The sequence below is a fragment of the Pseudomonas sp. GM18 genome (genome assembly GCF_000282195.1).
Taxonomy (GTDB): domain Bacteria; phylum Pseudomonadota; class Gammaproteobacteria; order Pseudomonadales; family Pseudomonadaceae; genus Aquipseudomonas.
Window position 1 is genome coordinate 1 of sequence record NZ_AKJT01000082.1, and the last position, 57,671, is coordinate 57,671.

The 57,671-nt window shown below is 58.9% G+C and carries 42 protein-coding genes and 1 pseudogene (1 of these 43 running past the window's edge); 27 read left to right on the top strand and 16 right to left on the bottom strand.

Annotated elements, in window-relative coordinates; all coding sequences use genetic code 11:
• A partial coding sequence (locus PMI21_RS07770) for a hypothetical protein (RefSeq protein ID WP_007940272.1) occupies positions 1-585 on the top strand: 585 nt, incomplete at its 5' end.
• A gap of 292 nt (positions 586-877) precedes the next feature.
• On the opposite strand, the gene PMI21_RS07765 is transcribed toward PMI21_RS07770, so the two are convergent.
• The 4 genes from PMI21_RS07765 to PMI21_RS07750 form a co-directional block, all read right to left on the bottom strand.
• Positions 878-1,597: a response regulator transcription factor gene (locus PMI21_RS07765; RefSeq protein ID WP_007940273.1), complete on the bottom strand. Its 720-nt coding sequence runs from the start codon at positions 1,595-1,597 to the stop codon at positions 878-880.
• 471 nt (positions 1,598-2,068) lie between these two features.
• Positions 2,069-3,448, bottom strand: a complete 1,380-nt coding sequence (locus tag PMI21_RS07760; RefSeq protein ID WP_007940274.1) for a TolC family outer membrane protein — start codon at positions 3,446-3,448, stop codon at positions 2,069-2,071.
• A gap of 2 nt (positions 3,449-3,450) precedes the next feature.
• On the bottom strand, positions 3,451-4,764 hold the full coding sequence (locus PMI21_RS07755) for an HlyD family type I secretion periplasmic adaptor subunit (protein ID WP_033064153.1): 1,314 nt from the start codon (positions 4,762-4,764) through the stop codon (positions 3,451-3,453).
• Complete coding sequence (locus tag PMI21_RS07750; protein WP_007940276.1) at positions 4,742-6,523, bottom strand: type I secretion system permease/ATPase; 1,782 nt, start codon at positions 6,521-6,523, stop codon at positions 4,742-4,744. The genes PMI21_RS07755 and PMI21_RS07750 overlap by 23 nt, the downstream gene beginning before the upstream one ends.
• 210 nt (positions 6,524-6,733) lie before the next feature.
• Between PMI21_RS07750 and PMI21_RS07745 the strand changes: the two genes are divergently transcribed.
• A complete protein-coding gene (locus PMI21_RS07745; RefSeq protein WP_007940279.1) occupies positions 6,734-7,408 on the top strand; it encodes a class I SAM-dependent methyltransferase in 675 nt (224 codons plus the stop codon).
• 577 nt (positions 7,409-7,985) lie between these two features.
• Entirely contained in the window at positions 7,986-9,026 is a 1,041-nt protein-coding gene (locus PMI21_RS07740; protein ID WP_007940281.1) for an ABC transporter substrate-binding protein, read from the top strand.
• Positions 9,027-9,187: 161 nt separating this feature from the next.
• On the opposite strand, the gene iolG is transcribed toward PMI21_RS07740, so the two are convergent.
• Both iolG and PMI21_RS07730 read right to left on the bottom strand, forming a co-directional pair.
• Positions 9,188-10,192, bottom strand: a complete 1,005-nt coding sequence (gene iolG / locus PMI21_RS07735; RefSeq protein ID WP_007940282.1) for an inositol 2-dehydrogenase — start codon at positions 10,190-10,192, stop codon at positions 9,188-9,190.
• A gap of 63 nt (positions 10,193-10,255) precedes the next feature.
• Positions 10,256-11,281: a LacI family DNA-binding transcriptional regulator gene (locus PMI21_RS07730; protein ID WP_007940283.1), complete on the bottom strand. Its 1,026-nt coding sequence runs from the start codon at positions 11,279-11,281 to the stop codon at positions 10,256-10,258.
• Positions 11,282-11,416: 135 nt separating this feature from the next.
• On the opposite strand from PMI21_RS07730, the gene PMI21_RS07725 reads away from it, so the two are divergent.
• The 3 genes from PMI21_RS07725 to PMI21_RS07715 all read left to right on the top strand — a co-directional run bounded on the left by PMI21_RS07725 (position 11,417) and on the right by PMI21_RS07715 (position 14,448).
• A complete protein-coding gene (locus tag PMI21_RS07725) occupies positions 11,417-12,283 on the top strand; it encodes an SDR family oxidoreductase (protein ID WP_007940284.1) in 867 nt (288 codons plus the stop codon).
• Complete coding sequence (locus PMI21_RS07720) at positions 12,280-13,452, top strand: phytanoyl-CoA dioxygenase family protein (RefSeq protein WP_007940285.1); 1,173 nt, start codon at positions 12,280-12,282, stop codon at positions 13,450-13,452. The genes PMI21_RS07725 and PMI21_RS07720 overlap by 4 nt, the downstream gene beginning before the upstream one ends.
• Positions 13,453-13,524: 72 nt before the next feature.
• A complete protein-coding gene (locus tag PMI21_RS07715) occupies positions 13,525-14,448 on the top strand; it encodes a substrate-binding domain-containing protein (protein WP_007940287.1) in 924 nt (307 codons plus the stop codon).
• Positions 14,449-14,511: 63 nt separating this feature from the next.
• On the opposite strand, the gene PMI21_RS07710 is transcribed toward PMI21_RS07715, so the two are convergent.
• The gene (locus PMI21_RS07710; protein WP_007940289.1) at positions 14,512-15,384 is read right to left on the bottom strand and encodes a DNA/RNA non-specific endonuclease; all 873 of its coding nucleotides are present in this window, start codon (positions 15,382-15,384) and stop codon (positions 14,512-14,514) included.
• 403 nt (positions 15,385-15,787) lie between these two features.
• Between PMI21_RS07710 and PMI21_RS07705 the strand changes: the two genes are divergently transcribed.
• Positions 15,788-16,408 carry a glutathione S-transferase family protein gene (locus tag PMI21_RS07705; protein WP_007940291.1) on the top strand — a complete coding sequence of 207 codons (621 nt, stop codon included), beginning with the start codon at positions 15,788-15,790 and terminating at the stop codon, positions 16,406-16,408.
• 117 nt (positions 16,409-16,525) lie between these two features.
• Here the strand turns inward: PMI21_RS07705 and PMI21_RS07700 are convergent, their stop codons facing one another.
• Positions 16,526-17,122, bottom strand: a complete 597-nt coding sequence (locus PMI21_RS07700; protein WP_007940293.1) for a TetR/AcrR family transcriptional regulator — start codon at positions 17,120-17,122, stop codon at positions 16,526-16,528.
• Positions 17,123-17,656: 534 nt separating this feature from the next.
• Between PMI21_RS07700 and PMI21_RS07695 the strand changes: the two genes are divergently transcribed.
• From PMI21_RS07695 to PMI21_RS07660, 8 genes are all read left to right on the top strand, one after another.
• The gene (locus tag PMI21_RS07695; RefSeq protein WP_007940295.1) at positions 17,657-18,670 is read left to right on the top strand and encodes an SDR family oxidoreductase; all 1,014 of its coding nucleotides are present in this window, start codon (positions 17,657-17,659) and stop codon (positions 18,668-18,670) included.
• Positions 18,671-18,750: 80 nt separating this feature from the next.
• Complete coding sequence (locus tag PMI21_RS07690) at positions 18,751-20,271, top strand: class I adenylate-forming enzyme family protein (protein WP_007940297.1); 1,521 nt, start codon at positions 18,751-18,753, stop codon at positions 20,269-20,271.
• A complete protein-coding gene (locus PMI21_RS07685; RefSeq protein WP_007940298.1) occupies positions 20,261-20,872 on the top strand; it encodes an HAD-IB family hydrolase in 612 nt (203 codons plus the stop codon). Before PMI21_RS07690 ends, PMI21_RS07685 begins: the two co-directional genes overlap by 11 nt.
• A gap of 66 nt (positions 20,873-20,938) precedes the next feature.
• Positions 20,939-22,639 carry an FAD-dependent monooxygenase gene (locus PMI21_RS07680; protein WP_177318300.1) on the top strand — a complete coding sequence of 567 codons (1,701 nt, stop codon included), beginning with the start codon at positions 20,939-20,941 and terminating at the stop codon, positions 22,637-22,639.
• 118 nt (positions 22,640-22,757) lie between these two features.
• Entirely contained in the window at positions 22,758-23,843 is a 1,086-nt protein-coding gene (locus PMI21_RS07675) for an acyl carrier protein (protein ID WP_007940300.1), read from the top strand.
• An 83-nt stretch (positions 23,844-23,926) separates the two neighbouring features.
• Positions 23,927-27,340 (top strand): polyketide synthase family protein, encoded by a 3,414-nt coding sequence (locus PMI21_RS07670; protein ID WP_007940301.1) that lies wholly within the window; start codon positions 23,927-23,929, stop codon positions 27,338-27,340.
• 59 nt (positions 27,341-27,399) lie between these two features.
• Positions 27,400-27,876 carry a hypothetical protein gene (locus tag PMI21_RS07665; RefSeq protein ID WP_007940303.1) on the top strand — a complete coding sequence of 159 codons (477 nt, stop codon included), beginning with the start codon at positions 27,400-27,402 and terminating at the stop codon, positions 27,874-27,876.
• A gap of 83 nt (positions 27,877-27,959) precedes the next feature.
• A complete protein-coding gene (locus tag PMI21_RS07660; protein ID WP_007940305.1) occupies positions 27,960-28,658 on the top strand; it encodes an outer membrane protein in 699 nt (232 codons plus the stop codon).
• A 183-nt stretch (positions 28,659-28,841) separates the two neighbouring features.
• Here PMI21_RS07660 and PMI21_RS07655 read toward each other — a convergent pair whose 3' ends face one another.
• Positions 28,842-29,618: an alpha/beta fold hydrolase gene (locus PMI21_RS07655; RefSeq protein WP_007940306.1), complete on the bottom strand. Its 777-nt coding sequence runs from the start codon at positions 29,616-29,618 to the stop codon at positions 28,842-28,844.
• 762 nt (positions 29,619-30,380) lie between these two features.
• Here PMI21_RS07655 and bcsQ point away from each other — a divergent pair.
• From bcsQ to PMI21_RS07605, 10 genes are all read left to right on the top strand, one after another.
• Complete coding sequence (bcsQ, locus tag PMI21_RS07650) at positions 30,381-31,547, top strand: cellulose biosynthesis protein BcsQ (protein WP_007940307.1); 1,167 nt, start codon at positions 30,381-30,383, stop codon at positions 31,545-31,547.
• A complete protein-coding gene (bcsA, locus tag PMI21_RS07645; protein WP_007940309.1) occupies positions 31,544-33,775 on the top strand; it encodes a UDP-forming cellulose synthase catalytic subunit in 2,232 nt (743 codons plus the stop codon). Before bcsQ ends, bcsA begins: the two co-directional genes overlap by 4 nt.
• Positions 33,772-36,075, top strand: coding sequence for a cellulose biosynthesis cyclic di-GMP-binding regulatory protein BcsB (gene bcsB, locus PMI21_RS07640; RefSeq protein WP_274517590.1), 2,304 nt, complete (start codon positions 33,772-33,774; stop codon positions 36,073-36,075). The genes bcsA and bcsB overlap by 4 nt, the downstream gene beginning before the upstream one ends.
• A gap of 7 nt (positions 36,076-36,082) precedes the next feature.
• Positions 36,083-37,324 carry a cellulose synthase complex periplasmic endoglucanase BcsZ gene (gene bcsZ, locus PMI21_RS07635; protein WP_007940313.1) on the top strand — a complete coding sequence of 414 codons (1,242 nt, stop codon included), beginning with the start codon at positions 36,083-36,085 and terminating at the stop codon, positions 37,322-37,324.
• Positions 37,300-41,160 carry a cellulose biosynthesis protein BcsC gene (locus PMI21_RS07630; protein WP_007940314.1) on the top strand — a complete coding sequence of 1,287 codons (3,861 nt, stop codon included), beginning with the start codon at positions 37,300-37,302 and terminating at the stop codon, positions 41,158-41,160. Before bcsZ ends, PMI21_RS07630 begins: the two co-directional genes overlap by 25 nt.
• A gap of 17 nt (positions 41,161-41,177) precedes the next feature.
• Entirely contained in the window at positions 41,178-41,846 is a 669-nt protein-coding gene (locus PMI21_RS07625; RefSeq protein WP_007940315.1) for an SGNH/GDSL hydrolase family protein, read from the top strand.
• Positions 41,843-42,517: an alginate O-acetyltransferase AlgF gene (locus PMI21_RS07620; RefSeq protein ID WP_007940317.1), complete on the top strand. Its 675-nt coding sequence runs from the start codon at positions 41,843-41,845 to the stop codon at positions 42,515-42,517. Before PMI21_RS07625 ends, PMI21_RS07620 begins: the two co-directional genes overlap by 4 nt.
• Before the next feature lie 18 nt (positions 42,518-42,535).
• The gene (locus tag PMI21_RS07615) at positions 42,536-43,945 is read left to right on the top strand and encodes an MBOAT family O-acyltransferase (protein ID WP_007940318.1); all 1,410 of its coding nucleotides are present in this window, start codon (positions 42,536-42,538) and stop codon (positions 43,943-43,945) included.
• Positions 43,945-45,099: an alginate O-acetyltransferase AlgX-related protein gene (locus PMI21_RS07610; protein WP_007940319.1), complete on the top strand. Its 1,155-nt coding sequence runs from the start codon at positions 43,945-43,947 to the stop codon at positions 45,097-45,099. Before PMI21_RS07615 ends, PMI21_RS07610 begins: the two co-directional genes overlap by 1 nt.
• 245 nt (positions 45,100-45,344) lie before the next feature.
• Positions 45,345-47,768, top strand: a complete 2,424-nt coding sequence (locus tag PMI21_RS07605) for a glucose/quinate/shikimate family membrane-bound PQQ-dependent dehydrogenase (RefSeq protein WP_007940320.1) — start codon at positions 45,345-45,347, stop codon at positions 47,766-47,768.
• Positions 47,769-47,828: 60 nt separating this feature from the next.
• On the opposite strand, the gene pcaG is transcribed toward PMI21_RS07605, so the two are convergent.
• From pcaG to pcaQ, 3 genes and pseudogenes are all read right to left on the bottom strand, one after another.
• Positions 47,829-48,434: a protocatechuate 3,4-dioxygenase subunit alpha gene (gene pcaG / locus PMI21_RS07600; protein ID WP_007940321.1), complete on the bottom strand. Its 606-nt coding sequence runs from the start codon at positions 48,432-48,434 to the stop codon at positions 47,829-47,831.
• 11 nt (positions 48,435-48,445) lie between these two features.
• Positions 48,446-49,163: pseudogene (gene pcaH, locus PMI21_RS0128270) on the bottom strand (protocatechuate 3,4-dioxygenase subunit beta).
• 103 nt (positions 49,164-49,266) lie between these two features.
• Positions 49,267-50,196 (bottom strand): pca operon transcription factor PcaQ, encoded by a 930-nt coding sequence (gene pcaQ / locus PMI21_RS07595; RefSeq protein ID WP_007940324.1) that lies wholly within the window; start codon positions 50,194-50,196, stop codon positions 49,267-49,269.
• Positions 50,197-50,444: 248 nt separating this feature from the next.
• Here pcaQ and PMI21_RS07590 point away from each other — a divergent pair, with 248 nt between their 5' ends.
• The gene (locus PMI21_RS07590) at positions 50,445-51,491 is read left to right on the top strand and encodes an aromatic ring-hydroxylating oxygenase subunit alpha (protein ID WP_007940325.1); all 1,047 of its coding nucleotides are present in this window, start codon (positions 50,445-50,447) and stop codon (positions 51,489-51,491) included.
• Positions 51,488-52,438, top strand: coding sequence for a PDR/VanB family oxidoreductase (locus PMI21_RS07585; RefSeq protein WP_007940326.1), 951 nt, complete (start codon positions 51,488-51,490; stop codon positions 52,436-52,438). Before PMI21_RS07590 ends, PMI21_RS07585 begins: the two co-directional genes overlap by 4 nt.
• A 3-nt stretch (positions 52,439-52,441) precedes the next feature.
• Here the strand turns inward: PMI21_RS07585 and PMI21_RS07580 are convergent, their stop codons facing one another.
• The 4 genes from PMI21_RS07580 to PMI21_RS07565 all read right to left on the bottom strand — a co-directional run.
• Positions 52,442-53,155: a GntR family transcriptional regulator gene (locus PMI21_RS07580; RefSeq protein ID WP_007940327.1), complete on the bottom strand. Its 714-nt coding sequence runs from the start codon at positions 53,153-53,155 to the stop codon at positions 52,442-52,444.
• 81 nt (positions 53,156-53,236) lie between these two features.
• A complete protein-coding gene (locus PMI21_RS07575) occupies positions 53,237-54,478 on the bottom strand; it encodes a thiolase family protein (RefSeq protein WP_007940328.1) in 1,242 nt (413 codons plus the stop codon).
• Positions 54,475-56,358, bottom strand: coding sequence for a feruloyl-CoA synthase (locus tag PMI21_RS07570; RefSeq protein ID WP_007940329.1), 1,884 nt, complete (start codon positions 56,356-56,358; stop codon positions 54,475-54,477). Before PMI21_RS07570 ends, PMI21_RS07575 begins: the two co-directional genes overlap by 4 nt.
• Positions 56,359-56,500: 142 nt before the next feature.
• Positions 56,501-57,671, bottom strand: the 3' portion of a protein-coding gene (locus PMI21_RS07565) for an aldehyde dehydrogenase (protein ID WP_007940330.1). It continues 278 nt past the right edge of the window; only the last 1,171 of its 1,449 coding nucleotides appear in the window; its start codon lies off the right edge, out of view — the gene reads right to left on this strand; it ends in the stop codon at positions 56,501-56,503.

A 57,671-nucleotide genomic window follows, 5' to 3' on the forward strand; every position in this document is an offset into this window, starting at 1 on the left:
GCCATCGACAATCCCGCGACTCCGGGGATTGAGGGTGCGACGCTCAGTTCCAGCCTGACAGCTTTCGGCGGCGACACGACTGAGGGCAATAACGAACCCATCAAGATCGTCAACATCGGCTTTGTGTCCACGGCGACACCGGACGCCCACCTGACCTTCGATGTGGCGCTGACGGATGCCGACAGTGACGTAACGGCCACGCAAACCCTGGACGTGACGATCGTTGGCGACAACCGCGTGACGGCCTCAACGGGGGTGAACACGTTCGTGATCGCCGATACCGACGTCGACGGGCTGCTCTCCGTGGGCATGACTGTCATCGATGGCGGCTTTGCCACCGGTACTGACAAGCTCGACTTCACTGCGGCGGGTACGGGGACGAACTTCACCGAAGTGCCGGCACCGGCCGCCAACCTGGCGGCATTCACAGCCGCCGCCGATATCGCGCTGGACGGCACGACGAAATACTACTTCGGCGTCGTTGGAGGCGACGGCTACCTGGCATTTGATGCCGACGGCAATGGCATTACCACCATCATCGAGTTGGTCGGAGTGACCCACATCGCAAGCACTGACATTGTCTGAACATCACTGAGGGCAAACGGCCTGGCTCCCACAAGGGGCCAGGCCGTTTTCATTTGGGTCGCTTCGTTCCTGAGCCAACCAGACCAGACGAGCTTCCCGGGTTCAAGGGGTGCGAAGCCTTTGACACCAGGCACGCCAACGCCGCAAACAGCCTCTGACGCTGCTGTACAGCAAAACGATGGGGCAGGGTGTTTTGGGTCGGATAGAAGCTATTACCGCAATTGCCGGGCGTACAAGAACACGTTTGTCCCCTGCCCTATGATTGCGTGCGCCGCACATTGGCCCGCACCCGTCAGTCCGATTGCGCCCAAGTGGATTCGGGCGGTTCTTCGTTGTTGTTGGTGAGCCCGTGCTTCTGCGCGTACATCAGCAAGTCGATGCGATTGACGAGATGAAGCTTCTGATAAATGTTGCTGAGGTGGTTGTGCACGGTGTGCTCGCTGATGCCCAGGCGCCCGGCGATGCACATGTATTTGGCGGACGGATCCCCCACGATGGCGCGAATCAGTTCCCTCTCGCGCAGTGTCAGCTGCGCCTGTTTCGCCTGCTCCGAATTGCGTTTCAAGGGCATATGCCCGGTCGCGGCATAGCCGGAAAGCCCAACGGCCCAGGATCGATTCTGTCCGATGTCGCGATGGTGGACCTGGATGATGGCCCGGATGATCGATTCCGTCGTGTCTTCCGCCAGCACGATGCCGCGCGCACCCGCTTCTATCGCCTGGGCAACGGGGACAGTTTCGTACAGGCCCTTGAGCACCAGTACTTTCATTTCGGCGTTGCAGGCGAGTCCCGTGATGACCGCCAGCGGGTTCAGCGCATCCGGAAAGAAACTGAAAAAAATGACATCGGGATGCAACCGATCGGCAAGGTCCAGCGCATTGGTATAGGTGGTAGCCTGACCGCTCACTTCCATCTGAGGCTTTCGGGCATTGATCACATCTTGAAGACCCATGAGCACGAGGGGACGACAATCGATCAGCATCACACGTATTGGATTTCTTTGGGCCGTCATTACTTTCCTGACTCCCTTGAAAATGAACTATGGCCTTACACCCGCTGGCCTTTCTGGATCAGCAGCTCGCCGGGCAACGCCATCGAAACAACATAAATAGGAATAATCATCAAAGGCTTGCGCATGACGATGTGCTACTACTAGCCGCTCAACTGAGTCTAGGCCAGCACAGCGCGCTGCCGGCCCCCCCATCCACCAGTCGTCGACTCAAGCCTTATACGGATAGCCAGAACGACACTTAAAATGGCCAAATAACCCTTTATAATCAACTAACTACGTTAAATATGGGCGACTCGAAACCAAAGTCTGAACCCGACCAAATCGTCAATTAACCGACGAATGGTGTACAACCAAGTACAACAGTAATAATGGCGTCAATTTATCGGCGAAACCTGTCGAGCACGCATTGAAAAACCAGCCTGGCAACGTCCAGTCAGGCCGGGGATACAATGTCGGTGCTGTCTGGCGGGATCAGGGGGATGTGAGGCTTTGGCGGGAGCTGCCCGGGCTCAACCAGGCATTAACGTTTTCGACACCCTCGACAGGCGGTTTTCCCGCCCAGCGATTGAGCGTGAAGACATTGGTGACGAAGTCGTATTGCGTCTTGAGCAGATCTCGACGAGCCCGGAATTCGTTGCGTACGCTGGTCAGTACATCGACGGCATTGACCATTCCGTAACTGAGTCCTTTCTCTGCCGCCACTCTGGATAGCTGTGCCGAGGCCAGGGCATGCCGGCTCGCACTGATTTTTTCTGCGCTCGAGTTGGCAGTCAGGTAAGCGGTGGTGATCTCCTTGACCACTTGGCGCTGGACCGATTCCAGTTGCTGCTCTGCCACAATCTGATCCTGGTAGAGCCCACGCACCCGCGCCGAGGTTGAGCCGCCGCTGTATAGCGGCACTTGCACGCCAATACCGGCGACATAACTGTCGGTGCGCGGCGCCAGGGAGTTGTTGTAGCCCTCGTTGGTCTGCTGCGCGCTCAGCGTAAGGCTCACGGTCGGATAGTGCCCGCCCTTGCCGCTGCGCAACGCAGCGCCTGCTGCTTCGACACCGCTTTGGTTGGCCTTGAGCGCCGGGTTTTGCTCTATACCCTCGCGGACCCACGACTCAAGACTCTGCGCCGACACCTGTAGCTGCACGTCATCGCGAATCCGGTTGAGCTTCTCCTTGACCGGCCGGCCGACGATCTCCGCCAGTGCCTCGCGAGTGATACTGGCCTGGTTCCGGGCATCCAATTCCTGCGCCGCCAGCAAATCCACCCGGGCCTTGAGGTCGAGCTGATCGGTAATCATCGCCAGCTGCTTTTCGTACAACGCATTGACTCTGTCCAGACTCTTTTGCGTGGTTTGACGCTCTGCCTTCACCAACTCCAGTTCATCCTCGGCCGCCAACGCGGCGAAGTAACGCTGCGCCAATTCCACAGTGGCTTCGGCTTGGGTTTCCAGCGCTTCCGATTCGGATTGCTTGGCCAGGCTTTTGAATTTTTGGTAGTTCTCCCACGCGGCCTTGTTGTAGAGGTACTGACGCAGCACCAGGCTGTAGATTTCGCTATCGTAACTGCGCTGCACCAGGTCGTTCTCCTGATGAATCCGATTCTGCCCGGCGTTGAGCGATATCTGTGGCAACAGCGAGCCCAGGGCCTCGCGCTGATGTTCCTGACCCGCTTTCGCTCGCGCATAGGAGGCCAATACCTTCGGATCTTCCAGCCGGGCTTCGCGATATAACTGCATGAGGTCGGTGGAATACGTCGAGGCACTGACCCCGGTCGGCTTTGCTTCAGTGGTTTGTGCCAGAACGGTACCCGCTGCAAACATGAACGCCCCGCCCAGCAGAACTGTCGACGCTCGCATGATCATTCCTCGATCATTGATTGAGACATGACATCGCGGGCCGGTTGCATCAAGTAATGCAACAGCGTGCGTTCCCCGGTGATGATCAACACGTCCGCCGGCATCCCCGGCAATAACTTGCGCTCACCCAAGGTACGCGCACCGGCTTCGGTTACCCGAACCCGCGCCAGGTAATAGCCCGCACCGGTCTTTTCGTTGGTCAGCCGGTCAGCCGATACGCTGCTGACCTCGCCCTCGATCACCGGAGTGGTCGAGCTTTTGAACGCGCCGAAACGAATATCGGCACGCTTGCCGATGGCGATGCGGTCGATATCGACCGGTGCCACCTGGGCCTCTATGACCAGTTCGGAAACCGATGGAACAATGTCCAGCAGCGGCGTCGCCGGGCGCACGACGCCACCAATCGTATGCACCGTCATGCCAATCACCATACCCGCCTCGGGTGCGCGGATGATGATATGGCTGAGCCGGTCCTCCAAGGCGGAAGCTCTCTCTTGCAGGTCGTAGATTTTGGTCTGAACCTCGGCCAATTGTTTGGCGACGTCGGCATTAAAATCTTTATCGACTTGTAGAATCTGCAGCTGTGTTTCGTTGATCTGCAGGCGAGTCCTGGTGATGGTCGAACGGTGGTCGGCCAATTCGGACTTGACCATTTCAAGCTTGCGCTGCTGCTCTAGCAGACGTTGTTTGTCGACGAATCCTTGCGACAACATGTCGGTCAATTCAACTATTTCACCGCTGTAGGATTTATTCAGTTGACCCTTGACACCGATCATCGCCTCCAGCCCCTTGATCTGTTGATTCAACTGACCAATACGCTCTTGCAGCACCGCTATCTGGCCCAGCCGTGACCCCCGTCGTGCATTGAATACCTGGGTCTCGCCCTGGCGGGCTTCGGCACCTCGCAGACTGTCGGGATCGGTCATGACGCCAAAGCCAATCACCGGCAGATTGTCCCGCTCAGCCTTGAGTCTTGCCTCCATGGCTCTGGCGGCAATGAGCTGGCCTCGGGTCATTTCGTATTCGGCTCGCAGCTGGGCATCATCGAGAACTATCAGCGGATCGTCTTGCTTGACGATGTCACCGTCATGGACCAGCACCTCTTTGACGATGCCACCTTCGAGGTGTTGTACCGTTTTCCGGTAAGCCTGCACGGTGACCACGCCAGGCGCGTAAGCCGCGCCATCGAGCGGTGCGATCGCCGCCCAGGTGCCGAACACCCCGAAGGTCATCAATACAATGCCAAAACCCAGGCGACGGATCTTTCGATCAGATACCGCCAGGTCAGCGAAGTTATCCATTTGACGACTGAGCATCGTACGGTTCATCGGCATCGCCCTTGCGAGTAGCAACCGACGCCACGCTTGCGCCTGCTTGCGTGGCGTGCCTTTGCGCCTGCTGCGTATTGAGTTCGGCTAGCACTTGCTCGCGTGGCCCAAAGTGACTGATGGTGCCACCGATCATCACCATCAGCCGGTCAAGTTGGGACACGATGTTGGTTCGGTGGGTAATCACAAAAAGGGTTGCCCCTGTCAGCTTGAGCTGCTGGATGGCCGCCGCCAAGGCGCGATCACCGACTTCGTCGAGATTGGAGTTGGGCTCGTCGAGGATGATCAGCCGCGGGTTGCCATACAGGGCGCGGGCCAGGCCTATGCGTTGGCGCTGCCCTCCCGACAGCATGACGCCATCGCTGCCAATGACGGTGTCATAGCCATTGGGCAGCAGCAGAATCATTTCGTGAACGCCGGCAGTCTTGGCCGCCAGAATGACTTTCTCGGAATCGACCTCGGCGAAGCGGGCAATGTTCTCGCTGATGCTGCCTTCGAATAACTCAATGTCCTGAGGCAAGTAACCTATATACGGCCCAAGTTCATGTTTGTCCCACGCACAGATGTCCGCGCCATCGAGCCGGACCACTCCATGCTGCGGCGCCCATACCCCCATCAATGCCCTGGCCAGGGTGGACTTGCCCGCTGCACTTGGACCGACGATTCCGACTACAGAGCCGGCAGGTACGTTGAAACTTATGTTGTTGATGATCGGGGTTTTCGAGCCAGGTGCCGCGACGACTAAACTCTCCACCTGCACGTGCCCCTTGGGCGCAGGCAATGGCATACGCTCGGGCTGAGCCTGTTGTTTGTCGAGGATGTCGTTGAGACGGCGGTACTGCGAGCGGGCTGCAATAAAGCCCTTCCAGCTGCCGATGATCAGATCGATGGGGGCCAGGGCGCGCCCCAGCAGCACGGACCCGGCAAACACCATGCCTGCCCCCACCTGGTGGTCCACGGTCAGGTACGCCCCCAGACCAAGGATCAGCGATTGCACCAGGATCCGGATGGACCTGGAAAGCGAACTGATGATGCCACCTCTATCGCTCGCCCCGGACTGCAGCAACAGGACATTTCTCTGGCGATGCCCCCAACGGTCCATAAGGGTTTCAAGCATGCCCATGGACTCGATGACTTCAGCGTTGCGCAGATTTTTCGTGGTGTGGAGCGTCGCGCCAATATGTTCCTTGTTAGCCTGGGCAAGTGTCGGCCCCGTCAACCTCTCATTGAGAAACGCGAGCAATAACAACAACAACGCACTGCCCACCGCTACCCAGCCATACCAGGGATGGAACATGAACATCACAGCGACATAGATAGGCAACCAGGGCGCATCGAAAAAGGCGAACAGTCCATTACCGGAGAGAAACTGTCTCAAGCCCGTCAAGTCGTTGAGCGGCTGGGCCGAGGCATCCATGCCGCCACTTTCCAGCGCCCGTTTGAAACTGGCCTTATAGACCTGGCGACCCAGCAACACATCCAGCCGGGTACTGACCCGAACCATGATGCGCGAACGGACCCATTCCAGCGCGCCGAGCGTAACCACCAGCCCGGTCATGATCAGCGTCAACATGGCCAGGGTGGTCAGACTTCCGCTGGTTACCACTCGTCCATACACCTGAAGCATATAGAAGGTAGGAACGAGCATCAGCGCGTTGATGAAAAAGCTGAAAAAGCCAACAGAAACAAAGCTGTCTCTACAAGCTTTCAACGCTATTTTCAGACTGTTTTCAGGTGTGTTTCGCATGGAAACCCCTGCTCGGAAAGTCATACCTTGAGGAGCTTAGATCATGCCGAACGACTGTGCGCAGCCGTTGGCCAGATCGCTTCAGGCAACGAGTTTTATCCTCGGGTTGGCAGTCATCTCGACCGGACGCAGGTAAAGCGTCACCGACAAGGCCCGCTCCACCGCCACGTGTCCTATCCTTCCCTCCAACCCATCACTGCGGACATCGACATGCCCACCCTCGAATCCACCCTCCTCCAGAGCTGGCACCACAACGCTCAATCCTGGATCGAGGCCATCCGCAGCGGCTCCATCGAAAGCCGCCGCAAGGTCACCGACCAGGCAATTCTGCTGGCGATACTGGGCCGCCAACCCGAGTGTGTGCTCGACCTGGGTTGCGGCGAGGGCTGGCTGTTGCGCGCGCTGGCTGAACGGGCCATCAACGCGGTCGGTGTGGATGGCGATGCGACGCTGGTCTACGCGGCGCGGGCGGCGGGCTCTTCGCGGGTGCATTTGGCGAGCTATGAAGAGTTGGCGCAGGCGAAGGTGGACATCGGCAGCGACTACGACCTGATCTGCGCCAACTTCGCCCTGCTGCACCAGGACATCATCCCCCTGCTCGCCGCCATGAACGCCCTGCTCGCCCCTGGCGGCGCGCTGGTGATCCAGACGCTGCATCCGTGGACCGCAGCGGCGGGCGACTATCAGGACGGTTGGCGGGAAGAGACCTTCGCCGGGTTCAAGGGGCAGTGGCAACCCATGCCGTGGTACTCGCGCACCTTGTCCAGTTGGCTCAATGCACTGGACATGGCCGGTTTTCGACTGTCCGGCCTGCAGGAGCCGCAGCACCCACAAAGTCCGGTGCCGCAGTCGTTGCTGTTGGTGGCTGAGCAAACGTCCGCATGATCGCCTGCCGCGCCCACTGCTGAAGCAATGTTATTCACTTAAGCAATTTCAGCCGCGACGCATTCCTTGTAGCAGCTGTCGAGCTTGCGAGGCTGCGTTCGGCGGTAGCAGCTGTCGAGCTTGCGAGACTGCGTTCGGCTGCGCAGCAGTCGAGCTTGCGAGACTGCGTTCGGCTGCGCAGCAGTCGTGAGTCCGGCTACCGTGGTGTATCTGACGCACCGCATTGTCTTGTTTGACGACTGCTGCGCAGCCGAACGCAGCCTCGCAAGCTCGACAGCTGCTACGGCCGAACGCAGGCTTCGACAGCTGCTACAGATCGCATTACGGCTTAAGTGAACAGCATTGCACTGCTGAAGAGCTTTTTTATAGCTCCCAAGCATATTTTTAATAATTTTCCTCTTCCGATTGATGCCGCACTATCAAACCGCACTGAGCATCTCTGGTCCGGCTTTCCCGGATGAAAGCTTTTCTCATAACGATGTCGGCCCCAAGAGCCCGGCACGGTGGAACCCTATCGGCCTCTGGCCAGCACTGCCCGGCTTTACACCATTCTAAAAACCAGCTGTGGGAGCGTTCCATGTCTTTATCCTTACGTACCTGTGTTCCTTTTTCCCTGGCCCTGTTGTGCACCGGCGTGTTCGCCGAGCCCCAGGCCCTGACCGTCATTTCGTTCGGCGGCGCCACCAAGCAGGCCCAGGACAAGGCCTATTTCCAGCCCTTCAATGCAAGCGGTGCGGGACGCATCGTGGCGGGCGAATACAATGGCGAACTGTCGAAGATCAAAGCCATGGTCGATGTGGGCCATGCCACTTGGGATGTGGTCGAGGTCGAGAGCCCGGAACTGTTGCGTGGCTGTGATGCCGGCTTGTTCGAGCGGCTGGACAAGGCCAGTTTTGGTGACCAGGCCCAGTTCGTGCCGGGGACCTTGACCGAGTGTGGTGTGGCCACCTACGTCTGGTCGATGGTCATGGCCTTCAACCAGGACAAGCTGACCAAGGCCCCGACTTCCTGGGCGGACTTCTGGAACGTCACCGACTTTCCGGGCAAGCGCGGCCTGCGCAAAGGCGCCAAGTACACGCTGGAAATCGCTCTGCTGGCCGATGGCGTCAAGCCAGACCAGCTCTACAAAGTGCTGGGCACCCCCGAGGGCGTGAACCGTGCCTTTGCCAAGCTCGACAAGATCAAGTCAAACATCCAGTGGTGGGAGGCCGGAGCCCAACCGGCGCAGTGGTTGATCGCCGGTGACGTGGTGATGAGCGCCGCCTACAACGGCCGTATCGCCTCGGCGCAGAAAGAGGGCATGAACCTGAGCATCGTCTGGCCACAGAGCCTGTACGACCCGGAATACTGGGCCGTGGTCAAAGGTTCGCCGAACAAGGCACTGGCCGAGCGTTTCATCGCGTTTGCCAGCCAGCCGCAAGCCCAGAAGGTTTTCTCGGAAAACATCCCTTACGGCCCAGTCCACCGCCAGGCCCTGGCGCTGCTGCCAGAGCAAGTACGCCAGCAATTGCCGACGGCCGAAGCCAACCTGGCCAAGGCCCAGTCGGTAGATGCGGAGTTCTGGGTGGACCATGGCGAGGAGTTGGAAGAGCACTTCAATGCCTGGGCGGCGCGCTAGTGTTTAATTGGCGGCATTGTCACAGGTGTCGCCAATCGCCCATGCGAACAACAGAAATCGAAGACCAATGCCGCGCAACGAACAGCATGGCATTGCTGTCTACGGTGCTCATGGCTCATCGACCACCGCAGATGCAGTGACTGCTTGGTATTGAAGCACTATCAGCCGCCGTAGCTAACCCTCACCGTCCGCCCGGTTTTTACCGATTCCAGCGCACAATCCGCCAGGTGCAGGGCATACAGCCCATCCCGTGCACTGGTGGGTAACGGCGTATCGTTGCTCAGCGCCAGGATGAAGTGATCCAGTTCATTGCGATAAGCGTCGGTGTAACGCTCCAGAAAGAAATTCAGCAAAGGCTCGCGGGCTTCGGTCTGGCTGGCACTCCAGTGCCGCAAGGTGCTTGGGCGATGGTTGTCGTTTAGCAAAACCCCGGTAGCGCCCGAGACTTCCACCCGTTGATCGTAGCCATATACCGCCTCGCGGCAGCAGTTGATATGGCATTGCTTACCTGAAGCGGTGCGCAACAACACCATGACGCTGTCGTAATCATCGATCTGTTCCAGCCCCGGATCGACCAGGCGACTGGCGATGGCGCTGACTTCGGTCGGCTCTTCCCCCAACAGACTGCGTGCGGTGTCGAAGTCGTGAATGGTCATGTCCCTCAGGATGCCCCCGGAATGGGCCAGGTATTCGCGTGGCGCCAAGCCCGGATCACGGCTGGTGATGATCACCTGGCGCACCTCACCGATTTGCCCGGCGGCGATCGCCTTGCGCAGTTGCAGCATGTCAGGATCGAAACGCCGATTGAACCCCAGCATGACTTTACCCTTGAGACGCTCGACCTCATTGACCGCGTGCTGCGCCTTGTCGATATCCAGATCAATGGGTTTTTCGCACAGCACAGCCTTGCCATTGGCCACGGCCCGCAGCATCAAATCGATATGGGTGTCGGTGGACGTGCCGATCACCACGGCGTCGATATCATCACGGGCCAGCACCGCCGCGCAGTCGTAGGCGGCTTCGCAGCCCAGTTGCGTGCACAACGCATCGACCCCTTCGCGCCACGGGTCAGCGACCAGTACCAGGGTGGCCAGAGGGTTGGCGGCGACGTTGGCCGCGTGGATCTTGCTGATGCGCCCGGCACCGAGAACAGCGATACGTAACATGGACGAACTCCTTGGCATTATTGTTAGAGGCGTTTGAGTGTTGCGTGAGGCGAAAAGCTTGATTCAATGAGGCAAATTGAAGGGGGTGACGATCTGTACCTGGGAAGATGCAATCGGTCCGGTTTTCCATAACCGGTGAAATTGCAGGATGTGCAGGAACACATGCCGGGCATCGATATTGAGGTTGTGATCGATGATCGCGGCGATCTTTTCTTCGGTCAGTAACTGGCGATTTTCTTCGTCCAGGTCGTGACCGATAAACACCGCAAGCGGCCGCCCAAGTGCAGCAAACGCATCGACAATCGCTCGGTTGCCGCCACCCACGCTGTACACCGCTTTCAACGTCGGATGAGTTTTCAGTTCCTGGGTCACGCGCTCGAAGGTCGGCTCATAGACGCCATATCCCCCACTGATGTCGAGCACCCGAAGATGGGGAGCACGCCCACGCAACCACATGCGAAAACCCATTTCGCGCTCTTCTTCACCACGAAAAAGCTCGCTGCCGATGACCACCGCGACCTCCTGCGGAGCCGGGTCGAGCCAGCGTGACAGCAGATACGCCGCGGTTTGCCCCGCGGTTCGGTTGTCCATGCCGACGTAGGCGATGCGCTCGCTCTGGGGCAAATCGGTGACCAGCGTCACCACCGGAATACCGGCAGCCGTCAGTTTATTTACCGCGAGGTTGATCTGCGGTTCATCAGCAGCCTTGAGCACCACACCCTGACTGCCCTTCTCGGCGCAACGCAGGATCACATCGTGCATTTGCTGCGGGGCGATGTCCTCGAACAGATGAAAACGCGGAGAAATCCGGAATGGCGCCATGCTGCCCAATTGCGCGGTCATGGCTTCTTGTACGGCATTACTGAAGCGTTGCGGGGTGTGCATGATCACGTCGACATGAAAGGTACGCCCGACCGCAAGCCCGTTTTTTTCCTGGGCTTCGAGTTCATCCAGCGCCTGCTCGATGCGCCGGTTGGTCTGGTAATGAACACTGCCGCGCTGGTGCAGAACGCGGTCTACGGTGGCTTTGCTGACGCCTGCCTGGGTGGCTATTTGCTTGATGGAGAAGTGTTTGGCACGGCTGAGCATGGTTATCCGGACGCCTTGATATTGAGGTATTTATGAGGTCTTTTCGGGCATTCATGAGGTTATTGCAATGCTAGTCTCTGTTTCGCGAGGTGTATAGCCCCACCCGAAAACAACAAAAACCCGCAGGAGAACCCCATGTCTGAAGCTGATCTTTCAACCTCCTTCACCGGCCAGTTTTTTGTCGTGACCGGCAGCACCCAAGGCCTCGGTGCCGCTGTAGCACACACCCTCGCGCGCCGTGGCGCGGCAGGCTTGATCATTTGCGGACGCAGTCGCGGCAAGGGTGAGGATCAGGTACGGCAACTGGCCCGACTCGACTGCCAGGCATTTTTCGTCGAAGCCGACATGGAACGAGTCGAGGACTGTCGCGCGGTGATCGATGCGGCTCGCCAGCACTTCGGCACCTTGCACGGCCTGGTCAACTGCGCCGGGATGTCGGACCGCGGCACCATTCTCGACACCTCGCCAGAGCTGTTCGACCGGATCTTCGCGGTCAATGTCCGGGCACCGTTCTTCCTGATTCAGGAAGCAATCAAGCTGATGATCAGCCAGGGCGTGGAAGGCTCCATCGTCAATATCCAGAGCGTCACCGGCCATGGTGGGCAGTCGTTCCTCGCCGCCTATGCTGCGTCCAAGGGCGCATTGGGCATCCTGACCAGGAACGTCGCGTTCAGCGCCTTGCGCAATCGGATTCGGGTCAATGGCCTGAACATCGGCTGGATGGACACGCCTCACGAAGATGAAATCCAGCGTCAGTATCACGGGGCACAAGATGGCTGGCTCGCCATCAAGGAACAGGCGCAGCCTTTCGGCCGCTTGCTCAAGCCTCAGGAAGTCGCCCAAAGCGTGGCGTTCCTGCTTTCGCGGGAGTCGGGAATGATGACCGGCACTCTGATCGACCTGGAACAAGGCGTCATCGGCTGCGGTGACGGCCCGACCCCGCGCCCGGATGCACCGCTGACGCTGGATGATTCGGGTGTAAACACGGGGGGTCGCTCATGAGTCATATGAAACCGACGCCGCTCTCCTTCGTGCGGGCCGAAGCGGTCGCGTTGTGTGACTTTGCCGCTCTGTGCGAGCAGAAAGTCGACCCACTCGACTACCCCCACTGCGCCGAGGTCCTGCGCAATGTGCTGATTTATGAGGCAAGCACTTTGCACGAAGCCTTGCGGGGCGACCCGACGGCACTGATGAACGAATTGCATCAGCTGTTCCGCCATGGGCCTGGCGTGGTGGTGATTCGCCGGGCCTACAGCGACCCTGCCGTGGTGGATCGGCATAGCCAGGTATTCGAAGCGATTTTTGCCCACGAAGCGCAGCAAGGTATTGCCGCCGATCATTTCGCCAAAGCCGGGACCAACGGACGCATCTGGAACTCGCTGCAGAAGGCGGCGGTGCAATCACCCGAGTCCTTTATCGAGTATTACGCCAATCCGTTGATCGGCCTGCTGGCCAAGTCCTGGCTGGGGCCGCACTTTCAAACCACCGCTCAGGTCAACGTCGTGCATCCGGGCGGTCAGGCGCAGCAACCCCACCGCGATTACCACCTGGGCTTTCAGACGGTGGACGAGGTCGAGCGCTTTCCGTTGCCGCTGCATGTGCTGTCGCAATACTTGACCTTACAGGGGGCGATAGCTCATTCCGACATGCCGCTGGAAACCGGGCCGACGCTGCTGTTGCCGTTCTCCCAACAGTACGACCTGGGTTATCTGGCGTGGCGTCGAGCAGAATTCATCGAGTACTTCGACCGGCACGCGGTGCAACTGCCACTGAGCAAGGGCGACATGCTGTTTTTCAATCCGGCGCTGTTTCATGCGGCGGGCACCAACCGCACCGCTGATCGGCAGCGCATGGCCAACCTGCTGCAAATCTCGTCGGCATTCGGCAAGCCGATGGAAACCCTGGACCGGGATCGCATGATGCTGGCGCTCTACCCCACCCTGCTCAAGCGCCTGGAACAAGGTGAGTTGGATGCCCAGGGGCTGGAGGCGGTGATAGCAACGGCAGCTGACGGTTATTCCTTCCCGACCAATCTCGATACCGATCCACCCTTGCGGGGCCTGGCACCGCAGACCGGACAGCAACTGATGCTGGAGGCACTGACCCGGCGCCAGCCTTACGAAACATTTGTTGAGCAAGTCAGACTGATGCGCAGCAAACGCCAGGCCTGATATTCGGGCCTGACGGCATCCCGGTCATGTTCCAGCGGTTTTCCAAAACAACAACAAAACAGGACTGAAACCATGAAGAAAAGACTTTTTGCCTTGCTCTTTACCACCGTGTTCACCCCCCTGGCATTGGCCGACATACGCATCGGCGTCAGCATCGCTCAGGTCGATGATGTGTTCCTGGCGCAAATGCGCGAATACATGGCTGCCCATGCCAAGGAACTGCCAGGGGTGAGCCTGCAATTCGAGGATGCCCAAGGTGATGTGGTTCGCCAGTTGAATCAAGTGCAAAACTTCACCGGCCAAGGGGTCGACGCCATTATCGTCAACCCGGTGGATACCGCCGCCACCCAAAAAATCACCGCCGACGCCACCAAGGCCGCCATTCCGCTGGTGTACGTCAACCGCCGCCCCGATCAGGCAAAACTACCCACGGGCATAGGCTATGTGGGCTCCGATGAGATCAAGGCTGGTGAGATGCAAATGCAGTACCTGGCCGACAAAATGGGTGGCAAGGGCAATCTGGCGATCATGCTCGGCTTACTGTCCAACAACGCGACCCACAACCGCACCCGAGGCGTGAAAGAAGTGCTGAAAAAGTACCCGGACATTCATGTGGTCGAAGAGCAAACCGCTGAATGGCAACGCAGCAAGGCCATGGACTTGATGAACAACTGGATCGTGTCCGGCAAGAAAATCGATGCGGTGGCAGCCAATGCCGATGAAATGGCCATTGGTGCGGCGATGGCCATCGCCCAGGCCGGGATGACACCGGGCAAGGACATTCTGATTGGCGGCAGCGATGGCGGGCGGGCGGGACTGGAAGCCATCAAAAAAGACGAATTGATCGTCACGGTGTATCAGGACAACAAAGGCCAGGCCGTTGGCTCCATCGACCTGGCCCTGAAGATGATCAAGAAAGAGCCCTACATCGCTGAGGTGACCATTCCTTACCAACTGATCACCAAGGCCAACTTCGAGAAATTCTTGAACCCTTGACGACGCACTCTCTGTAGCAGCTGTCGAGCCTGCGTTCGCCCCGGCTCGGCAGCTGCTACGTATTCAAGAGCGCCCCACGGAACCTGTGACCGGTAGATTCCCCAGCAAGTTGAGCCCGGTGCTCTTCACGAAAGCGTCATAGTCCATCGGTCTCTCGATACGGGTTTCAGCGTTGGGCAGTACGTAAGCCCAGGCACGCTTGGACGATGCGTCGTAAACCAGCTTGAACAGGCGGGTCGGCACCCAGACCTTGTTGTCGCCGACGGTGGCGTGGCCTGAGTCAAAGAGCGGGCCGGTAAAGACAAAAACATTGCCATCGGCTCGCTTGGCAAACTTCCTGACATCGGACTCGACCTTACTCCAGATCTTCCGGTTGTTGGTTGGGTCTTGCGGCACCATGTTCGACAGCGCAAAGGATTGGGCCATCGCATTGGGGTTCGGTGCATCGGCTGCCGGGGATTGATGGCCACGGTCCACGGCAGGATGTTGGCTACGGTAGTCGCTCAACTCTGCCCGCCCACTCTTGGGGATGCGTGGGTCCGGGTAGAACTGGTTGGTGCGCTCCTCCCCTTTGGCATCTTGCAGCTGGGCGGCATTAAGGCGCTCGACCACGACCAGCGGCGTCTTGCTGGTTTGCGAGTACAGCACCGCGAAGTTGTCGGAGCACAGGGCCAAGGGTTTCATTGTGGCAGGCACAGTGGCCACGTTGATCGGCTTCGCGGCCGGAAACAGATCCGCGCAGCCGTCAAACGATGCCTGTTTCTGTTTGTTTGAATAGAGTTCCAGGGCCGCGTTCTGGCTGATCGAGCCCGAGTGGGACGCTTGTTCCTGATGGTGGCTGGGGGGCTTGATGAGATCCAGCAGACTGCGGGCTTGTGCCCCGGTCGAGAGCAAAACAAGGGCCGACAGCCCAACTGCAATTTTGCGTAGGTGCATGCTTTAAATCTTCGAATTGGATTGAGGGGTAAACGTACGGCGAGTCCCGACTCACGGAACCAGGTGGAGGTTGCTGATTATATTGCGGTGAGCATGCTTTCACTGTCCTTGATCAAAATGCCGATGCGGATCCGGTCGGCTCCGAGCAGTACGACCACTGACGGTCGCGCGGGGTTTATTGACCACCACAAGTCACATTAGTGCTGAGCAGAGTTTACATTCTACTTGCCCATGCTCCTGACATCTCTGGCGCCTCAATCGGTGGGTCACTTCGTGCGCGCAAACCGGCAAGCGTTCGAGGGGTGATCACGATGGGTGTATGCACCTGGTCTTGAAAACATGCGCATACGCCGCTTTTCACTTAGCATCCAATGATCATCCATTCATTTCCAGGGAGTGCCTGATGAACCCAAAAATAGAGCTGTATGGCGCTCCTACCGGCAACAGTCTGAGGGCTGCAATAGCCTTGGAGGAAGCAGGTATCCCCTACACCGCACGAAGACTGAATTTGCAAGCGAATGAGCAACGCGACTTGTCTTACCTGGCGATTAATCCGGCAGGAAAAGTCCCAACCCTGGTCGACCATACATCAACACCCGCGCTGGTCATTAACCAATCGAACGCAATCATTCAGTTCGCTGATGCAAAAGCTCCGGGTCGACTCGCACCAGCGCATAGTGGACCAAAACGCAACCGGGTATTTGATCGTTACTTCTTTTTCGTAACGGACGTAATCGGGCCCAGTCACGCCGCATTTTTCCTGCGCCAGGCAGGATTTAATGATGCGGCCGCAGTCATTGATCTGCGCGTCATTGAACAACTTGTCTATGCAGAAAGGTTTCTTACCGACGACTTTATGGCCGGAGATCAGTTCTCCATGGCGGACATCTCTGCTTTCACCATTGCGGCCTCATTTCGTGACCGGCTGGATTGGGCAGTGCTTTCACACTTATCACGCTGGTTCGACGCGATCGAAGCCAGGCCCGCAGTACAGCGAGGATTGAAAGCGTTCCAGAATCGCTGAGCGCTACTGCGCAGACCTTATTATGTGCGCTAAAGATGTGCATGGCAGCTCGCATCCTGCCCGAGGTCTGAGCCCCGGACATGCGAATATCGTATGGATCACAAGAATGGCAGTGTTCTATAAGGGCTCTGCTGTCTGGATAAGCGAGTTCAACACCAGTTTTATTTCAGAAGCCGGATCTTCATGTCCTTGCAGTATCAAACCTTCCGACAAAGCGGTGAAGGTTCTTGCAAGAGCGGCATACGCCAAAGGAGGCTTCTTGCCTGCATGATTAAATATAATGGTAATCAACTTGCCCAAGGCTTCGCTATTTTCCTGATGCAGATCGTAGTAATGCTTTGAGAACTCTTCATCGCGCAAGGCGATCAGTTGCAACTCGGCATCAAGAATCGCGCAACTGGTATTATTTTTAAGCGTGTCAATATAGGCATTCAACCCATGGGTCAGTTCTTCCGATGAATACCCTGAAGTCAGGGTAACACTCAATCGATCGATCTCAACCCTCTTGAATCTCTGAGTCAACTGCAGAAGCAAGTCTGACTTACTTGTAAAGTTTGAAAAAAAGGCCCCCTTCGAAAAGCCGGCCTCCTCGGAAATAGAATTGACACTGGTGGCGTGAAAACCTTTTCTCACCATAAGGCCAGTGGCGGTGTCGAATAACTTGTCTCGTGTTACTTGCTGACTTTCTTCTCGACCCAATCTCTTTTTAATCACGCCTTCGGCTCCTTTGGCCAAACAAAAAAATCTATTTGTAACTGGATACAACAGATCTGCCACTCGCTGCGCAAAATCTGTTTTAACTATCATATCTTATACTAAGCCTTCTTAATCACTTTGCGTTTAAACTTTTAAGGAGTGCCATGTAAATGCCATGTATTGGGCCCAGCACATTCAGGCGACTTGGTATCCAGCCTGACACGTGCCCCTGCTGAATCGAGTCAGCAAGGGTGTCTTGTGGCTCCCCCAGAAGGCAAGCGACGAACGGTGAAAATGTGTTGCGATGACCTTGATCCGCTCGATTCAGGTGAATGCCGACTGTCGACAACGCTCTAAACCGCGGTTTTTTTCGTGTTTCAGGTCGGGTTCAAGGGCGTCGACCTTGAGGCGACTGTTAAATACCGCTTGATTTCCAGATACCGAATGGTTTTTACTTGCCGCCGTTGATGCCCCCCCGCCAGATCAAAGCATCGAGCCCGGTGACATCAATCTCAATGCAGCAGCAGGTTACCCCACAGGAGCTGGATTTTAATGGAATATGCCTTTGTTACAGGCGCTACAGGCCTGCTCGGCAATAATGTCGTTCACGCGCTTTTAAAACGAAATATCAAAGTAAAAGCGCTGGTCCGCTCCGTCGAAAAAGCCAAGAAGCAGTTCGGCAATCTGCCTGTCGAATTTGTCGAAGGCGACATGCTCAATGTCGATGCCTTCAGCCATGCCCTGCAAGGCTGTGATGCCTTGTTTCATACGGCCGCCTATTTCCGCGATAGTTACAAAGGCGGAAAGCACTGGCAGAAACTGTATGACACCAATGTCACCGGAACCGAGCGCCTATTGCAGGCTGCTTATGCCGCTGGCATTCGTCGTGCAGTCCATACTTCATCCATTGCCGTGTTGAAGGGCAACAAAGATCAAGTGATCGATGAAACAATGTCTCGCAGTGAATCAGAGGCTGACGATTATTACTTGAGTAAAATAATGTCAGAACAGAAAGTTCAGGAATTTCTGTTGCGGCACCCGGACATGTTCATCGCCATGGTATTGCCTGGCTGGATGTTTGGCCCTGGGGACATCGGCCCGACCTCATCAGGACAGTTCCTGCTCGACTTTGTCGGAAAAAAATTGCCTGGCGTACTGCCTGGAAGTTTTTCCGTTGTCGATGCCAGGGATGTGGCGGAGCACCAACTCGCGGCAATCACACGCGGCAGATCCGGAGAACGCTATTTGGCAGCCGGCAACCACATGGACATGAAAAGCATTTTCCAGGCGCTCTCCAGCGTCAGCGGCGTAAAAGCGCCGGAGCGCAAAGTGCCACTATTCATGCTGCGTATCATTGCCTTGATATATGAAGGCTACTACCGAATTACGAAAAAGCCGGTGCTCATCAGTACCTCCACTGTCAAACTCATGGAGCAAGAGCAAGGGCGCACCCATTTCAGCCACAACAAAAGCCTAAAGGAATTGGAGTGCAAGTTCCGCCCCGTGACTGAAACATTGACCGATACCCTGGATTGGTATCGGAAAAATAACTACATTGATGCTTAATTGAAACAATTTATATATAGCCTGCCTCTGTAGTACTTTTTTGTCTAACCATAAATTCAAGGATTGAGAGAGGTTGGTAAATGAAAAACCTTTCATCTAAAGAAGGTTTTCTGCATCGGTTCGTCGGTTTCTCAGAGTCTTTCCCCGAGCACATTGCTATCAGGAATCTGGACGCGGAAGAAGATACCGTCACTTACCGTGAGTTGCGAATAAAGGCTGAAGAGTGCAACGGCACCCTCAAAGCATTAGATGTATTGCCGGGCGACAAAGTAGCGCTTGTTCTACCCAATGGGGTGGAGTTCATCGCTTACTATTTGGCGATCATCGGGCGCGGTGCGGTTCCGGTCATTCTCAACTACAAACTGACGCCATTCGAAATGAACAGCGTCATCAGCATCGCCAGACCGACGCTGGTAGTGACCACCGAAACGCTATTCGAGCAGCATAGCGAGACATTTCAGCCTGCCTACGGCGTTCGGCACTCCTTGGTGTTGAACGCCGCAAGCGAGCCGTCATCGCCCCTGCCCGACAACGCAACGGCGGACTCTCGGCTTCCCCGACAGACCGAGCCCTTGTTACTGCCCGAAGGCAATCCGGTTGTCTCGGTACAGTTCACCTATCGGGGTATCGGCAAACCGCTGGCCGTTTCTCACCGCTACCTTGATCTGACGCAATCGAGTGATGGCCTGCATGAGCAGTTTCATCTTCAAGGTGTCGGCTCCGTTCATCTGGTAACGCTGCCGCTGTATGCCATCTTCGGGCTGTCCGTGATGATGGTGTTCCCCTTGAGCGTGGGCGCCACCCTGTTAATGACTAACACCTTGCTCAACAGGGATCTGGCAGAAGTCTTGTCCGAACATAAGGTCACCTTTGCCTGCCTGGTGCCCGACGTCATTCGCTACTTCAATACACGATTGGCCAAACGCAAGGGCGCGCTGTTGCCGTTGCACCCTCACCTGATGATTTATTCGGGTGGCAGTCATCTGCCGGCATCCGAAGCCGAGAAACTGGGCAAGCTACTGGGGTGCAATCCGGTACTGCAAGGCTATGGATTGACCGAGAGCATGCCGGTGATTGTCCAGAGCTCGATTGGCAAGGTCCATCGCGGCGCCATGGGCCAACCGATCAAGGGCGTAGAACTACGGGTCGTCGATGCCGAAGGGCGAGATGTCGCACCTGGACGCATTGGCGAACTGCTGATTCGCGGCTCGATGGTGATTGACGGCTACAACGATGCAGAGGACGCCAATGCCCGGTTCTTCCGTGATGGTTGGCTACACACGGGTGATCTGGTCTGGCGGGACGACGACGGGCATGTGTTCTTCTACTGCCAACGCCTGCGAATCTCGAAGATCAAAGCGCAAATGGTCGACCTGACGGAAATCGAATCCATTGCCCTGAGGCATCCGGACGTGGTGCGCGCGAAAGCTTACATCGTCCCGGACAACAAGGAGGTCAACGTACTGCACCTGTGCGTTGAAGGGAGCGGCGACCTGACCCAGAGCGCTATCTCTACCCTGCTCGCGCGCTACCTCTCGGGCTTCAAGTTGCCCAAAACCATCGAGATCATCTCTCTCAAGGAAGAGATTCATGCAAGCTAATGGCACACAACCGGTACTGGCCGTTTTTGACTTTGACGGCACATTGACCGACAGACATACGTTCTGGCGCTACATGCGTTATATCGTGGGAACCCGATCGTTCTGGCTCAGGATCATTCCCCTGCTGCCCAAAATGCTCAGCGTGATCGTTGGCATCACGCCATTGATGCAAGCCCGACTGGCGTTCATTGCCTGTTATCTGGGCGGTCTGTCCGTTGAGCAAGAGCGCGAACATGCCAAGTATTTCATCAGCGAGCAGCTACCGCTCTGGCTCAGGCCCGAGGCCCTGCGCCGGCTGCAATGGCATCAGTCCATGGGGCATGTCACTGCGCTGGTCAGCAACTCGCCGGAAAACTACCTGATCCCCTGGGGCCAGGCAGCGGGTTTTGACTATGTCTGCGGCACCCGCCTGGCGACTGCGAAGAACAAACTGACCGGAGGAATATCAGGTACCAACTGTGTTGAGAGAGAGAAAGTCACACGGCTCAAAGGCTGTCTGAGCAACCTTGATGACTTTTACATTTATGCCTACGGAGATTCATCCGGTGACGATGCCCTGCTCGGCATTGCCAACTCTCCCTTCTACAGAAACTGGTACTAACCGATGAACACTCTGAGCACTTTGGCCCCCAAGCACTTCAGCCAACCCGGCAACACCCCGACAGTCATGATCGTAGGCGCCGGCCCGATTGGCCTGTCCCTGGCAATCATGCTGAAAAAGTGGGGCGTCTCTTTTCGCATTATTGAAAAGAATGCCGGTCCCTCGACCGCTACCAAAGCGATGGCCATCCATTCCAGAACCCTGGAAATTTTCCGAGATCTGGGAGTTGCCGATCAGGCCATCAGCGACGGGTTCACTATCAACCAGTTTTCGGTGCAGTCGAACGCCAAACGGGTGCTGAACTACAACTTCTCCTACCTGGACGCCACCTATCCCCTGCTCCTCAGCCTGCCACAACCGCAGACAGAGAAGATTCTGCTTGAGCGACTGAACAAGCTGGGAGTAGATGTTGAGTGGAATACCGAGCTGGTCGATATAGAAAACCAGCCGGGCTCAGTACAGATGACGCTTCATCATGCGGACGGCAGTGACGAATCCTTCTCCAGTCGCTGGGTGGTCGCGTGCGACGGTGCTCGCAGCAACATTAGAAAACGTCTTGATATGACTTTCGAAGGATCGTCCTACGACCGCTTCTTCATGCTCGCCGATGCCGATATCGAGTGGTCTGGAAGTAAGGACGAAGGCGCTTTCTTCCTGGGTGCACAAGACGGATATGTCGCGGTCGCGCCGATCAGCGCTCAATCCCGTTATCGACTTTTCATCGAGATGCCCTACAACCTGCCGCCAGAAGGTGAGCGCCCTTCCTTGAGCCTGGAGAACTTTCAGCGGTTGTGCGAAGGACGCGGGCAAAAGATGACGCTGTCCAATATTTCATCGACCACCATCGCCTCTTTCCAACATCGCCGCGTGCAGTCGCTGCAGCAAGGCTCCGTGTTTCTGGTGGGCGACTCGGCTCATATCGGCAGCCCGATCGGTGGCCAATGGATGAACCTGGGGGTTTCCGAGGCCTATAACCTGGCGTGGAAAATGGCCTATGTCGATCAGGGCCTGGCAGATCCATCGTTGCTGGAGAGCTACAACGAAGAGCGCTACCCGGTGGCCCTGGAAGTCGAGAACACGGCACACCGACTGACCGGACTGATCACCGTCAAGCAGCGCGCCCTCGTTTGGCTGCGCGACAATGTTCTGCCTCTGATAAGCAACAGGCGCAAGGTCCAGCGCAAACTGCCGTCGATGATTTCCGGGCATCAGTACCACTACGGCAAGAGTGATTACATCCAGGAATCGCTGACGAAAAAGCAGCGCATGAATTGGGACAAGAAAGGCAAGAAACCTGAATTCCAGACGTCCGTGCCTCGCGCCGGTCAACTGGCTCCCGATGTTGAGTTGTGGCAACTGCAAGGTCTGCCGCCAAAGCGCTTGATCGACTTGTTCCAGGGAACGTTCACGCTGTTGATTTTCAGCGCAGCCGATCAGTTTTCCCCTTTGTTGCCGGGCTATTACTCGCTGGCCGAGTCGGTGGAGAAGGACTACCCGGGCATCAAGGCTTATTGCGTTATTGATGCCCTGAGCAGCGCCGAACTGCCTTCCTGGCACTCGACGTTGCTGGACCCCGATTGGCGCCTGCACAAGCGTTACCATGCCAAAGCGGGCACATTGATGCTGATTCGTCCTGACGGCTACATCGCTTTCCAGGGGGCCGATGCAATAACGCTCTTCACTTATCTGAACGTAAGATCCGGGCTGCTCAAAGGAGCCAGAAAAACAACATCTTCCGAGATCGACGCAGTGGAACTCCAACTTTAAGTCGCTATATGGCTACTGCCAACCTGGTTCATTGATTCACACAAGGCCCAGCCCTGGGCCAAGACTTTTTATTTCTTGTTTATAGAAGATATATACCGACTTTGGTTAGGAGAACCTCATGCGCTTCCAACTCAACGATGTTGTGCAGGAATTCATCGTGTCCAATGGAAAAATAGCCAACAGCTATTTCTCTCTTTCAGAAAAGATCATTGATTCACTGTGCGAATCCAATATCGCAAAAGAATCAATATTGATGCGTTTGCTGGAGCAGGCCGAATCCGTCACTGCGCATTACTTCAATGCTCATCAACAAGTCCTCGAGGGCGTTTATGCCAATGGGATTGAAGCCCCCGTCAATAAAAACCTACCGGTGCTGGAGCCCGTACACTCGAACCCGGTAATACTGGCATCGGCACCTGTTGCTGAACAAACACCTGCACTCAGCTACGGGCAATGGTTGCGCGCCGAAATAAGCTCGGTCACAGGATTCAAAAAGGAACAAATCGACTTCGATCAAAGTTTCGAGAGCCTGGGTATCGACTCTCTCGGGCTGGTCGATATTTTCGAATCCCTGGCCCAGCACTTCCCGGAAAAGAAAGAGCTCACCTCGCAGCTCTTTGATGCCCCCACGCCTACCGCCTTGCTGGCGCGGCTTGAAGCCGATCCGCAGGCGCCTGCCGTGGATATCGAAGCATGGGTACTTGAACAACTGGCAAATATCACCGGCTTTACGGTTGACCAGATCGACCAAAAACAAAGCTATGAAAGCCTGGGCCTGGACTCCCTCGTGCAGTTGGATTTCCTGGAGTCGGTCGTCACATTGTGGCCGCAACTCAAGGCCAACAGCACTGAGCTGGCCAACGCCAAGTATCCGCAGGCAACAATCGCCCTGATTAAAGCCGCCCTGGCCGCCCCCGAGTCGACATCAACCCCCGCTACCGAAGTGCAAGCACCTGGCACAACGGACGCCCAAGGGCAGGCGAGCAACCTGCTTTTCAACTCCCTGTCCCCGCTGATCCCGGACGCACCACAGTCGATCGACGTTGAGACGCCCTTTGCACAACTGGGGCTCAACGGTTTTGCCCGAGAAGCACTCTGCCAATCAATGGCGCAACAGTGCTCTGCCAGCGAGTTTGCCGGTGAAGCGCTGATGTCGCGTCGTACGCCGCAGGACGCCTTGTCGCTTCTGGCAAGACTGAGCTGAAGCACTGAGCCGCTGTAAAAAATGGCATGGAATCCGGGTGATCGCACAGATCACCCAGCATTTTGGCAATCAGGAGACAGGGTATGAATGGCGCGGTAACAACAGAGGGCGACTTTTGCTTCAGCGCAATGGCTGGCGAGTTTCCCGGGGCTCCGTCAACGGATGCGCTATGGCACTTGCTCTCGCAAGGACAGATAGCGCCTATCAATTCGATGCTGACACGCTGGGAACTGGATAAGGCGTCAATCTATTCAGCAAAGACAGGTGAAAAGGATCGCGTTTACCTGGACAGTGCTTTTTGCCTGACCGATGACGCATCAACCCCTTCACGGCATGAAGGACGGCAGGTCGCCATCGGAAAAAAAGTACTCCAGACACTCCTCACCCAGCTTGCCGGACAAGGCTCGGCACTGATCAAGGAACGCACCGCATTGGTGGTCGCGACGTCTTGGAGTGACGAGAGTTATTTCGTCACAGGCATGTCCGGAAAAGCCGAAGCACCACAGGGCTACACACCGGGCGAACAAGTGGCTGAACTGGCTGCGGCTTTTGCCTTCGGTGGCCCGGCGTTATCGGTCGACACCGCCTGCAGTTCGTTCCCCTATGCAATCGATATGGCTCAGGCCCTGGTCAATAGCGGGCAGGCGGATAACGCGATTGTCATGGCACTGAACACCGTGTTGCCACCGGCGCTGTTTCTGGGCTTCTCGCAGTTGACCGCCTTTTCCGCCCGGGCCCAAATGCAGGCGTTCGGCCAGGACGCTGACGGCATTGTGCCGGGTGAATGTGCAGTCGCCTTTCTGGTCGAACCCGTATCGCAGGCCCTGATTGCGCAGCGCCGTCCCCTGGGCGTTTTACGGGCATTGGGAATGTCCGCCGATGGCGCCGAAGGTTCAGTGTTTGCGCCTGGCAAACAGGCTCAGTACACAGCTTACCAGCGTGCTTATATCGGTCTTGATCCCAACGACGTGGACTACATCGAAACCCATGGTACCGGCACTCCGCTGGGTGATGCGACAGAGCTGGACTCGTTGAACAGCTTCTTCGCTCCCCATTGCACAGACGGCAAAAAAATCACCATCGGTTCGATCAAGTCCGTCATTGGCCACCCACTGGCCGCCGCCGGAGGCGCTTCGCTCGCCAAGGCGTTGATGATATTGCGGCACAAAGGGATTCCACCTCAGCCCGACTACCGCCCCAGCGCAAAAGTCGACGAGACCCGCCTGCAGCTGGCCACAAAGCAGATACAGCCCCTTGCGGATCGTCAGTCGGCGATCCGCATAGGCATCTCCAGTTTTGGCTTTGGCGGCGCCAATGCGCATCTGGTGGTGGATGAATACATTCCCGATAACCGCCCTGTCGCCCATCTAGCCAGCCCCGGCGTGTTAATGCTGGACCTTGCGATTGTCGAGGCTGAAGCAGCGATCGGCAGTCACGGCTCGTTGCAGTCATTCAAGCAACAGCTCGATCGGCCGGCAACGCCATCAGTCAGTTTCCCTTATGGGCGTTTCGTTGATTACACCCCTGCTCCAGGTCAGCCGTTGCTGGGTCAATTCCTGGCGCAGGATCGCGTCATAGATATCGACGGTTTCGGCATGGGGCCCAAACCTCTGGCCCATGTCGATCCGTTCAAGCTGTTGATCACCGATCGCGTCAACCATTTACTGCGACGCCTGCCGGGTGTGGCCGGCTCACCCGGCACGGCGATGGTCATGTGCTGCAACATGGGTGGCGAACGCTTCAGCAATGCGTACAGCAGCGCTCACAACTTCTACTCCCAGGCTCAAGGCACGCCACCGGGCGTGGAGGTGGCGGACGTGGCAACCATGTTGCCGAACATGTTGTCCGGCTACCCGACGCAGATTTTTGACTTCAAGGGTTTCCATCAAACATTGGTCGGCACCCCGGGTCTGTTCTGGCAAACCTTGCTGGCATCGCAGCAATGGTTCAAAAACGGCATAGCCACGCTGTTGCTCGGTGCAGGGCGCTTTATCAGCGGCGAAATCGAGATCGAGCGCGCCCGACATTCAGCGACGGTGCAAGGTGAAGGGCTGGGGCTGATTGCGCTGCGTCCTTATCAACCAGACGCCAGTGATAAACCTTTACTGGTGATCCGCGCGGCGGTCCTCGCCCATGCCGCGAACTCGCTGGAAGAGGCTTGCCAACTGCTGGGCAAAGAGCGGAGTCAATACCAGGACATTGAAGTCTGCGAGCTGCAGCCTGATGCGACTCATGCCAGCGGATCACTGCAAGAAATTACCGGCTTCCTGGCTGAAGCCAGTGGCATCGAAACCCTGTTGGCGGTGATGTTGAGTGCATCGGCTCACACGGTGATCGAGGTTCGCGAAGCCGGCAAGGCCGTGATGTGGTTGTTTACTGAAAAGCTTCAGGAATGGAGCCCGGTGGCCGAACCTGCTCCTGCCATAAAACATCCCTTTACATTGCGCTTTGCTCACTCGGCATCCCACGAACTGCAGCAGGTCATCCCGCCTGCCCGCCCTGTCAGCCTTGTCCGCGAGCCGCAAAACGACGGCGTCGACGTGCTGCAACTCAGCGATATGCTGACCAACACCCTGCTCTCAGGGCTGCGCGTCAGAGTTCGCGCCATGGAGAGCCTTTTCGCCCTGCACCGTGGTGCTGAAGTGCAGCGCCCGGCACACTGGCAACGTTGCCCGGAAAACATCGTGATCGCCAACGTCCAGCGCGGCCCTCAATCACTGCACGCCCAGCTCGTGGTGAATGAAGCGCACCCTTATTTCTTCGATCACCCTCTTGATCACATCCCCGGCATTTTATTGCTCGAGGGCGTGTTGCAACTGATTGAACTCGCCGTGCCGCCACTGAGTGGGCGAGTCGCCTATGTCAAAACCTTGAATATCAAGTTCCAGCAATACGTACAAAAACAGGGTGTGATTGATCTGCATCTGGAACAGGGCAAAGACCCTCAGGTGTTCAATGCCAAGGTGATGCAGGCCGGAAAGCTGATGTGCACCTGCGTCCTTGGGATGGCCTACAGCTCGGCGTTCGAGAAATCTCCCGCTGGCGAGTTCACGGCCACTCGCTGCCGCGACAAGGCCTTGCTGCACAAGGCCAGAGAAGAAAACGTCATCGTCAGTGACATGAGCAGCATCGCTCAGGGCTTGAGCGTGGACACACTCAAACTGCCGGATGAGCACTTCTTCCAGGAGGGCGACCCCGAGCACTTTTCGATGGTGTATTTCCTCGAAGTTGCCCGCCAGTGCTACATGCAGATTGCCCACAGCCATCTGCGGATTCCACTCAACACCCCGATGAACCTGCTGGCCTTGAGTTTCACCCTGGATCGGCCAATCCCCAGGAACAGTCCGCTGTCATTGGCACCGCAGGCCGGTTTTGACGCACAGCTTCAGCCGTTCAAAACCAACCGCATCTATATCGACCTGTTCAACCGGGGCGAAAAAATCGGTCAAGCCAGCATTACCGCTCAAGTGCTGAGTCAATCCGCACCCGCTGCCTGAGGCACTCAATTGATCCCGCTCTCCAGCATGACCGTGCCCCCAACAACCAAGGTGTCGCCGTGAACGATGTCAAAGTGCAAGTCATAGTCAAATCGCCGCGTTCTGAAATATGGAAGATCTGGAGCAACTTTTCAGAAGCGCCGTTATGGGATACCGACGTCCGCGAGTGTGAACTCAATGGCCCGTTTCAACCTGGAACACGAGGCAAATGCATCCTCAAAAATGGCCTGAACATGCCGCTGAAACTGGAAGCAGTGAAGCTGCATGAAAGCTATCGGAACACGGCAAGGCTGCTGTGGATCGACCTTGAGTTCGATCACCAGATGCGCAGGCTTTCCCCGAATGAAACCCAGGTCATCCATAGCGCGAAGATCTCTGGCCCCTTAAGTTTTTTATACCGCGGGCTGCTACGCAAAATGCTGACCGCGGCAATGACCACCGCGCTGCGCAACCTGTGCACGTTGGCTGAACAACGAGCGAAAGCCATCAGCACCCCAGGGCTCGAAACACCTGGAACGCATTTGCACCGCGTATGAAATATTCGGGAGGGAGCGTGTTGCACGCTCGCTCCCGAACACCCCCCGCTTACTTATCGATAACGGCACACTTCGGACCGAGCATGAACCTACTAAAAAAACCTCTGTATCTCGTGATGGGCGTCATTGGCATGGGCCTTATTGCCCCTGAGTCCAGTTCCGCCGACACGCTCGGCCCCTACATCAGTGTCATGGGTGGCCTGAACTGGGTGGCTCCGCAGGACCTTAACCAGAACAACCTCGACTTTGTCGAGATGGAGTTCAATCAACCGTTACACTCCGGCTACGCCACCGGACTGGCATTGGGCTGGCGATTCCCCATCGGGCTACGACCTGAAGTGGAACTCAGCTACCGCAAAAATACCCTGGACCAGTTCAATAACCGGGTCTATGAAGGCGGCGGAAGCATCAACGGTAAAGGCGAAGAGGAAGCCACCAGCGTGATGGCCAACCTCTGGTATGACGTCTTGAACCTGCCAGCCCCCTTCAGTCGCTTCACCCCTTATATCGGCGGCGGTCTGGGTTACACCACGCTGTCGGTCAGTGGCCTGGAAGCCGGCGGCGTCCAGTTCGGCGGCACTCATCGCGACACCGTATCGGCCTATCAACTCGGCGCTGGTGTAGGTTACGAACTCACCGAACAATGGTCCATGTCCCTGGATTATCGATACATCAAGACTCGCGATGCGCACTTCGGTGACATTCAGGGCCTGCCCCAAGGCGATGTACGCACTGACTACAGCGCCCAGTCATTAATGCTCGGCCTGCATTATTGGTTTTAACCAAACAGCGCCATATAGATAACTGCACACAGGTTGATCCGGCGTATGGATCAGCCGTTGCCCAGGCGATCGAAGCATTGGGCTGACTTTCGGTGCCAGAAACACAATAGCTGGGGGCGAGCCCCTAACTATGGTGTTTCTGTTATTTCGGCAAGCCCCAACTTGTTCAAGAAAGGGCAGGAATCACATTGCTGCAGCTGCTTTTTCAATCAGCCGGGCTACCGGCTCCGGATTTGAAACCATCACGACATGGGAAGCCCCTTTAACGACTTTCACCACCTTGGCCTCGGCTCGCTTGGCCATGAATTCCATGGCCTGCGGTGGAATGTTCTTGTCCTTGTCGCCATAGATGTACCAGGACGGAATGTGCTTCCAGGCAGGTGTACCTGACTGCTCGTTCAGCGCCGCTTCGGTGACCGGACGCTGAGTCGCCGCCATCAATGCCGCCTGCGCGGCGGGGACGTCAGCGGCGAACTGGTCGTGGAACTTATCCTGCTGGATGTACAAATCCTTGCCGCCATCAGCCAGTGCGACAGGCACTGCAAGGGCTGGGCCGAGGGTACTCCCCGGGAATTTGCCGGCTAGCCCGGCGACGGTTTCGCCCGCCTCAGGCGCGAAGGCGGCGACGTAAACAAGTGCCTTTACATTGGCATGGTCGTTGGCCGCTTCGCTGATGACGTTGCCACCGTAGGAGTGGCCGACCAGCACAACAGGCGACTTGATGCCAGCCAGCAAGGCGGAAACAGCAGCGCCATCGCTCTTCACACTACGCAATGGGTTGGCGGCGGCCACAACGGGGTAGCCATCTTTTTCGAGGATTTTCACCACGCCATTCCAGCTCGAAGCATCGGCAAAGGCGCCGTGCACGAGAACGACAGTAGGCTTTTCAGTTTGCGCCGACGCGTTGGCGCCGATGATCAGGCCGGCGGTGCAGGCCAGAGCGGCCATTACTTTTTTCATTGGAAACTCCTTGGGTGGTTGAACTATTGAGCGAATCGCGTGAAGACGAAGTCGTGGTTCTGAACTCCTGCGCAACTTTGTATCAACTGCCTTGGCCGCAGTCTTGAGCAGTTGTGCTGAAATCCAGAGACTGGCTCTTGCCGAGCGAGTCGAGGTAAGTCATACGGCTAGTGCTGTCGCGATGGAGCTCATTTGACGCCGATCAGGTATCCCGGATGTGTCACCAACCGCCCACAAAAGAAACAGTCCGTATCGGCATGAGGCCTGGATACATAGAGATACACTTGTGTCGGACCGCGGCATTGATACAGTGGAACTTAGTGAAAACAAAAAAGAGACCGAAGTCTCTTTTTTCAGTTTCTACAGGCCTCAATGGAAGCCAATAGAACAATAACTTTTGAGGGAAACGAAACTCGCAGCCCGCCTCATCGAAACCGAAGAGTTTTCTTTTATATATGAAGCAGAAATACTCGGAAATTATTTCTCCCGATTACTGCATTCATTGCCTATTACCACGCCACACTTCACTGGATAGTTATTATTTGACACACTCCAATAGTCAAACTTTTCACCAGCATCACAACACTTTAATAACACTCAAACGAACACCAACAGATCTCGCTGACTTTTTATAACAATTATTGACACTCATACATAGACACCCTAAATTAATGGCACTCTGCCAACGCCTAGACGACGCATCAACTTTGTTAAGTTAATGGAATGCTGAGTTTCTGAGTTATTTCATTCCTGGTACAACGCATGAAATATGTAGACGACATTACGAAACTCTTTACACGTTTTGGCGCCAATGTGGAGACTTACCAGGAAATACAACCGAACTATAAAGATTTCAAAGACGACCCGGTTCCACCTGCGGCGGCTGAGCCAGAACCGTCAGCGGCATTGTCTCCCGTAACGCCAACGCCCCCTGTGTTTCTACTGGACGAGCCACAGCCTTCTTTATTGATTGGTGCGCCGGTCGAGCCTGTGAAGCATGTTGTCCTCTCGCCACCTTCGCCCAAATCCCCTCCCCTGACCGAGCCACCTGCGAGTTCTGCTACGGGTGACCGTCAGCGATTGAGCGACCTGTTGCGTGAACTTAATCAGATTCGTCGAGACGGTCTGCCAGAAACGACTCGCAGGCGGACCAAGGCGAAGGTCATTGCTATCGTTTCAGCGAATGGTGGGGTCGGTAAAAGCACCGTCGCCGCGGGCCTCGCGAAAACACTTCGGCACCCTGGCGGGCGAGCCATCGCGATTGATCTGGACCCTCAGAACGCGCTGTCCAGCCACTTGGGTATCACCAGGCCGGCTCCCGGGCTGATCCAGCTCAAAGAGCAGGACGCCGACTGGGGCGCTCATCGCCTGCCGGGCTTTAGCGACAGTGAGTGCCTGCCCTTCGGCACTGGCGAGTTGAACGATCGCCGATTGCTCAGGCAGTTGATGCTTGAAAATCCTGACTGGTTGAATCAGCACCTTGCGTCAATGAACCTCAGCGAAAACGATACCGTGATCCTCGACACTCCTTCGGGTGCGACCGTCTATTCGCAACAGGCACTCGACGCCGCCGATCTGGTGCTGGTGATGACGGTGGCCGACGCGGCCTCCTACCTGGCACTGGACACCATGACCCAATGGCTGGAAACCAGCCTGCGACGCGCACAGCAGCAGCGGTATGTGCTCAACCAACGGGATGACTCGCGCTCCTTCAGCAGGGACATGGGCGTGCTGTTTCGGCGACGGCTCGGCGCTAACCTGATCGGGACGATTCGCCTCGATCACCAGTTCAACGAGTCGCTGGCCTATGGTCGGGACCTGATGCAGTACGCACCTGAGAGCATTGGCTGTCAGGACATTCTGTCGCTGTCCGGCGCGGTCCATGCCCTGCTTTTCGCGGATGCTTCCAGCCAGCAGGGCACACCATGACCGTCCAGTTGAATCAGCTACCTGCAAAGACCTGGTGGTTGCAGGGGCTGCTGGATAGCTTGCAGGATCGCGTCAGTCAATGGCCCCTGCGTTGGCGCCTGGGCCTGAAGATCTCAGGCGGGCTGATTGCAGCATTGTTGGTGCTGGGTATCCTCACTGCGCCGCAGAATCTGTATTCCCAGGCCGTGTTTGCCTCCGTCTGTTTTGCCGCCAGCCTGATCATCCGCAAGCAAACCGGGCGTCTGGCGATCCTGACACTGATCACCCTCTCGCTGATCGCTTCGTTGCGTTACATGTACTGGCGCCTGTCCGACACCCTGGACTTCGACAACTGGCAGGATGCCGTATTTGGCTACGGGCTGGTGCTGGCAGAACTGTATGCCTTGCTCGTCCTGGTCTTCGGCTATATACAGACCGCCTGGCCGTTGCAACGTAAACCGCAGTTTCTGCAACAGCCACCCGCGCAATGGCCGACGGTGGATGTGTTCATTCCCACCTATAACGAAGCATTGGGTATCGTCAAACTGGTGGTGCTCGCGGCTCAGGCCATTGACTGGCCCGAGGGTAAACTGCGGGTGCACGTGCTCGATGACGGACGCCGGGAGGAATTCAAGGCTTTCTGTCAGCAGATTGGTGTCAACTACATCACCCGCGACAACAATCAACATGCCAAGGCCGGCAACCTCAACGAGGCACTCAAAGTCACCGATGGCGAGTTCATTGCCATATTCGACGCCGACCACGTGCCCACCCGCTCCTTCCTGCAAATCACCATGGGCTGGTTTTTAAAGGACCCGAACCTGGCGTTGCTGCAAACGCCGCACTTTTTCTACTCACCCGATCCGTTCGAAAAAAACCTCGATACCTTTCGCTCGGTACCCAATGAAGGTGAGCTGTTCTACGGCCTGGTGCAGGACGGCAACGACCTGTGGAACGCGGCATTCTTCTGTGGATCCTGTGCGGTTATCCGGCGGACTCACTTGCTGGAAGTCGGCGGCATCGCCACCGAGACCGTGACGGAAGATGCGCACACGGCACTCAAGCTCAATCGCCGTGGTTTCAATACCGCTTACCTCGCCATTCCACAAGCGGCGGGACTGGCCACCGAAAGCCTTTCCCGACACATCAGCCAACGCATACGCTGGGCGCGAGGCATGGTGCAGATTTTTCGGACCGACAATCCGTTGTTTGGTAAAGGACTGAACCTGGGGCAGCGCATCTGCTACCTCAACGCCATGATGCACTTTTTCTACAGCCTGCCCCGTCTGGTGTTCTTGACCGCACCCTTGGCCTACCTGTTTTTCGACGCGCAGATATTCCATGCCTCGGCGTTGATGGTCACGGTCTATGTACTGCCGCATATTTTCCATTCCAGCCTGACCAACTCCAGCATCCAGGGGCGCTTCCGCCACTCCTTCTGGAACGAAGTGTATGAGTCGGTGTTGGCCTGGCACATCATGCGACCGGTACTGCTGGCCCTGATCAGCCCTTCGCTGGGCAAATTCAACGTAACCGACAAGGGCGGCACCATCGAAAAGGACTATTTCAACTGGAAGCTCGCGCGGCCTTACATCGTCCTGCTGACCTTGAACATGATCGGTCTGGCGATCGGCGTGGTGAAACTGATCGGGAGTGATTCGGCCGAGGCCACTACCCTGCTGATCAACCTGGTCTGGACCGTGTACAACATCATCATCGTCAGCACCGCCGTGGCGGTGGCCACTGAGTCCTCTCAGGTGCGCAACGAGCCCAGGGTGCCCGCGGATCTGCCCGTGCGCGTCTATCGCGAAGACGGCACATCGTTCGATTGCATAACCCGGGATTTCTCACAAAACGGCGTGGGCCTGGCACTGCCACCGCAGGTTCAGCTCAGCGCCAAAGAGAAGCTGCGGCTCTGCATTCTGCGCACACCTCCCTCAAGCCTCTTTCCCGCAACAACGATCTTCAGCAACGACAACGTGGCAGGCGTGAAATTCGAGGCTTTGACCCTGCGCCAGCAAAGTGAGCTGGTGCGACTGACCTTTTCACGGGCCGACACCTGGGCCAACACGTGGGGCAACGGCCGCCTCGACGCGCCAATGTCGGCGTTGCGCGAGGTCAGCAGCATTGGCTTACGCGCCATCCTGCGCTTGTTCGTTGCCACCCTGAAGGACAGCCAGGCGCTGCTGCGCAAACGCCCGGTCACTCCATCACCTATCGACCCCACCGCGGACACGCAACGATCTTGAAGCCTTCCACTCGCCGGACCTTTCCTCCTCGTCGCTCACTCATGCTGCTCGCCTGCTCACTAGTGGGCTGGAGCGACTGGGCGTTGAGTGCGACCAACCCAATCAGCGCCACAGAGCCGGCGGTGATGCCCGTCGCATCGTTGCCCGGGACCGATGCCCCGGGCAACAGCTATACCCGCACCCTCAAGGAGCTGGGCAAAAGCTATTCGATGAACCTTAAAGGCGTGGAGGCTACCGACAGTGTGAATTTCGATATACGCGCCGATGAAGTCGTCACGGCTGCGCAGGTCACACTGCAGTACAGCTACTCACCGGCGCTGCTGGCCGACCTTTCGCAAATCAACGTGCTGATCAACGATCAAGTGGCCGCCAGCCTGCCCCTCCCGAAGGAAGAGGCCGGTAAATTGCAGACCCGGACCGTGCAGATTCCGCCGCAGACCATCACCGAATTCAACCGGCTCAGCCTGCAGTTCATCGGTCACTACACGATGCAATGTGAAGACCCTTTGCACTCCAGCCTGTGGGCCAGGATCGGCAACGAGAGCCAGCTGAGCCTCCAGGTGTCCTCGATTAAACAGCCCAACGACCTGTCCGCTCTGCCTCTGCCCTTGTTCGATCGTCGAGACGCCTCGACCCTGAAGCTGCCCTTCGTGTTCGCTGCGCGCCCGGGCGGCCCTGAGCTTGAGGCCGCCGGCATCCTGTCGTCCTGGTTTGGCGCCCTGGCCAGTTATCGCGGCGCAACCTTCCCCGCCAGCCTCACCAGCCTGCCGGCCAAAGGCAACGCCGTGGTGTTTGTCAGCGGCAGCGAATCGACGGCCTTGAGTGGCTTACCGATCAAAGAGGCCACGGGGCCGACATTGACACTCGTGAGCAACCCGAATGATGCTCAGGGCAAACTGTTGATCGTTTCCGGGCGCGATGGCGCCGATCTCAAGGTCGCCGCGACAGCGCTGGCCCTCGGTGGCTCGGCCTTTTCCGGGCAGAGCGTGGTGATCGACCGGATCGACTCGCTCAAGCCACGCAGACCGTACGACGCGCCTAACTGGCTGCCCTCCGACCGCCCGGTTCGCCTGGGTGAACTGGCCAAGCCCGCAGAACTCAATGTGTCGGGTTACAACCCGGGACAAATGACGGTGGCGCTGCGCTTGCCACCCGACCTGTTCAACTGGCGTGAGCCCGGCGCGCAACTCGACCTGAAGTACCGCTATACGCCGCAACCGGTCTCCACCAATTCCTCGTTGCTGGTCAACTTCAACGATACCTTCATCAAGTCGATCGATCTGCCTTCGATCGAGAAACTCGGCAACAGCGACGGCCTGCTGGCGATGCTCAAAACCGACGACAGCCTGGCCCGCACGTCGCGCATGCTGTTGCCGCTCAATTCCGTGGCGCTGCAATCACGCCTGCAATTTCGCTTTATGTATGACTACATCAAACAGGGTGACTGCCGCGACATCATCATCGACAACATGCGCGGAGTGATCGACCCGGACTCGACCCTGGACCTCAGCCAATACGAACACTTCATGGCCATGCCCAACCTCGGGGTGTTCAAGGACAGCGGCTTCCCGTTCACCCGCATGGCCGACCTTTCTGAAACATCGGTGATCCTGCCCAACGAGCCGGGCCCGGCGGACCTGAGCGCCTATCTGACCGTGCTGGGTCGCTTCGGCGACTCCACCGGTTATCCGGCCACCGGCGTGAAGGTGGTCCACGCCGACCAGGTGGCCGAGCAACGCGACCGGGATTTGCTGGTGCTCGCCTCGGGCAACAATCAGCCGCTGCTGGAGCAATGGCAAAGCCTGCTGCCGGCTAAGGACGAAGCCGCTGCGCAGTACTTTGAACTGTCTGACCTGCCCTTGCGTCTGCGCAACTGGATCAGCCCGGATACAAAAACCAATCTGCGTGAAGCGCGCAGCAGCTTCAGGTTCAGCGCTGACGACGGCAGTGCTTATCTGACTGGATTCGAATCGCCGCTCAAGAGTGGGCGCAGTGTGGTGTTTATCGCCAGCGCAAGGCCCAACGGCTTGGCTGACGTGACCAACGCCCTGCTCAGCAGCGAAGAAAACGCCCACGAGTTGCAAGGCAGTCTGGTGGTGGTCAAGGGCACGCATGTCAAATCGCTGGTGGCCGAACAGGACTACTACGTCGGGAGCCTGGGCCCATTGCGCTATCTGCAGTGGTACCTCTCGCAAAACGTAATGGCGCTCATGCTGTTCACTCTCCTCGGGGTCTTGCTGCTTGCTTCGATGACCTACCTGGCCCTGCGCTTACGGGCCAGACGTCGTCTTGGCCAATGAGCCGCGCATGCCTGTGTCGTCCATGAGCAGCCCGGGAGTTTCACTTCGCCAATGCCTGCGCGCAAACGCGCGCAGGTTGAGCGCGGTGCTTGCGCTCGCCCTGCCGGTGCCTGCGCTATCGGCCGCAACCCCCTGTGAGTTGCCGGCCTGGCCACTGTGGCAAACCTATTCAGCGCGTTTCGTCCAGGCCGACGGCCGGGTTCTGGAATCGAGCCTGGAGAACAATCACAGCACCTCTGAAGGACAGTCCTACGGCATGCTCTTCGCACTGATCGGCAACGATCAGGCACGCTTTGACAAACTCTGGCGCTGGACATCAGCCAACCTCGCAGGCTCCGCCACTGCCACACGCCTGCCAGGCTGGTTATGGGGGCAAGGCGCGGACGGTCAGTGGCGCCTGCAAGATGCCAATTCGGCTGCCGACGCCGACTTGTGGATCGCCTACACCCTGCTCGAAGCCGCCCGCCTGTGGCATCGGCCGGAGTATCGCCAGGATGCCCTGCACCTGATGGCGACGATTGAAGCGCAATTGGTCGTCACGCTGCCCGGGCTGGGCCCGATGGTATTGCCTGGACCACAGGGTTTCGTCCTGCCGGATGCTCTCTGGCGCCTGAACCCCAGCTATCTGCCACTGCCACTGTTACGGCGGCTGGCCAAGGAAGCCCCCAACGGGCCCTGGCAAGCGATTGCCAACAACACCGCGACGATGATTGCCCAATCAAGCCACCACGGTTTCGTCGCTGACTGGGTCGGTTATCAAGGCACTTCAGCGCAATCGGGTGTCTTCACAAGCGATCCGATCAATGGCGACACGGGCAGCTACGATGCCATTCGCGCATACCTCTGGCTGGGCATGAGTGACACCTCCGAACCGCTGGCAGCGCTCCTGCTCAAACGGCTGGACGGCATGGCCCGCAGCACTGTCGCGACGGGTTCCCCCCCGGAAACAGTCCAGGTTCTCCATGGCAGTGTTCAGGGTCAGAGCCCGTTCGGATTCCGGGCTGCACTGATTCCCTACCTTGAGGCCAAGGGGCATCCCCGGTTGGCCGATCAGCAACGACACCGCGTGGAACTCGCCCTGCAAGAGGCGCTGGCCAGGCCTGATGCCGACGCCAGTACGCCGCGTTACTACAACTTCATGCTTAGCCTGTTCGCGCTCGGCTGGGCAGATAAACATTACCGATTCCGGGAAGACGGAACGCTGAAACTCTCCTGGGAGACCGCATGCACCCGCACCAACGCACGCTAGCCATCGCCGTCATGAGCGCATGGACGGCTGCTGCACACGCTCAAAGTCCGACGCCACAGACATTACTCGTCGAGCAAGGGCAGTACTGGCAGTTGCACAACAACCCTCAGCGCGCTGCGGAAGTCTGGCTGAAAGTCCTGCTGCTGGACCCGGTCCAGGTTGACGCACTGTATGGCCTGGGCTTGATCGGCGTGCAACAGGGCAAGCCACAACAGGCGCAGCAATACCTCGCCCGCTTGCAGGCCATCCAGCCAACGCCTCGGCAGGCACTGCAACTGGCGCAGGACATCGGCATGGCCCAACCGCAGAACCAGCGGCGTCTGGAAGAGGCTCGGCGCCTCGTCGATGCCGGTGAGCGTGACAAGGCGACCACCGTGTTTCGCTCGCTGTTCGATGGCCGCCCACCTCAAGGTACGATCGGCCGCGAGTATTACAACAACCTTGCCTTCAATCAGGCTGACTGGGCGCAAGCACGCAGCGGGTTTCAGCGCCTGCAACGTGAGATGCCCAACGACTCGATCGTCGCGCTGTTTTACGCCAAGCATCTGGTCCGCCATGAAGACAGCCGTGCCGAGGGCATCCGCGCCCTGGCCGCGCTGACCCAGCGTACCGACATCGCCGGTGATGCCGACGAAAGCTGGCGCCTGGCGCTGACCTGGATCGGCCCGCCCAATCCGGCACAAGTGCCGTTGTTCGAGGCGTACCTCAAGACGCATCCGGATGACGTGGAAATCCGGGCGCAGATGAACAAGGGCAAGCAACAGGTGGCAACGACGGCCAGCAAGGAATGGCAACCGCCCGCCGAAGTCGCGCGCGGCCTGAAGGCGCTCAAAGAAGGCGATCAGGCCACCGCCGAACAGGCTTTTCAAGCACGCTTGAAAACCCGGCCCGATGATGCTGACGCGCTGGGCGGCCTTGGCGTTATTCGCCAGCAGCAACACCGACTGGCCGAAGCAGAAAAGCTCCTGGGTCAGGCCACGCGACAACACGACGGCAGCCGCTGGCAAGTGGCGCTGAACGAAGTGCGCTACTGGTCGGCGTTGCAGCAGGCCCGCGACGCCCAGGCCAAAGGCCAGACAGCCCAGGCACAGGCCTTGGTGAACCAGGCGCTGCGGCAGAATCCAAACGGGGTGGATGCTCGCCTCGCCCTGGCGGATATTCAGGCCAGCGCGGGCCAGTTCGATGACGCTCAGCGCAACTATCGGCAGATTTTGAATCTGCGCCGCGACGACCCTCAAGCACAGGAAGGGTTGGTCAACGTGCTGCTCAAGAGCGGCAAGAACGATGAAGCCTTGCAACTGATCAACAGCCTGCCAGCCACCGGGCAGGCAAAGATCGGCCAGTCTGCACGCCTGCAAGTCTTGCGCGCGACACAACTGGCCGCCCTCGCCGAACAACGCAACGACCTGCCCGCTGCGCGCAACGCCTTGCAAGACGCGCTGCGCTACGAACCGGACAACATCTGGACACGTTTCGCCCTGGCCCGTCTGCACTTGGCGATGGGCGAACCGCAAAAGGCTCGGGACCTGATCAACGCCATGCTCCAGGCCCACCCCGACAATGCCGATGCGCTTTACGTCAGCGCCTTGCTGTCGGTCCAGATGGGTGAGTGGAAAGCCGCCCAGGCAACCTTGGGACGCTTGCGCCCCGACCAGCGCACCCCGGACATTGAAGCGCTGGCCGCTGATGTCAGCCTCAACCTGCAACTCAGCCAGGCAATCGGGTTGGGCAAGCGCGGACAGCGCCAGGAAGCCCTGACCTTGCTCGATCGTATTCAGCCGATGGCCAACAACAGTCCAGATCGCACGGCGAGCCTGGCCTCGGCCTATGTCGACATCGGCGAACCGACCCGTGCGCTGGCCCTCATCCGCGACCAGTTGCAACGCACCTCTGCGCCCTCGGCGGACTTCATCCTGCAATACGCCGCGGTCCTGCTTGAATCCGGAGAAGACGCACAGGTCAACGAGATTCTGCGCGACCTTCAGAACAAGCCCTTGAACGCACCGACTCGCAAGCGTTTCGACGACCTGCTCCATCTCTATCGCATCCGCCAGGCTGACCATTTGCGTGAACAAGGCAATCTGGCCAGCGCTTATGACACGCTGGCGCCCGCGCTGGCGCAACGTCCCGGTGACAGCGCTGCCGTCGCGGCGCTGGCGCGAATGTATTCGGCCAACGGCGACACGGCAAAAGCCCTCGAACTCTACAAACCGCTATTACAACGTCAGCCAAACGACCCGCAACTGCTGTTGGGTGCCGCCGACGCGGCGGTGTTGGCACATGACACAGGCTTTGCCGAACAGGCACTGCAACAGTTGCTCAAGACCGAATCCGGCAACCCTCAAACGCTGACCGAAGCCGCACGCCTCTACCAGAACATGGGCAAGACCGGCACGGCGACCGACCTGCTGCGCAAGGCAGTGGCCATCGAACAGAGCGAGAAACGCAGAAACCAGAGCGGCCAACTGGCCGGTTCGACAGTGGCGCCCAACCCTTTTGCGGGGGTGTCGGGTCCACGTAACGAGGTCAGTCGCGACACCTTGCTGGCAGCGATCCCGCCACCGGCTCAGGAGATGCCGGGCAGCGTGAGGTCTAACAGCCCTTTTGGCATTGACGCCCTGCCAAGGCCACAGCAGGCGAGCAATCCATTCGAGTCGCAGCTGCCGCGCGCAGCACTGGTGAATGAAGACATCAGCCCCGCGCAACTAGCGCTGAATAAAATCCTTCAGGAGCGCAGTGCCTACGTCACCCAGGGCGTGAGCATTCGCAGCAACAACAGTGAGTCGGGGTTGAGCAAACTGACCGACATTGAAACGCCGCTGGAAATCAATATCCCGCTGGAGGAAAGCCGCGTCGCCCTGCGCGTGACGCCGGTCTCGCTGAATGCCGGCAGTGCCAGCGACGAGGCTCGGCAGCGCTTCGGTAGCGGTGCGCAGAGCGACGGCGTCGGCTCGCAAAAAGCCGAGGGTGTCGGCCTTTCCGTCGCGATTCAACGGCCCGCGGATGGGCTCAAGGCCGATCTCGGCACCACTCCGCTCGGCTTCAAATACACCACCGCCACGGGCGGCATCAGCGTTGATCGCCCCATAAGCGACTCCTCTAATGTCCGCTACGGGGTGAGCGTTTCCCGGCGTCCGGTGACTGACAGCGTCACCTCGTTTGCCGGCACCACGGACAAACGCAGCGGGCAGTCCTGGGGCGGTGTGACCGCCAACGGCGGGCGTGGCCAGTTGAGCTATGACGACAGCGAAGTCGGCGCCTATGGCTACGCCTCCTGGCACCAGCTGTTGGGCAACCATGTCGAATCCAATAGCCGCAGTGAACTGGGCAGCGGTGTCTACTGGTACCTGCAAAATGCAACGGACAGCAAGCTGACCGTCGGCCTGAGCATGACCGGCATCAGCTACGCGAACAATCAGGACTATTTCACCTATGGCCACGGCGGCTATTTCAGCCCGCAGACGTTCTTCGCGCTGGGCGTGCCGGTGACCTGGGCACAACGCACCGGGCGCTTGACGTATCAAGTCAAGGGCTCGGTCGGCGTGCAGCATTTCGAGCAAGATAGTGTCGACTATTTCCCGACCGACAAAGCCCTGCAGGCGGCCTCGGGCCTGCGCTACGCCGGGCAAAGCAAAACCGGGATCGGCTACAGCGTCGCCGCGGCAGCTGAATACAAGCTCGCTTCGAACTTCCTGCTGGGCGCCAATCTGGGCCTGGACAACGCCCACGACTACCAACAATTCAGCGGCGCCCTGTCTTTGCGTTACCTGTTCGAGGACATCGGCGGCCCCATGAGCCTACCGGTCAGCCCATACACCTCGCCTTATTCCAACTGATCATTCTGGAGTTTTCGATGCCCACTTCTGCCCTTGCCGGCCTGACTCTCCTTGTTCTTGGAGAGAGCCATATGAGCCTCGCGGACCATTTGCTGGAGCCGCTGCACGACAACCTGACTCGCCAAGGCGCGCTGGTTCACTCCATCGGTGCCTGTGGCGCCAGCGCTGGTGACTGGCTAATCAGTAAAAAGGTCGACTGCGGTGCCGAGCGCAAAGGCAACGACAAGATTGTGATCAAGGGCCGTGACGCAACCACCACACCGATCCAGGACCTGATCGCCGCCGACAAGCCCGACCTGGTGGTACTGGTCATCGGCGACACCATGGCGTCCTATGACAAGCCCGTGTTTCCGAAGGCCTGGGCCTGGCAAAGCGTCACCGGCCTGGCCAAGGCCATCGCGGCCACCGGGACCCGTTGCGCCTGGGTGGGCCCGGCCTGGGGCAAAGCCGGTGGCATGTACCAAAAGAATGATGCCCGCACCCAGTTGATGTCGCAGTTTTTGGCCGCGAACGTGGCGCCTTGCACCTACATCGATTCGCTGACGCTCTCCAAACCCGGGCAGTGGATCACCACCGATGGGCAGCACTTCACCGTCGCCGGTTATCAAGCCTGGGGCACTGCGATTGGCAGTGCGTTGGCCAAACTGCCCGCCAATACCGTCAGCAGCACAGGAGCCGGCAAATGACCCGATCCACATGTGGCTGGGCGCTGTTCGCGCCCTTGATGCTGAGCCTGCACGCCCAGGCCGCCGACATTGCCCTGTACCCGACGGGCCCGGATCAGGACTCGGCCTTCCTGCGCTTTATCAATGCCGCCGATCGCCCCTTGCAGCTGCTGGCCGAAGGCTCGCGGGCCAGCCTCAGACTCGAGGGTTCGAATGCCGTGTCCGACTACCTGCCCGTACCCGCCAACCAGCCGATCAAGGGCACCCTGGAACGCAACGGCAAAAGCCAGCCGCTGGACATCCAGGTGGCAGCAGGCGAATTCGCCAGTGTGATCGCTTTGCCAGACAGCGCTCAAGGTATCCGCCAGGTCGTCATCCGTGAGCAACCCGACGACTTCAATAGCCTGAGAGCCTCGCTGGCGTTTATCAGCGCCGATCCAGCGTGCACCCAGGCCGGTTTGCGTGCTGCGGGGAAAAACACCGACCTGTTCAAGGAGGTGGCCGACGGCAACGTGCAACGCCGAGCGATCAACCCGGTCAGCCTGTCGGTTCAATTGGTCTGCGCCCAAACCAACGTCGGCGCCCCGCTGGACCTGGGCCAGCTCAAGGCCGGCGAACGCTACAGCGTTGTGCTGTTACCGGGTGCAAATGGCCCGCACCTGTTGCTCGCGACTGACGTCCTGGCCCACTGATCGGATCGCGCCACCACCATGGTTTTTGCCTCTCTCGAGTTTCTGACGTTGTTCCTGCCGCTGTTCTTGTGCAGCTATGCAGTGTGCCCAGCCGCCTGGCGCAACGTCACGTTACTGATCGGCAGCTGGCTGTTCTATGGCTGGTTGAGCCCTCGGTTTCTCGCAGTGCATGTGGTGCTGACGATCATGGCGTGGGCCGGCGGCTTGCTGATTGACGCCTTGCGGGTAAAAGACAAGGGCCGCGTGCGGCTACTCGTGACATTGATCGTGCTCAACACGGCGGTGCTGTGCTGGTACAAGTACGCCAACATCGTCGCCGGTACGTTGATCGATGCCCTTACCTGGTCTGGCGCCATGCCGCTGGACTGGCAGCGGGTCATCATGCCGGCCGGGCTATCGTTTATCGTATTGCAGGCGATTTCCTATCTGGTGGATGTACACCGCCGCACCGTGCCGGTCGAACGCAGCTTCATTAATTACGCCACCTATATTTCGATGTTCGGCCATTCGGTCGCCGGTCCCATCATTCGCTATGACTGGGTTAGACGTGAGCTGAATCAGCGTCACTTCAACTGGCAGAATTTCTCGCTGGGCGCACGCCGGTTCATGGTCGGGATGAGCATGAAGGTCCTGGTGGCCGACACCCTGTCGCCGGTGGTCGACGTGGCGTTCAAAGTGCAGAACCCAAGTTTCTCTGACGCCTGGATCGGCTGCCTTGCCTACTCCTTGCAACTGTTCTTCGACTTCGCCGGCTACAGCGCCATGGCCATTGGTCTTGGACTGATGCTGGGCTTCCACTTTCCCGAGAACTTCAACCGTCCCTATCTTGCCAACAGCATCCAGGACTTCTGGCGCCGCTGGCATCTGTCGCTGTCCAGCTGGTTACGCGACTATCTGTATATTCCGTTGGGCGGCAATCGCAACGGCGCCTGGAAGACCTACCACAACCTGTTCCTGATCATGGCCATCGCCGGCCTCTGGCACGGTGGTGACAGCTGGAACTATCTGCTGTGGGGCTGCGCCCATGGCCTCGCGTTATGTGTTGATCGTGCCTGGAACCGTTCCACCCTGCCCTCTGTACCGCCGGTGCTGTCCCATGGACTGACCCTGCTGTTTGTCTGCCTGGCCTGGACACTGTTCCGCGCCCCCGACTTTCATAGTGCGCTGAGCCTGTATGCCGGACAGTTCGGCCTGCAGGGCATTGCCCTCGGTGACGAACTGTCCGCGACCCTGCGCCCGGTACACGGACTTGCGGGTTTGCTGGGTGTGTTCGGTGTCGTCACACCGCTGCTGCACCCTTACTGTGAGAAACGACTGGGGGGCCTTTTGCTCTACACCACCGCCCTTTGGCCCATCGCCGGTTTCATGCTGTCGTTCGCACTGATCGCCAGTCGCGAAACCGTACCCTTCCTGTACTTCCAATTCTGATGACAACCCTAAAGCACATCCCGCCCCCCACTCAGCTAGATGATCTGGCGACACGCAGCAGTCGGTTGGCAGGCGTGGTACTGCTGATATTCCTGTTCGTCGGGCTGGTGTCCTCTGGCCGTCTGATCGTTTCAGGGCAGATCTCGCTGTTACCCGGTAAAGTGCTGACCTCGCAGATTCTCGACGGTGATATCACTCATCGGATCGCCAAGGAACTGTCGAACGCTCACCTCCCCACGACCTTCGCCGAGCTGGAGCGCGGTGTCAGTTGGCTGCTCCTCAGTGACACCGGGCCGAGGGTTCGTTCAGGTTGTCCCGGCTGGTTGTTTCTGGCCGATGAGCTCAAGGTCAATCATCAAGCGCAGCGCAATGCCGATGCCAAAGCCCAGGCCGTGATTGATCTGAAGCAGCAGCTCTCCCAACGTGGCATCAGCCTGTTGGTGGTCATCGTTCCAGACAAGAGCCGCATCGCTTCCGAGCAGCGTTGCGCACTGCACCGCCCAGCCGCTCTCGAAGGACGCATCCAGGCCTGGACCTCGAAGCTGGATGCGGGTGGCGTGTCGAATCTGGACCTCACCGCTGCGCTGATGCCACTGGGGGCCAGTGCCTGGTTGCGCACCGATACGCACTGGAGCGAATCCGGCGCGAAGGCAGCGGCCGATGCCATCACACAGCGCCTGAAGACCCTGGGCATCAGCGCCACGCCAAGCAGGTCGTTCAGCGAAAGTCATGCCCCGCTCGCGGTGCGACCTGGCGATCTGGTCCATCTGGCGGGCATCGACTGGCTGCCGCTCAAATGGCAACCCGCACCCGATATGGTCGCCCAAACCAGCACCCACGAACTTCCTGTTGCGTCAGCCGCCAGCCCTGACACTGAGGCCGACCTTTTTGGCGATGCCGACCTCCCCAACACCGCGCTCATCGGCACTTCATTCTCGCGCAACTCCAACTTCGCAGGGTTTCTGCAGCAGGCACTGGGCGCCCCCGTGGGTAACTTCGCCAAAGACGGCGGAGCGTTCTCTGGCGCTGCAAACAGCTACCTCAACAACCCGGCCTCCAAAGAAACGCCGCCAAAGCAAATCATCTGGGAGATCCCGGAGCGGGACCTGCAGTCCGCCTACATCGACCCCATTGCCTATCGCTCGTTGCGGTAGGCCAATCGCATCCGGCCGAAGGCAATCTTCGCCAGCTCGCCCCGCGTGTTCAGGGGTTTTCCTCTCGATTGTTACCATCGCCGCAACAGTGTTTCTCCTTTTCGGTAAATGACAATTTGTCGCAGGGTCCGATTTTTTTGATATCTTTGCGCTATTAACCAAATAGTTAACAACTATTTTCAGACTTGCCTTCACTACTCTTAACCCTCCCCACAAACGTTCATGCGTCAGTAGGATCATGCAACATGACTAAGTCTCGACCTTCGGCATCCGTCAGTCGCTGGCCCATCTGGGTCGTCGCCTTCGGCGTGCTGGCATTTGGATTATTCTTCGCAGCAGGTGGTGGTTACCTCGCCACGCTGGGTGGCAGCTGGTACTTCCTGCTCGCCGGTTGCGGTTTGATCGCATCTGCCGTACTGCTCTTCAAGCAGCGTCTGCAGGGCGCCTGGCTGTTCGCGGCGGTGATGGTGCTGACCGTGATCTGGGCGCTGGCCGATGTCGGGCTGAACTTCTGGCCACTGATCTCTCGCTTGTTCGCCCTGGGCGTGCTGAGCCTGTTGGTGGCATTGGTCTACCCTCACCTGCGCAAGGCCAATAGCCTGGCCAGCGGTCGCAGTGGCTACGCGCTGAGCGGTGTGCTGGCAATCGCCATCGTTGCAGGTGGAGCCGGTATGTTCGTCCCCCATGCCCCTGTCTCGCCGAACGGTGACGGCCCAGGCCTGACAAAGGTCGACCCTGCCAAGGCCCAGAAAAACTGGGAACACTACGGTAACGACGAAGGCGGCGGCCGCTTCGCCGCGCTGGACCAGATCAACCGTAGCAACGTCTCGAAGCTGGTGCCGGCATGGACCTACAACACCGGGGACATCGCGATCAGCGACGGCAATGGCGCCGAAGATCAGATGACGCCGTTGCAGGTTGGCGACAAGGTGTTCATCTGCACCCCGCACAACAACCTCATCGCACTGGATGCCGACACCGGTAAACAGCTGTGGAAAAAAGAGATAAACGCCAAGACCCGTGTCTGGCAACGTTGCCGCGGTGTCGCCTACTTCGACGCTACCGCCGCGCTCGCCCAGCCTGCTGACGGCAGCACACCCGCCAAGCCCGTGTCGGTACCGGCCGGCGCCAACTGCCAGCGCCGTCTGCTGACCAACACCATCGATGCGCGCCTGATTGCAGTGGACGCTGACACAGGGGAGTTCTGCCAGGGCTTCGGTAACAATGGCCAGGTTGATCTGAAAGCCGGTCTCGGCGACGTCCCTGACTCCTATTACCAGCTGTCATCGGCACCGCTGATGGCCGGGACCACCGTGGTCGTAGGCGGCCGTGTCGCCGACAACGTCCAGACCGACATGCCAGGTGGCGTGATCCGTGGTTTCGACGTCGTCACCGGCGAGATGCGCTGGGCATTCGACCTGGGCAACCCCGAAGACAAGCAGGCTCCGGCTGCCGGCAGCACGTACGTGCGCAGCACCCCCAACAGCTGGGCACCGATGTCTTACGATCCGGCGATGAACACCGTGTTCTTGCCGATGGGCAGTTCGTCCACCGACATCTACGGTGTGGAACGTACGGCTCTGAACCACAAGTACGGCGCTTCGGTGCTTGCACTGAACGCAACAACCGGCGAAGAAAAGTGGGTCTACCAAACCGTCCACAACGACCTGTGGGACTTCGACCTGCCCATGCAGCCAAGCCTGATCGACTTCACTAAGGCTGACGGCAGCAAGGTGCCCGCCGTCGTGATCGGCACCAAAGCCGGTCAGATCTTCGTGCTTGACCGCGCCACCGGCAAACCGCTGACCAAGGTGGAAGAGGTTCCGGTCAAAACGTCGAACATCCCGAACGAACCTTACTCGCTGACTCAGCCGAAATCGGTGGGTATGCCGGAAATTGGCGCGCAAACGTTGACCGAGTCGGACATGTGGGGGGCGACGCCGTTCGATCAACTGCTCTGCCGTATCTCGTTCAAGAAAATGCGTTACGAGGGGCTGTACACCGCACCAGGCACCGATGTCTCGCTGAGCTTCCCGGGTTCGCTGGGTGGGATGAACTGGGGCAGTATCTCGACTGACCCGGTACACGGTTTTATCTTCGTCAACGACATGCGTCTGGGCCTGTGGATCCAGATGATTGCGGCGAAGAAAGATGCCAAGGCCTCTTCCGGTGGTGAAGCACTGAACACCGGCATGGGCGCGGTACCGCTCAAAGGCACCCCGTATGCAGTGAACAAGAACCGCTTCCTGTCGGTTGCCGGTATCCCTTGCCAGGCACCGCCCTTTGGCACACTGACCGCGATCGACATGAAAACCCAAAAAGTCGCGTGGCAAGTGCCGGTTGGCACCGTCCAGGACACTGGCCCATTGGGTATCAAGATGCATCTGCCGTTGCCGATCGGCATGCCGACGCTGGGCGGCACGCTCTCCACCCAGGGCGGCCTGGTGTTCATTGCCGGTACACAGGACTACTACCTGCGCGCCTTCAACTCCGCCAACGGAGAAGAGGCCTGGAAAGCCCGGCTACCCGTGGGCAGCCAGGGTGGCCCGATGACGTATGTGTCGCCGAAAACAGGCAAGCAGTACGTTGTCATCACCGCGGGTGGTGCGCGTCAGTCGCCCGATCGCGGCGATTATGTGATCGCTTACGCGCTGCCTGATAGCAAGTAAGCCAGTAACACCTGAAAACCTCTGCCGCCGTGTGAACGTGGCAGCGGTTTTTTGTTGCCTTTAAAAATCGAAGAACACCGTTTCACCCTCCCCCTGAATACGGATGTCGAAACGATAAGCCGCCTTGCCATCCACCTCACAACGCTGCGCTATCAGCGTTTCGCGACGCTGCGGTTGCTCGATCAGATTAAGCACCGGGCACGTCGCGTTGGCTTGTGGTTCATCGGCAAAGTACAGCCGGGTGTGCAGGTGAATATTGATCCCGCGGGCAAACAGCGACACATTGATGTGCGGCGCCATCGGCACCCCGCCGGCATTCTTCACCACGCCAGGCTTGATGGTATTGAGTGTCCACTCCCCTGCATCGAAGGTGGTGGCGGTTCGGCCGAAGCTGTTGAAGGCTTTTTCCGAGTCGAAGACCGGGTCGTAAACCCCTTCATGATTGGCCTGCCAAAACTCCAGAAACGAGTCGCGCACCAGGTGACCGTTGCCGTCATAGACATGGCCAATCAGCAGAATCTGTTCGCCCTCGGCACCCGGCTTGGCCATCTGATTCCAGATTTCTTCTGGCCGTGTCGGGTTGCCGGCAGCCGCCAGGGCCAGACCGATATGCACGTAAGGGCCGGCCGTTTGCGAAGGGGTTTCGGGTAGCAGTTCGATAGGCATGGACGGCCTCCTCAGCAGTTTTCGAAGTGGGTCTTGCGCTGGCCACGCAGCACGATGTCGAAGCGATAGGCCAGGCAATCCATCGGATTGGCATTACCCATGTCGAGCCGGGCGATCAGGCTCTGAACCGCGTCCGGGTTGGCGATCGACTTGACGATCGGGCACATCGGGATCAGCGGATCGCCTTCGAAATACAGCTGGGTGATCAGGCGCGTGGCGATCGATGGCCCGCTGATGGAGAAGTGGATGTGCGCCGGACGCCACTCATTCGGGCCTGCGCCATGGGTAAGGACCCGGCTTGATGGTGCGGAAGCTGTAGTAGCCGTCACGGTCGGTCAGGGCGCGGCCGACACCGCCGAAATTCGGGTCCAGTGGTGCCAGGTAGCGATCATTCTTGTGCCGGTAGCGACCACCGGCGTTGGCCTGCCACATCTCCACCAGGGTATGCGGGATGGGCTTGCCATATTGATCACAGACCCGGCCGGAAACGATGATCCGCTCCCCCACCGGCAACCCGCCATTATTGAAGTTGAGTAGCAGATCGTTATCGAACCGCCCCATCTTCAGGTGAGAGAAATCCGGGCCGCTGGTTTCGCTGGCCGACTGGGGAATGCTCACCAGGGCTTGGCGTGGAGAACGGGCGACAGAGGTTTTGTAATCAGGGGTCAGGGCTTTGGGGTGCCAATTACGGTCACGAATAACGAAACGACTGTTGTCTGCATCAGACATGTCGATCTCCTGTTGTTTGATTTATGGAGCACTGCCTGCGCAGTTTCAAACAACAGAAGGCTGGGGAACATTGAAAAACCGCTCTCAACACATAACCAAATGGTTATGGATAAACCCCTTCGCGATACGCCTGCCCTACCTCGCGCAGCACCTCGACACACCACTGGGCCGCCAGTGACAAGGGCAAGCTGGCGTTACTGGAAATCCCCACCGAACCACCCGGTTCGCGCTGCCCCAGATTGATCTCAACCAGTTCGCCGCTGGCCAGATCCAGGCGCACGGCATCCAGTGGCGCGATCCAGATCGCCTCGCTGGACAACACATAACGACGGCTCAGGGTCACAGACAAGGTTTCCAGACGCTGCCGCGACTGGCTGATGCCGCATTGCACGAACAGACTGTCGGCAAATTTGCGAATCGTCGTCCCTGCCAGCGGCAGCACCAGCGGGTAATTTTCCAGGGCGCTACGCTCCAGTGGCCTGGCCAACAAGGGATGATCGGGGCGCACCACCAGCGTCATGGATTCACTGTACAGATGCTCGAAGGTCAGCCCCTGAATCTCCGGGCTATCAGTCATACGGCCGACCACCAGGTCCACATCGCCCACCCGCAACTGCGACAACAAATAAGCGCTTGGCCCGGTCACTACACTCACCACCAGCGCCGAATGGCGCTCGTGCAAGCGCCGTACAACCTCAGGCACCAGCAAACTTTCCACTGTCGACAACACACCGAGTCGAACCTTGCCCGCCGCATATTCGCCACCACGCAAGGTATTCACCCCATCACGCAGCGCCTGCACCGAAGGCCCGGCATAACGCAAAAAGGCAACCCCGGCTTCGGTCAGGTTTACACCACTTTTACTGCGTATAAACAAGCTTGCCGCCAGCAGCTCCTCCAGCTCCTTGAGCGTCTTCGACATCGCTGGCTGACTCACCGCCAAGGTATCCGCCGCTCGCGCCAGGCTGCCCTGACGAGCCATTTCGAGAAAGCACACCAGATGACGGAATTTGATGCGGGTGTCGATGTTCACTACAGAGCCCCGTGAAGTTGCCTCGATGGCGTCGAAACGTTTGCAGGCGATCTTAGCGTGCGCTCAATTTCCTGGCGACCGGAGGGTGCTGGATTTCAGAGACTCCCGGCGGCATTGATCCAGAAGAGCTCACAAGCGATTTAATGGATCCACTAAATCGTTAACAAGCAGAATTAATTTGACAATACCCCCTAAAATCACCACTAATGGATCCACTAAACAACAACAAACAACCTTGGAGAATCTCCATGTACCCCAAGAACACCTGGTACGTCGCCTGCACCCCTGACGAAATCGCCGACAAGCCGCTGGGCCGTCAGATCTGTGGTGAAAAGATGGTTTTTTACCGCGGGCACGAGGGCAAGGTGGCGGCTGTCGAGGACTTCTGCCCGCATCGCGGCGCACCGCTGTCCTTGGGCTATGTGGAAAACGGCAATCTGGTGTGCGGCTATCACGGCCTGGTGATGGGGTGCGACGGCAAGACCGTGGAAATGCCCGGGCAGCGGGTTCGCGGCTTCCCGTGCAACAAGACCTTTGCCGTGGTCGAGCGCTATGGCTTTATCTGGGTCTGGCCTGGCGATCAGGCGTTGGCGGATCCGGCGCTGATCCATCATCTGGAATGGGCGGTCAGTGACGAGTGGGCCTATGGCGGCGGCCTGTTCCACATCCAGTGCGACTACCGGCTGATGATCGACAACCTGATGGACCTGACTCATGAAACCTACGTTCATGCGTCCAGCATCGGCCAAAAGGAAATCGACGAAGCGCCGCCGGTGACCACGGTCGAAGGCGACGAGGTGGTCACCGCCCGCCACATGGAAAACATCATGGCCCCGCCTTTCTGGCGCATGGCCCTGCGCGGCAACAACCTGGCCGACGATGTGCCGGTGGACCGCTGGCAGATCTGCCGCTTCACCCCGCCCAGCCATGTGCTGATCGAAGTCGGGGTGGCCCATGCCGGCCATGGCGGTTATCACGCGCCTCAGCAGCTCAAGGCGTCGAGCATCGTCGTCGACTTCATCACACCCGAAACCGAAACCTCGATCTGGTACTTCTGGGGCATGGCACGAAACTTCAATCCGCAGGATGAAGCCTTGACCGCGAGCATTCGCGAGGGACAGGGCAAGATTTTCAGCGAGGACCTGGAGATGCTCGAACGCCAGCAACAGAACCTGCTCAGCCATCCTGCGCGCAACTTGCTCAAGCTCAATATCGACGCTGGCGGCGTGCAGTCGCGGCGCGTTCTGGAGCGCCTGATCGCCAAGGAACAAGCTCCGCAGGAGTCAATGGCATGATCGAAGTGCTGGTGGTATCGCGCAACAACGAAGCCCAGGATATCTGCAGCTATGAGCTGGCCAGTGTCGATGACCGACCGCTGCCGGCCTTCAGCGCCGGTGCGCATATCGATGTGCACCTGCCCGGTGGTTTGATCCGGCAATACTCCCTGTGCAACCACCCCGAAGAACGCCATCGCTACCTGATCGGTGTGCTCAAGGACCCGACCTCCCGGGGCGGTTCACTGACCATGCACGAGCAGATCCAGCCCGGCACGCGCCTGCCGATCAGTGAACCGCGCAACCTGTTCCCGTTGGTCCATGAGGCCAGGCGCAGTCTGCTGTTTGCGGGCGGTATCGGGATCACGCCGATTCTGTGCATGGCCGAGCGCCTGGCCCACAGCGGCGCGGATTTCGAGCTGCATTACTGCGCCCGATCACGGGACCGTGCGGCCTTTGTCGAACGCCTGCAACACTCGTCTTTTGCCGACCGGGTGTTCCTGCATTTCGATCAGGAACCCGAGACTGCGCTGGACGCGGCCAAGGTCCTGGCCACGCCGCATAGCGACGTTCATTTATACGTGTGTGGCCCCGGCGGCTTCATGCAGCACGTGTTGGACACGGCCAGGATGCAGGGCTGGCAGGAGCAATGCCTGCACCGCGAATACTTCGCCGCCGCCCCCGTCGATACGGGCGCCGATGGCAGTTTCTCGATCAAGGTCGCCAGCAGCGGTCAGGTCTTCGAAGTGCCGGCCGACAAGAGCGTGGTGCAGGTGTTGCAAAACCAGGGCATCGAGATCGCCATCTCCTGTGAACAAGGCATTTGTGGCACTTGCCTGACGCGGGTTCTGGAGGGTGTGCCGGAGCATCGCGACCTGTTCCTCACCGAGGATGAACAGGCTTGCAACGATCAGTTCACCCCTTGCTGCTCGCGCTCGAAAACGCCGCTGCTGGTGCTGGATATCTAGAACCTATTCCGAGCGGAGAATGACCTTCATCCGCTCGTCAGCCTTCGCTGAGCCGAAGACCTCGGCGTAACGCAACGTGGCGTTGGCGTGCTCGCGCATGATCGCTTCGGCCCGCGCGCCCTGGCGGTTGACCAAGGCATCGAACACCGAATGGTGTTGCATGTGGGCATAGTTGAAGCGCCGGTATTCCCGGACCATGTCGTTGCGGTCCACGGCCAGGGCGGTTACCGACGCGAAGGGCAAATGATCGTTACGCGCCAGGGCATCGGCGATCGCCGGGTTGTGGCTGCCTTCGACGATCACCTCGTGAAAACGCATGTTGAGGTCGTGATAGACCTCCAGGTCCTCGACAGTCACGTACCCTTTGTCGAACAGCTGATCGCCCTGCATCAGGCACTGTTCGAGGGTCGCCCGGGCTTCGTCCGAGAGCCCGCGCTCGGCGGTCTGACGCGCCGCCAGGCCTTCGAGTACGCCCCGCACTTCAACCGCACCGGCAATGTCATCGGGGCTGACCGAACGCACCTGAAACCCGCGCCCGCCAAAGCGCACCAGCAAGCCTTCCTGCTCCAGCGTGCGGAACGCCATGCGCACCGGCATCCGCGAAACACCGAACAGCTCAGCCGTGGGAATTTCCATCAACCGCTCGCCCGCCGCCAGCTCGCCCGAAGCGATCATCTTGCGCAATGCGACCAGCACCGTTTGACCGGGCTTACTCATCCAGGCAACTTCCAGAAAGGTGGGCCTGCATAGTAACGCAAGATAGTGACGCCAGGTTTGGGCAGAGGCCGGTGTTCTGCCTCAACCCTGCCAGGCAGGATTCTCGATCAGCAGAGCCATGCCCTGCCCGCCGCCGACACACGCGGCGGCAATGCCATAACGCAGATTGCCCTCGCGCAGTTGCCTGGCCAGGGTCAGCACCAGACGCAATCCGCTGGCAGCCAGGGGATGCCCCAGGGCGATGGAGCCGCCCCGCCGGTTGAGCCGCTCGCCGTCCAGTTCCAGCACCTGCGCCACGGCCAGCACCTGAGCCGCCTGGGCTTCGTTGATTTCCAGCAAACCGATTTCGCCAAGGGCCAACCCGCTGCGTTGCAACAGCAACTGGATAGCGGGTGCAGGTCCGATGCCCATGAACTCCGGTGCCACGCCCACCACGGCGCTGGCCAGCAAATGGGCCAACACCGGACGCCGGGCCGCAGAAGCTCGCCCCACCAGCGCGGCCGCCGCGCCATCGACCACCGCGCAACTGTTGCCGGCCGTTTGCACACCGTCGGCATGCACTGCCCGCAATCGGCGCAAGGCGTCCAGATCTGTAGGCCGTGGGTGGCTGTCGTGCGACACGCGATCCACGCCCCGTGGCAACTGAATACCCCGTGGTTGATAGCCGGCCAGATCAAAGCGTTCATTGCCGAGCGCCACCAGTTCCGGTTCGAACCAGCCGTCGGCTTGCGCCTGCAACGCCAGTTGATGACTGCGCAGAGCGTAGCGATCCACCGCTTCGCGGCTCAGGCCATGCCGCCGGGCCAGGTTGTCGGCGGTGGTGATCATGTCTACGCCCGGGGCCGGGTCGTAGAGGGCTTCCCAGAGAAAGTCCTTGAACGCCACCTCGGCACCGAGCCGGAAACCGCTGCGGTGGGTGTAGGCGGCAATCGGATTGCGCGACATCGATTCGGCGGCCACACACAGGGCCAGCTGCACGCCGTCATCCAGCTGCCTGGCGGCCTGCCGCAAGAGTTCGAAACCGGTGGCGCAGATGCGCTGCACCCCCAGCGCCGGAGTCTCTTGCGGCACGCCACTGTAAAGGCCGATATGCCGAGGCAGCAGATAAGCATCAAAACTGGCCTGGGCCATGGAGCCGGCGAGCACGCTGTCCACCGAGCAAGGATCGACAGCGGCGCGGGCCAACACCTCGCGCCCGACCTTGATCCCCAGATCGATCGGCGAGACTTGAGCCAAGGCCCCGCTGAGGTCGACCCAAGGCGTGCGCAGGGCTTCGAAAATCGCCACATCGCTAAAGCTCGAATACTGCCCCGCGCCGCTCACGGCAGAGGTCCGGCACGCAAGATGGAAGGTTCCTCGCCGCGATACAGCGCCTCGACCTTGTCGGCACGCCACTGCAACACCGCACGCTGATTGATCGAGCCCTTGTCGGTGATTTCACCGCGGTCGATGGAAGCAGGTTCGTCGAGCAGCGCGATCCATTCCAGGCGGCTGGCATTACCGGTGGCGTCGCGGTTGAGCCGTTGCAGCCAATCGCTGAACCACTGACGCACCGGCGCGCTGGCCAGAACCTCGGCATCGCTGGCGTAGGCACTCAAACCGGCCAGACGTCGGCACTCATACAACCGGGGAAAGACCAGCGCACCCAGGCACTCACGGTCCGGGGCGGCCACCACCAAGTCCTGAACATAGGGTGAACCTTCGAGCACCGCGCGATTGCGCAACGGGCCGACACTGACAAACACGCCGGAGCTCAGCTTGAAGTCCTCGGCAATGCGACCGTCGAACATCAGCCCGAGTTGCGGATCACAGGGGTCAGCCAGCTTTAACGCATCGCCAGAACAGTAGAAGCCCTGCTCGTCGAACACCTCGGCGGTCTGCTGCGGCGCGCGCCAGTAACCGGGCATGATGTGCGGCCCACGGAAACGCCCTTCCAGCTTGCCGTCCACCGGCACCAGGCGCACTTCGCAACCGGGTGCCGGCAGGCCGATATAACCGGCCATGGACAGTGGCCCGGTGGTGAATGTGCAGGACGGCGACGCCTCGGTCATGCCGAGCCCGGCCATCATGCGAATGCGTTCGCCACAATGCTGTTCGGCGACCCGGTCCAGGCGATCCCAAATCCGTTGCGACAAACCGGCGGCAGCGAAAAAGAACAGCTTCATGCGCGAGAAGAATCGCTCACGCAACTCGCCGTCCTGCTCCAGGGCGTTGACCAGTTCTTCCCAGCCCTTGGGCACGGTCAGGTAGGCGGTGGGCGATATTTCCTTGAGGTTGCGCAGTGTTTCAGCAAAACCCTGAACGGTCGGTTTGCCGTCGTCCAGGTAAAAGGTGCCGCCGTTGTACAGCACAATGCCAACGTTATGGCTGCCGCCGAAGGTGTGATTCCACGGCAGCCAGTCCACCAGAACCGGAGGTTCTTCGCCGAACACCGGGAAGGTTTGCAACAGCATCTGCTGATTGGCGCAGAGCATGCGCTGGGTGGTGACCACCGCCTTAGGCAGTTTGGTGGAACCTGAGGTAAACAGAAATTTGGCGATGCTGTCCGGCCCGGTAGCCGTGAAGGCGCAATCGGCCTCGGCACCGCCGGGCTGTTCCAGCAGGCTGGCAAAGCTCACCTGACGGCGGCCCGGCACTTGGCCACACACGGTAATCAGCGGCGTTTCGGCCGGCAGCACCGCGTCGATCGCCCGCTGATAGGCTGCGGCGTCGCTGACGAACACCAGGCCCGGTTGCAGCAGGTCGCAGACATGCCGCAGCTTGGCGAAATCCTGGGACAACAACGAATAGGCCGGGGAAATCGGGCTATAGGGAATGCCGGCGTACATCGCGCCCAGGGCCATCTGCAAATGCTCGATGTCGTTGCCCGAGAGAATCGCCAGCGGTCGCTCGGCCGACAGGCCGTAACTCAGCAGGCTCTGGGCAATGGCGCGGACGCTGGTCAGCATTTCGGCGTAACTCACCCGACGCCAGTCGCCGCCCTCCTGGCGAGCGGCGATAAAGGTCTGTTGCGGGCGCACCCGGGCCCAATGCACCAGGCGATCGAGCAAGCGTACGGGCAACTCGGCCAAGGGTTCCAGGGAGCGCATATGCAATATGCCCTGCTCTTCGCGGACCTCAACCGCAGGACGGCCGATGGATACCTGCCGATAGCGCGGCGCACTGGCTTCGGTCTGAGGTGGCGATCTGAATTCGGAACTCACGTGCTTGTTCTCCATCAAGGCACGCCACCAGTCCGCTGCAAAGCAGTCAACTGGGGCATGGCAGCCTTGTTATTGTTATGTCTGGCCTGCACGCGGGCGACGATCGCTCTCAAGCGGGCGTCGCCCTACGCTGCGACAGCTCTCAGATCGGGTAGTGCCGCGGTCCGTTCTGCAAGGTCACCCAGCGCAATTGGGTGAAGTGCTCGATGGATGCCTTACCGCCAAAACTGCCATAGCCACTGGACTTGACCCCGCCGAAAGGCATCTGCGCCTCGTCGTGCACGGTCGGGCCGTTGATATGGCAGATGCCCGATTCGACCCGCTGAGCCAAGGCCAGGGCACGGCCGGTGTCGCGGCTGAAGATCGCCGCCGACAAACCGAACTCGGAATCGTTGGCCAGACACAGCAGTTCTTCGTCGCCCTCACCGCGCAGCACCACCGCCACCGGGCCAAAGGACTCTTCGCGGTACAGGCGCATGGCATCGGTAACGCCGTCGAGCAAGGTCGGCTGCAGAATACTGCCCTCCAGCCGGCCACCCGCGACCAGGCTTGCGCCCTTGTCGAGGGCATCGTCGATCAGCAGTTTGATCCGTTCGCCGGCGTTGCTGTCCACCAGCGAACCGAGCACCGAACCTTCGGCATTGGGGTTGCCGGCGGGCAAGGTGGCGATCTTCGCCGCCAGTTTGGCGACAAAGGCATCGGCCACCCTGGCATCGACGATCAGGCGCTCGGTGGACATGCAGATCTGTCCCTGGTTGAAGAAGGCACCGAAGGCTGCGGCCTCGACTGCCGCATCCAGATCGGCATCTTCCAGCACCAGTAACGGCGCCTTGCCGCCCAGTTCCAGCAACGCCGGTTTGAGATGACGCGCCGACAGTTCACCGACGATGCGCCCGACATGGGTCGAGCCGGTGAAGTTGACCCGACGCACCGCCGGGTTGGCGATCAACCGCTCGACAATCGCCGGGGCATCCTGGGGCGCGTTGCTGATGACGTTGACCACCCCATCGCCGAGGCCGGCGTCTTGCAACACCTGGCCGATCAGCCGGTGCACCGCCGGGCTCAATTCCGACGCCTTGAGCACCACGGTGTTGCCGCAGGCCAACGGCATGGCGATGGCGCGGGTAGCGAGAATCACCGGAGCGTTCCAGGGCGCGATGCCCAGCACCACGCCGCACGGTTGCCGCAGGGCCATGGCGAAGCTGCCGGGCACATCAGAGGGAATGACTTCGCCGTTGATCTGGGTAGTCATGGATGCCGCTTCACGCAGCATGTTCGACGCCAGATGCACATTGAAACCGTACCAGTTGGCC

What these genes read in the sequence shown, in the direction of transcription:
- PMI21_RS07765 (WP_007940273.1), bottom strand. Translation starts at nt 1,597, where the DNA reads ATGACGGCCCAAAGAAATCCAATACGTGTGATGCTGATCGATTGTCGT.
- PMI21_RS07760 (WP_007940274.1), bottom strand. Translation starts at nt 3,448, where the DNA reads ATGCGAGCGTCGACAGTTCTGCTGGGCGGGGCGTTCATGTTTGCAGCG.
- PMI21_RS07755 (WP_033064153.1), bottom strand. Translation starts at nt 4,764, where the DNA reads ATGCTCAGTCGTCAAATGGATAACTTCGCTGACCTGGCGGTATCTGAT.
- PMI21_RS07750 (WP_007940276.1), bottom strand. Translation starts at nt 6,523, where the DNA reads ATGCGAAACACACCTGAAAACAGTCTGAAAATAGCGTTGAAAGCTTGT.
- PMI21_RS07745 (WP_007940279.1), top strand. Translation starts at nt 6,734, where the DNA reads ATGCCCACCCTCGAATCCACCCTCCTCCAGAGCTGGCACCACAACGCT.
- PMI21_RS07740 (WP_007940281.1), top strand. Translation starts at nt 7,986, where the DNA reads ATGTCTTTATCCTTACGTACCTGTGTTCCTTTTTCCCTGGCCCTGTTG.
- iolG (WP_007940282.1), bottom strand. Translation starts at nt 10,192, where the DNA reads ATGTTACGTATCGCTGTTCTCGGTGCCGGGCGCATCAGCAAGATCCAC.
- PMI21_RS07730 (WP_007940283.1), bottom strand. Translation starts at nt 11,281, where the DNA reads ATGCTCAGCCGTGCCAAACACTTCTCCATCAAGCAAATAGCCACCCAG.
- PMI21_RS07725 (WP_007940284.1), top strand. Translation starts at nt 11,417, where the DNA reads ATGTCTGAAGCTGATCTTTCAACCTCCTTCACCGGCCAGTTTTTTGTC.
- PMI21_RS07720 (WP_007940285.1), top strand. Translation starts at nt 12,280, where the DNA reads ATGAGTCATATGAAACCGACGCCGCTCTCCTTCGTGCGGGCCGAAGCG.
- PMI21_RS07715 (WP_007940287.1), top strand. Translation starts at nt 13,525, where the DNA reads ATGAAGAAAAGACTTTTTGCCTTGCTCTTTACCACCGTGTTCACCCCC.
- PMI21_RS07710 (WP_007940289.1), bottom strand. Translation starts at nt 15,384, where the DNA reads ATGCACCTACGCAAAATTGCAGTTGGGCTGTCGGCCCTTGTTTTGCTC.
- PMI21_RS07705 (WP_007940291.1), top strand. Translation starts at nt 15,788, where the DNA reads ATGAACCCAAAAATAGAGCTGTATGGCGCTCCTACCGGCAACAGTCTG.
- PMI21_RS07695 (WP_007940295.1), top strand. Translation starts at nt 17,657, where the DNA reads ATGGAATATGCCTTTGTTACAGGCGCTACAGGCCTGCTCGGCAATAAT.
- PMI21_RS07690 (WP_007940297.1), top strand. Translation starts at nt 18,751, where the DNA reads ATGAAAAACCTTTCATCTAAAGAAGGTTTTCTGCATCGGTTCGTCGGT.
- PMI21_RS07685 (WP_007940298.1), top strand. Translation starts at nt 20,261, where the DNA reads ATGCAAGCTAATGGCACACAACCGGTACTGGCCGTTTTTGACTTTGAC.
- PMI21_RS07680 (WP_177318300.1), top strand. Translation starts at nt 20,939, where the DNA reads ATGATCGTAGGCGCCGGCCCGATTGGCCTGTCCCTGGCAATCATGCTG.
- PMI21_RS07675 (WP_007940300.1), top strand. Translation starts at nt 22,758, where the DNA reads ATGCGCTTCCAACTCAACGATGTTGTGCAGGAATTCATCGTGTCCAAT.
- PMI21_RS07670 (WP_007940301.1), top strand. Translation starts at nt 23,927, where the DNA reads ATGAATGGCGCGGTAACAACAGAGGGCGACTTTTGCTTCAGCGCAATG.
- PMI21_RS07660 (WP_007940305.1), top strand. Translation starts at nt 27,960, where the DNA reads ATGAACCTACTAAAAAAACCTCTGTATCTCGTGATGGGCGTCATTGGC.
- PMI21_RS07655 (WP_007940306.1), bottom strand. Translation starts at nt 29,618, where the DNA reads ATGAAAAAAGTAATGGCCGCTCTGGCCTGCACCGCCGGCCTGATCATC.
- bcsQ (WP_007940307.1), top strand. Translation starts at nt 30,381, where the DNA reads ATGAAATATGTAGACGACATTACGAAACTCTTTACACGTTTTGGCGCC.
- bcsA (WP_007940309.1), top strand. Translation starts at nt 31,544, where the DNA reads ATGACCGTCCAGTTGAATCAGCTACCTGCAAAGACCTGGTGGTTGCAG.
- bcsZ (WP_007940313.1), top strand. Translation starts at nt 36,083, where the DNA reads ATGCCTGTGTCGTCCATGAGCAGCCCGGGAGTTTCACTTCGCCAATGC.
- PMI21_RS07630 (WP_007940314.1), top strand. Translation starts at nt 37,300, where the DNA reads ATGCACCCGCACCAACGCACGCTAGCCATCGCCGTCATGAGCGCATGG.
- PMI21_RS07625 (WP_007940315.1), top strand. Translation starts at nt 41,178, where the DNA reads ATGCCCACTTCTGCCCTTGCCGGCCTGACTCTCCTTGTTCTTGGAGAG.
- PMI21_RS07620 (WP_007940317.1), top strand. Translation starts at nt 41,843, where the DNA reads ATGACCCGATCCACATGTGGCTGGGCGCTGTTCGCGCCCTTGATGCTG.
- PMI21_RS07615 (WP_007940318.1), top strand. Translation starts at nt 42,536, where the DNA reads ATGGTTTTTGCCTCTCTCGAGTTTCTGACGTTGTTCCTGCCGCTGTTC.
- PMI21_RS07610 (WP_007940319.1), top strand. Translation starts at nt 43,945, where the DNA reads ATGACAACCCTAAAGCACATCCCGCCCCCCACTCAGCTAGATGATCTG.
- PMI21_RS07605 (WP_007940320.1), top strand. Translation starts at nt 45,345, where the DNA reads ATGACTAAGTCTCGACCTTCGGCATCCGTCAGTCGCTGGCCCATCTGG.
- pcaG (WP_007940321.1), bottom strand. Translation starts at nt 48,434, where the DNA reads ATGCCTATCGAACTGCTACCCGAAACCCCTTCGCAAACGGCCGGCCCT.
- PMI21_RS07590 (WP_007940325.1), top strand. Translation starts at nt 50,445, where the DNA reads ATGTACCCCAAGAACACCTGGTACGTCGCCTGCACCCCTGACGAAATC.
- PMI21_RS07585 (WP_007940326.1), top strand. Translation starts at nt 51,488, where the DNA reads ATGATCGAAGTGCTGGTGGTATCGCGCAACAACGAAGCCCAGGATATC.
- PMI21_RS07580 (WP_007940327.1), bottom strand. Translation starts at nt 53,155, where the DNA reads ATGAGTAAGCCCGGTCAAACGGTGCTGGTCGCATTGCGCAAGATGATC.